This is a genomic window from Anabaena sp. FACHB-1237 (assembly GCF_014696225.1).
Classification (GTDB): domain Bacteria; phylum Cyanobacteriota; class Cyanobacteriia; order Cyanobacteriales; family Nostocaceae; genus FACHB-1237.
Window position 1 is genome coordinate 1 of the sequence record NZ_JACJPV010000001.1, and the last position, 57,671, is coordinate 57,671.

The following is a 57,671-nucleotide window of genomic DNA, read 5'->3' on the forward strand; positions in this document are numbered from 1 at the left end:
TAATTAAGTTTAGTAAATTTCATCGTTAATTAATTTCTTAATGTACCCTATCATCATTCTCTCATAAAATTAATACCCGTCATTTATTTAATCTATTACTATTAACAATTCTCAATCAGTCTGATTCAATAACATCTTCATTATTGCAGTACACATATACTAATAATTAGCGATCGCTGTGCCAGTTGCGTAAGTCCTGTTAAAGTTTGATTTTGCTTCCTAAAAAATAAACTTTGTCCTATAACAGCAACAGTTACACCACCTAAAAATAATCCTCCATAGATAAAAACGCGACGATCTATTTTACCATTTATTCTAGTTTTAGAATCTCCCGAAATTTGATTTTCATTTCCATCTGGGGATACAACAAATGTAGGAGAAATTTGTAAATCTCTGATAACTTCATCCGCAGATTGATAACGTTCTTGAATATCCATTGTCAACAACTTATCTAAAATTACCCCCAACTCATTACTTACAGGACTAGGTAAATGTTGTCGCCAATTATTCACCCAACTAAGAGGATTTTTTTTCCATAAATTAAAAGGATTAACCCCTGTTAATAAATGAAAACAAGTTGTACCTAAAGCGAATAAATCACTGGCTGGATAAGCTTCACCAAACTCAATTTGTTCCCGTGGACTATAACCACGAGTACCAATTTGTGTTCCTATTCGGGTGTGAACTGTGGTAGTTAATTGTTTAGAAGCTCCAAAATCAATTAATACCAATTTACCATCACTTTTTCGGCGCATGATATTCTCTGGTTTAATATCCCGATGAATAATATTACGCTCATGAATAAATTTTAAAGGTGGTAATAAATCTAGTAATAATTCCCGAATTTGACTTTCGTTATATTTACCCTTTTGTCTTAATTCATCTAATAAATCATCCCCTTCAATAAACTCTTGCACCAAATAGAGAAAACCATTATCTTCAAAATAAGCAAACAGCGTTGGTATTTGAGGATGTTCTCCTAAATCTTGTAAGCGTTTTGCTTCTTCGATAAATAACTCTTTGGCTTTTTTCAAAGCGTAAGTTCCTGACTGTTTAGGTGCAAGTTGCTTGATTACACACTGTTTATTTAAGTTTTGGCTATCTTCCGCTAAATAGGTTCTCCCGAAACCACCTTTAGTAGAAAGCACCCGCAACACCCGAAACCGATTGATTAATAATGGTATCAATGGGGTATTGCAAGATTGACAAACCTTGTTATGATCAGGGTTAATAGGCTGGGAACAATCCGGGTTCAGGCAGCAGATCATAATCTGTGATAGATAACTGTATAAGCTTTATTATACAACATAAGTAATTCTGCTTCCCTTCCTGATATAATATAAATTAACAATTCCAATCTTTTAAATAGTATGAGTGAAACCCTGGCTGATATTTCCATACCTCCACAGTTTCCTGATCATACTCAATTACCGGAGTCTGATGGTACATTTGTGAAGAATTTTCAAGAACATCCCCAAAGCATAATTATCACAGATTCCATAATTCAAACTTTACAAAAAAAACATCCTGATGGACAATTTTGTATAGGTCAAGATTGTGGCATTTATTGGCGAGAAACAGAACCACCAGAAAAAGGTACAGTAGCACCAGACTGGTTTTATGTTCCTGATGTCCCTCCCAGATTAGCAGGTAAAATTCGCCGTTCTTATGTATTATGGCGGGAATATATTCCCCCATTAATTGCCATAGAATTAGCTAGTGGTAATGGTGACGAAGAAAGAGATAAAACACCTTTAACGGGTTTACAAGAAGGTGAAAAACCTGGTAAATTTTGGGTATATGAACGCATTATCCGTGTTCCCTATTATGCCATTTATGAGGTGAATAATGACAAATTAGAAGTTTATCATTTGGTAGATTTTGCTTACCAAAAAATGCAGCCTAACGAACGTGGACATTACCCAATTGCGCCATTAGGTGTAGAATTAGGACTATGGCAAGGAAGTTACTTGAATAATCCTACACAACTTTGGCTGCGCTGGTGGGATTTAGATGGTAATTTATTATTGGTAGGTAAAGAAGAGGCCAAATTACAAAAATTAAGGGCTGAACAAGCAGAACTCAAGGCTGCAAAATTAGCCGAACGTTTACGGGCAATGGGCATAGATCCAAATGATGATATATAATCATTTTGGACATTTTGGACATTGAAGAAAACAAACTGAACAACAAACCGAACTACAAAGGACACAGAGAAAAGATGCAACGGGCTATTTTATCCAGGAATTTACAAATTAAACAAATTAAGCAAATTAATTGGGTGAGTTTTTTGGCTGATTTCTTGTTAGCTGGAATGGTATTTGGTCCTGCTATTGCACCTTTTCTCGCTGCGTCAGGTGTGTTTTTACTTCCTAATATTGCCAATATTATCTATTTTATGGGTAATCATGTTTGTCCACAACCTACAATGGGATTAGAATTATCTCCACCTTTTATAATGGCAGTTTGTATGCGCTGTTATGGTACAGTTACAGGATTACTAATTACGCGCATTTTGTATAGTTTAACTGGTGGAAGAGGTAATTATTGGTTACATCAATATGGTTTAACAGGTGCTATATTTGCCAGTATGCTAATGATGGCCTATCCTGTGGAATTAGCCGCCCAAATCTTCCATTTATGGGATTTTAATAATTATATCATTACCCCTTTTGGTTTAATTACTGGTTTAGCTTGGGGTTTATTTACTATGCCACTTTTACACTGTCGGAGGCTAAATTTTGGCTAAAATATCCTGTCCCCATTGTCAGCAACTTATTAACAGTGAAGCTATAAATTGTCCCCATTGTCGCATCACATTAAAAGCCTACGGACATCCTGGTATTACTTTACATCGTGCTACCCAGGGTTACTTATGTGATACTTGCACTTATCACGCTGATAATAGCTGTACTTTCCCCCAATATCCCCATGCTAAAGATTGTATCCTTTACGAAAATTTACAAAATCGTCAATTAGAATTAGAACAACAAATTAATGTTAGCAATATTAGCTTTGATATTAAACTCAAAAGATGGTTACAACGTTATCAGGCTTTATTATTGTTAGCTTTTTTATTATTGATTTGTTTTTTAATTACTCTATTTAGATAGATTTATTCTCAAATAAGAGAGATTAATGTTATGAAAAATACACTTTTTATGTTGTATAATGATTGAAAAAACTGTATAATTGTAAATTACCCTTGCATATTGCTAGACTAGAAAATCCGATCAAAGTTATTTCCCCCACTAATTACTTCTTAGTCAAGGAGAAAAAATACTCATACAAATTTTTTAGGAATGCAATACCCGTAAAACAAATTAAGAGACTTCTACCATGATTCACAAGTTAATTAATACTAACATTAAGAGTTCTCATGTTTTATTAACTCCTAATGAAGTCAAAGAAAAATTACCTTTAACCAAGACTGCGGAACATACAATTTTAAAATTTCGCCAGGAAATAGAACATATTTTAGATTTTCAAGATCATCGTAAATTTATAGTCGTTGGCCCTTGTTCTATTCATGATCCCCAAGCAGCTATAGAATACGCCCAAAAACTGTTAGCCTTAGCAGAAGAAGTTAAACATACTTTATTATTAGTCATGCGGGTTTATTTTGAGAAACCTCGCACTACTGTAGGTTGGAAAGGATTAATTAATGATCCGGAAATGGACGATTCTTTTCATGTGGAAAAAGGCATATTAATTGCCAGAAGTCTATTATTAAAACTAGCAGAATTAGGACTACCAACAGCTACAGAAGCCCTTGATCCCATTATTCCCCAGTATATCAGTGAATTGGTAGCATGGTCAGCTATTGGAGCAAGAACTACCGAATCACAAACCCATCGAGAAATGGCCAGTGGTTTATCTATGCCAGTAGGTTTTAAAAATGGTACAGATGGTAATATTCAAGTAGCGGTAAATGCCTTAAAATCTGCCCAAACACCTCATAATTTTCTTGGTATTAATCAAAAAGGACAAGTGAGCGTTTTTCAAACTAGAGGAAATGCCCATGGCCATGTAATATTAAGAGGAGGAAGTAAACCTAATTTTGATGCGGAAAATGTTAAATTAGTAGAACAAGAATTAAAGACAGCTAATTTATCACCACGAATTGTGATTGATTGTAGTCATGGTAATACTAATAAAGACTATAAACTACAAAGTGCTGTGTTTGAGAACATTATTCAACAAATTGTAGATGGTAATAGTTCTATTGTGGGCATGATGTTAGAATCTAATTTGTATGAAGGTAATCAGGCAATTACTGGTAAGCGGGAAGATTTAAAATATGGTGTTTCTGTTACTGATAAATGTATTGGTTGGGAAGAAACAGAAAGAATTATTTTAGTTGCCCATGAAAGGTTGAAAAGATGAGATAATGGATTTATGAACACAGAGATCCCCGACTTCTTCGAGAAGTCGGGGATCTGAAACCCTCACGGTTTACAAATCAAATATGATTGCTATATCAGCTATCAGCTAATACTTAAAGACAGATCATGCCATAAAGTAAGTGTATTAACTTTAGGACTTACGCAAGTGTCACACTAAAAAAATCTGTTGTAGGGTGCGTCAGATATCAAAAATCAGTTTATTTACATGATTTATACCGTATGACGTGGTTGGTGAGCTTGTCGAACCACACCTTAGCAATGCCCCAGTTGCATAAGTCCTGAACTTCTGAAAAAAGTATTAACTTCTGATATTTAGTGACTGCTGATAGCTAAATACTAATAACCGACTGTTAATCGCTGATATAATCACTTTATTTCTGTGAGGTTGCTATGGGCAATTTCCAGAAATTACCAACTACTAAATTGGGCTATATATGTCCTTGTACTCTGAATTTAAACAAGTTATTCTGGGTAAATCTCTACCTACTAGTGCCCATAGTGAAGAAAGACTAACTATCGCTGCGGCTTTAGCTGTGCTTTCTTCCGATGCGTTATCTTCCGTAGCTTATGCAACAGAGGAAATTCTACTCGTATTAGTAGCAGCAGGTAGTGGTGCATTAGGTTTATCCATCCCCGTAGCTGTGTCCATTATTTTCCTGTTAAGTATAGTTGTACTTTCCTATCGGCAAACTATTCGTGCGTATCCTTTAGGTGGTGGTTCATACATTGTTGCCCGGGAAAATCTCGGACTTTATCCGGGATTAATCGCAGGTAGTTCACTGATGATTGACTATATTTTAACAGTCACAGTCAGTATTTCTGCTGGTACTGCGGCGTTAACTTCCGCCATTCCTCAACTACAATCTCACACAGTGCTGTTATGTTTGATTTTTATTGTGATATTAATGTTAGTCAATCTCCGAGGTGTCAAGGAATCAGGACAAATATTTATGATTCCTACTTATGGGTTTGTGGTAAGTGTTTTCTTGTTAATTATTGTCGGTTTGTTTAAGTATTTTACAGGAGAACCAATTACAGCCTATCCTGAATTACCAACTAAGGAAAGTTTAAGTATATTCTTCATTTTACGGGCTTTTTCCGCAGGATGTACGGCATTAACTGGGGTAGAAGCTATTTCTGATGGAGTGTTAGCTTTTAAACCTCCAGAATGGAAAAATGCTCGGTTAACCTTGCTCTATTTAGGTGGTATTTTAGGGGTAATGTTTATAGGCATCACTTGTATAGCAAATATCTATCACATTGTACCAGGTGAAGGACAAACCGTACTGTCTTTATTAGGTAGACAAATTTTTGGTGATGGTGGACCGTTATACTTTTTCCTGCAATTAGTTACCTTGTTAATTTTATTGTTAGCAGCTAATACTAGTTATGCTGATTTCCCTAGACTATGTTACTTTTTGGCAAGGGATGGATTTTTACCAAGACAATTATGTTTATTAGGCGATCGCTTAGTCTATTCTAATGGCATCATGCTGTTAAGTGTCTGTGCTGCTATTCTGGCAATTATCTTTAAAGGACAGGTGAACGCCATAATTCCCTTATATGCAGTGGGTGTATTTACCTCCTTTACCCTATCACAAGCGGGAATGGTGCGCCATTGGTTTAAAGAACAAAGTCGTAATTGGCACTCTAGCGCTATGATGAATAGTTTAGGAGCGATCGCTACGTTAATAGTATTAGCAGTGATCATTTCCACTAAATTTCTCTTAGGTGCTTGGTTAGTAGTAGTAGCTATACCCATAGTAGTGAGCATATTTTTAGCCATTCATCGCCACTATGAATACGTAGCCTCACGATTAAGCGTACAAGAACTAGCACCTCGTAGTTATCTTCCTAAGCCCAAACCTGCGGTTATTACCCATCCAGCAGTAGTGGTAGTGGGACAATTAAACAGAGGTACAGTGGAAGCATTAGACTATGCACGAACAATAGCGGATGAAATAGTTGCCATTCACGTAGATATTGGTGGTACAGACAGGGAAAAACTACAGGAAAAATGGCATAACCTAGAGTCAGATATTCCCTTGGAAATTGTAGACTCTCCCTATCGTTCTGTCATTGATCCCATAGTTGAATTTGTCAGTCAATTTGAAGACAGGTATCCAGACACATTTACAACTATCATTATTCCTGCATTCGTCACTCGCAATTGGTGGGATGGTATCTTACATAATCAAACCACGTTGTTTTTAAAGAATGCTTTAAGAGCTAAAAAAAGCCGTGTGGTAACAACTGTTAGGTATTATCTTTAGGGTGCGGTAGTCTGGAGTAGGGTGCAAGGGTGCAGGATGCGGAGTGCAGGGAAAATTAAATTTTACCCAATCACCAATCACCAATCACCAATCACCAATTGTCAATTAAAATAACTGTGATATCATAGAAAATTGCTAGATACCTTAAAAACAATCAAATCTCATTTATCATGGCTCTGACGCAACAGCGCAAACAAGAACTAATTAGTAATTTCCAAGTTCACGAAACCGACACAGGTTCTTCTGATGTCCAAGTGGCAATGTTAACTGATCGTATTAACCGCCTTAGTCAACATTTGCAAGCTAACAAAAAGGATCACTCCTCCCGTAGAGGACTATTAAAGATGATTGGTCAACGTAAGCGTCTTTTGTCTTATATTCAAAAGAATAGCCGAGAAAAATATCAGGCTTTAATTACTCGTCTGGGCATTCGCGGTTAATATTAGGAATATATATTTATGGCTGCTGAAGAATCAGAACGTAGTCGCTTACCTTTTGAACCAAATAAAAAGCGTCCTAAACCTGCTAAAATCACCAGTCAGGCTGCGGTGAAAACCCCAGAAACTAGTCAGGAACTGAAAAAACCACCTTATACTAAGGCAGAAATGGCAGTTCCTGAAGTAGTTAGTCAAAGGATGATTCGCCGAGTAGCAGCGTTTTGTGGCATACCTACATTTTTAGGTATTGCTTCCTTAGTAGCTAGTTATTTGCTTGTTACCTTGGCTCACATCCAGCTTCCGCCTATTGCTGTGTTATTAGTCAATATGGGATTATTTGGATTAGGAGTTTTAGGAATTACCTATGGTGTACTTTCTGCTTCCTGGGATGAAGAAAGAACAGGGAGTTGGCTAGGTTTCAGTGAATTTACTACCAATTGGGGACGAATGGCCGAAGTTTGGCGTGAAACTCGTAAAAAAAATGTTTGACGTATCAAAATAAACCAATTATTAACCTACATCAAAATTTAGTAGTGGTTTAGCACTGGTAAACCCATCCGCTAAACCTATCTGCTAAACTATTACAAGAGTTAAGATAAAAAAAGTTGGCATTACATAATGGCTGTAGAAATTTTGTTTCGCGCATCAGCGAACCACTTGCGTTAGATGCAAAGTTTCAAATTCTGAATTTCTCAATTTCATACCTGAGTTCAGCAATACCAAAAAGTTGATTATTGCCCCTATATCAAGGTGATAGCTAAACAGATAGATATGCGTAGGGTTGGCTCAATAGTGATAGCTAATTAATACATAGGACTTTAAATATGATCATTGTCATGAAAGTTGGTTCACCACAAACAGAGATAGATCGTATTATACAAGAATTAACAGGTTGGGGATTAATACCAGAAAAAATTGTTGGACAACATAAAGTAATAATCGGCTTAGTTGGGGAAACGGCAGATTTAGATCCCTTGCAAATTCAAGAAAATAGTCCCTGGATAGAACAAGTATTAAGGGTAGAAGTTCCATATAAAAGGGCTAGTCGACAGTTTAGACATGGTGAAGCATCTGAAGTAATAGTTAATACTCCTAATGGTAGTGTAATATTTGGTGAACATCATCCTCTGGTAGTGGTAGCTGGACCATGTTCAGTGGAAAACGAGGAGATGATTATTGAAACCGCTATGCGGGTAAAAGCAGCAGGAGCAAAGTTTTTAAGAGGTGGTGCGTATAAACCACGAACTTCTCCCTATGCGTTTCAAGGTCATGGAGAAAGTGCTTTAGAATTGTTAGCTAAGGCACGAGAAGCAAGTGGTTTAGGTATTATTACGGAAGTAATGGATGGAGGAGATTTAGATAAAATTGCGGAAATTGCGGATGTTATTCAAGTAGGGGCAAGAAATATGCAGAACTTTTCCCTATTGAAGCAAGTAGGGGCGCAAGCAAAACCGGTACTTTTAAAACGGGGTATGGCTGCTACCATTGAAGATTGGTTAATGGCCGCAGAATATATTTTAGCGGCAGGTAATGCTAACGTAATTTTATGTGAGAGGGGAATTAGAACTTTTGATCGGCAATATACCAGAAATACCTTAGATTTGTCAGTAATACCTGTATTAAGGAAATTAACTCATTTACCGATTATGATTGATCCTAGTCATGGTTTAGGGTGGTCAGAATTTGTACCATCTATGTCAATGGCAGCGATCGCTGCTGGTACGGACTCCTTAATGATAGAAGTGCATCCTAATCCATCTAAAGCACTATCTGATGGACCACAATCCTTAACACCGGATAAATTTGACGAATTAATGAAAGAATTAGCAATTATTGGTAAAGCTGTAGGTCGAATTTCAAATAACTAATAAATTTTGATGCAAAAATGTTAAGGTAGATAGAAATTCATCTACCTTTTTATGATTTTTATATTAATTCAGATGTTAACAAGCTAGTTCAAAACTTTTATTTCTTAAATTATAAACCACAAACTGTCTATTTCTGACAAATTCGTTTACCAGTAACTCTTGTAACAATTCCTTTACAACTAAACGCTAAAACTTGCTAAAAGCTCCAAAATTCAACTTATATTTCACCTATACAAAGCCAGAATACCAGTATTTTGAAGTTTTAATACGTAATTTTTCCACCCTTATTAAGAATAATGCTTGAAAATGCTTATACTACATTATGAAGTGCAGAATGTCGGTTAGCATAATATCAACATCAGTTTGTCAGAATCAGGATATCCAGGATTTTAGGATTTACAGGATGGGTTATTTTCGATGCTAGGATAGTGAGCGACAACTTAAAATACATCATCATTATCTACTATTTCTGAATCAAAAATTAACCATTGTTTAAAAAATTCTTTAATCCATAAACTGACATCAGGATATTTTTCATTAATAGCTGTTAGTCTATTTTTCATATTCCTTTGATAATAACTTTGATATTCTAAATTTCTCACAGCAATAAAATTTAATGTGTAGGTTAGCATTCTTAATCTAGCTATTGCTAATTTTAAATTACGACGGGAATAATTATCAAATGTTCGTGAATTTTCTTTATATTCAGTAAAAGGAGAATAGAGATTATCTTTAATGATTTTCTTAAACTCTCTATTATCTAAATCTAATTCATAAAAAGCATCACTACAAATTTCATAATTAATTTTATTTCTTATTTCTGATTCATTGCCTAATTCAAAAGGTTTAATTCCGATATTCCAATACCTATCAATTCCTTTACGATTTTTGAAATGACTAAAATTTTCAAAAAACCGTTTGAACTGTCTTTGATGTTCATCTGATGAGTTAGCAATACCTATGATATGAATATTCTTTTTTTGATAATCTTTTTCTATACAATCTATAGAACTTGATACCCAAGTTGTAAAGTTAAGTTGTGTTCTATTTAAACCTTGTATTAAGAAAAAATTAGCATAATATGAAGTCACAAAACCCCAACTAAAATATCCTTTTTTAATCAAATTGTCAGCAGCACAAATATTCAAAATTGCTTTAGATAAAAGTTTTTCAATATCAGTTAATATATAATTGTTTACATAAGAAATAGTAAATCCGTTTTTATAATCTCTTTTTGATTTATATAAGTTAATCAAATAATCTTTAAAAGAACTTTTAGCATCACTATTACAATTACTAAAAGCAATAGCAATTTCCTCAAATGTTAATGACACCTTTTTTAATCTCCAAATTAATCTTCCAGCTAATCTCCAATCATCACTACAAAATCTTCTCTCACTGCTTTTTTTAATTTGCTTTCTAGCATTTCAGCAACTTTTTCTTGCGCTTTAAAACCACCGCCACTTGGTAAGTTATCTTTATCAAATTTAAAGTCTTGAATTAGTTCCAGAACTTTAATGGTATTTTCAGTATTAAACATCTTGTGTTTTTGCATAACCACATTAAAAATCTCATAAAATGCTTGCATTAGTCCACCAAATCCAACGGTTTTTAAAATATAAGATTTAGGATTATCCCATTGTTCTAAGAATACTGCTTTAACAGCACGGAAATATATTTCAAAAATTTTATATTGCTGTTCAAAACCATAATTAGCAAGTTTTCCTGTTTTCGGTTCTACATAATCTTTAATTTGATTGACAAATTCATTTAAAGATATTCCAAAACCACTTTCTCCAGTTGTTCTAATTAATTCATACAAAGGACTTTCATCTGTCTCATTTAATCTAATAGCAATTTCTCTACCACGTCTTTCAGCACTAACTCCTTCTCCATCAAAATCTTCAATATCTCCTTCTAACAAATTCATTAAATCTAAATAAAGAGATGCAGGAACACCTTTTTGAGTTTTATTAATTGTTACAAAAAGTCTTGCTTGATCCTTAACAGATAATCCCAAAGTAGCAATTACCATTAATTTAAAATCAGGGTTTGCATCATAGCAACCATTGACTCTATGCTGTCCATCTATAATTAGACCGAGAGAATTTGTATCTTCTAATATGAGTAAGTTATCATTTTCTTGATAGTCAAATTTGCCTTCATCAATATTGACTAAAATAGAATTAGGTATAATACCCTGTTCTTGATTAATATAATTTTTAATTTCTTTGATTCTGGTTTTAGAAAATGATCTTTGATATCCTAATTTTTTATCATCAATTCTCCGAGAAACATCGAAACGTTCATAAATCATCTTAACAGTAGTTACAAACACAAGCATGGATATGTTGTTTTGAATTACTTGAAATGCGGGAATTTGAATTGTCATAAGTTATGAAGTTGGGTTTTGTGAATTGGAAACTACTATATTATAGTATAAACATTGGTGATAGCGATACCTACGGTAAGCTACCGCTAACGCTCTTTTAAGTTAATATATCATTTTGTCAGAATCAGGATTTACAAAATTAAGTTCTGTTGGTGGTTTGGGAAAAATAACTTCATTAAGTTTTTCCACTAATTGATAAACTGTTGTTGATGGATTAATATTGTGTATTATTATTCTTTCTTGTACGGTTAATTTATCAGGATCAGAATCATCTATTCCATATAACTTACAATGGCTTGACCAAAGTTTTTTAGCAAAATTAATAGCATTAGATTCTTTGTCTTTTAGTTTTTCATACATGGTTTCAGAATTTTTTTCATATTTTTCACCTAATCTTGTTTTGAAACTTAGCATTGTTTTATAATCACTTCGATGAGTTTCACTTTGATAAAATTCATAATGTAATAAAAACCATAATTCAAAAGCATCATTAGAAACAGCCAAATTTAATTTATTTTCTATTGCTGATTTAATTGCTTCATTAAAATTTTGCTGGTTATTGTTTTCCTTTTTTAAGTCTCTATCAAATACGCACCAAACCTCATCATCTCCATAATTACCTTGTTCTTTTAATTGTTTAGCTGTTGTAACTACTGTTATTCCTACTCCAACCCCTTCTTTAATTTTAATAAATGCAATTCTCTTAGTGTGTGCTATTTTCTGAAAACCTTTAAAATAATTCGGCTCAGTCTCTTCACCTTCACAAACAATCAAAAATGTTTTTCCTTTTGATCTACCACTTACTTTTCTTTGAGAATACATTGAATTATTTCTTGAATTTTGTCTTGCCATATTTATTGATTTTTACTCATTAGATAATAAATTTTTAAAATTGCCAATAAAGGGAATTGCTCCATATCTTCCGCGAATATAATCTGCTTCCAATGGATCATCTTCTGCGATATCATCATATTCAGCTAAAGAATATAAATCAGTTGCTCCTTGTTGATTTTTTTCTGTAAACCAGATTTGATCTCGTCTTAATAATCTACTACCAAATAGATTAGGATTAAGCAAATTAGTATCATGAGTCATAAAAACAAGCTGTGCTGATTTTTGATTATATTTTTTTGAATTAAACAATTCAATAATCTTATGGGTAATGATAGGATGTAATCTTGCATCTAATTCATCTATAATTAAAACTTGATTATATCTTAAAGCGTTTAAAAGCAAAGCTGAGAAATAAAATAGTTTCTTCGTTCCTTCAGATTCATTTTTTTCTAAGTCAAATTTTTCAAATCCAATTATTTCACCATTTTCATTATATTTTTCATGAGATGTTTGGATGCTAGAAAATTCACCAGAAGATGATCGGAGAATCATAGTTTTCAACTCATCTGGTATGGATGATGGCAAATTTTCTAAAGATAGTTTTTCTTTGGTAATATCAATATCTTGAATTGATAAATCTAAATCTTTAATTAGATTAATACTATCTTTTTTAATTAAAGGAGATTCAAACAATTTTAAAGTAACTTTTTTATAAAAATCATCCTGTGTTCCTGAACCAGATATAACTTGAGAATTAGCAAACCACTTGATTATTTCAGCAGAAATTTTACCATTAAATTGTGCCACAACAGAAATAAAAAGAGAGTTATGCTTAGTCTTTTCTTTTAAATCTAATCCTTCTTGAAAAGATTTTCTATTTATTTTAAATTTGTTGTTATTGACATTTCTTTGAAAGAGTTGATATTCTTTAATCTTGTTTTGAAAAAATAGCCATTCTTCGACTACTTTATCTTGAGATACTTTAAAACCATATTTATAAGTTTTTTTGTTTAGATAAAAAGTTGCTTGAAAAAATGATGGTTTATTTTCAGTTTCTGTACTAAGTCGGAAATGTTCAACAGTAATAAAATCTGTTATTTGCATTTCTTTAGAAGAATTAATAACAAAGTTTCTCATAAAACTAAATGCTTTGGCAAGATTAGTCTTTCCACTTGCATTAGCTCCATAGATAGCTGTTGTTTTTAGTAATTTTAATTCTTGATTAACTGAAAATACATTATTTTCATCTAATTCTGTATCTTGACTATTAATATCAGAAGCAACCATACTGAAAGTAACTATGTCTTTAAAAGATAGAAAATTTCCAACTTGAAATTCAATTAACATGAATTTAATTTACTCCTTTGTTTAATTTTTATCTAAACGTTAAATTATATCATCAACTTGATTCAGTTCTTCTTGCGTTAAACCTTTTAATTTCTCTTTAATTATTTGTTTTGTAACCATAGTAACCTACCTAATGTAAACTTTACTGTTCAGATTATAACTATAAACTGTCTAATTCTGACAAATTCGTTTACCAGTAACTCTTGTAACAATTCCCTTACAATAAAATAAAGAAAACAAGACATTGCAGGAGAAAAGCTAAATCATGTTAGCAGAATACCAACAACACACCCAAGAACGCGCCCAACTCGGTATTCCCCCCTTACCATTAGACGCAGTACAAACTTCAGAATTATGTGAATTACTGAAAAATCCCGCCCCAGGCACGGAAGAGTTATTGTTACATTTATTACGCGATCGCATACCCCCCGGAGTAGATCAAGCAGCTTACGTTAAAGCTGGTTTCCTCACTGCCATTGCTAAACAAGAAATTAGCAGTCCTTTAATTTCTCCCATCGCCGCAGTAGAATTACTAGGAACAATGGTAGGCGGTTATAACGTCCAATCCTTAATTGATTTACTCAGTTCGTCTGTAGCAGAAAACGCCGCCACAGCATTAAGCAAAATTCTGTTAGTTTATGATGCGTTCAATGATGTATTAGAACTATCAAAAACCAACAAATACGCCAAAAAAGTGGTAGACTCTTGGGCAGCAGCAGAATGGTTTACCGAACGTCCCACTTTACCAGAAGCTATTACCGTCACGGTTTTCAAAGTTCCCGGAGAAACCAACACCGATGATTTATCACCCGCAACCCACGCTACAACTCGTCCAGATATTCCTTTACACGCCTTAGCAATGTTAGAAACCCGACAACCGGGAAGTTTAGAAACCATTGCAGACTTAAAGAAAAAAGGACATCCCGTAGCTTATGTTGGCGATGTGGTCGGTACAGGTTCATCACGCAAATCTGCAATCAATTCAGTATTATGGCATTTAGGCAATGATATCCCCTTTGTTCCCAATAAACGCGCCGGAGGTTATGTTTTAGGAAGTGCGATCGCACCTATCTTTTTTAACACCGCCGAAGATGCAGGAGCTTTACCCATACAATGCGATGTCACCCAAATGGAAACCGGTGACGTAATTACCATTTACCCCTACAAAGGCGAAATTACCAAAGCGGGAAAAGTCATTGCAACTTTCTCTCTCAAACCTGACACGATTTTAGACGAAGTTCGCGCAGGTGGACGCATTCCCCTATTAATTGGCCGTACCCTCACCGACAAAACCCGTCAAGCATTGGGTTTAGCACCCAGCAATTTATTTATCCGTCCTCAAGCACCAACCGACACCGGAAAAGGCTACACATTGGCGCAGAAAATGGTCGGTAAAGCCTCTGGTTTACCAGGAGTGCGTCCGGGAACATCTTGCGAACCAATCATGACTACAGTGGGTTCTCAGGACACCACAGGACCAATGACCAGAGACGAATTAAAAGAACTCGCTTGTTTAGGTTTCAGTGCAGATTTAGTCATGCAAAGTTTTTGTCACACAGCCGCTTATCCTAAACCTGTAGATATCAAAACCCATCAGGAATTACCAGACTTCATTTCCTCTCGTGGTGGCGTGGCTTTGCGTCCTGGAGATGGTATCATTCACTCCTGGTTAAACCGGATGTTATTACCCGACACAGTGGGAACAGGAGGAGACTCCCATACCCGCTTTCCCTTGGGAATATCCTTTCCAGCGGGTTCTGGTTTAGTGGCCTTTGCTGGTGCATTGGGTGTAATGCCCTTAGATATGCCAGAATCGGTATTAGTCCGTTTTAAAGGAGAATTACAACCAGGAATTACCTTGAGAGATATTGTGAATGCAATTCCTTATGTAGCCATGCAAAAAGGATTATTAACCGTGGAAAAACAGAACAAGAAAAATGTTTTTTCCGGGCGAATTTTGGAAATTGAAGGATTACCAAATTTGAAAGTAGAACAAGCATTTGAATTAACAGATGCTTCCGCCGAACGTTCTTGTGCAGGTTGTACAATTAAGTTAAGTGAAGAGACAATAGCGGAATATTTGCGGTCAAATATTGCCCTGTTAAAAAATATGGTAGCACGGGGTTATAGTGATGCCAGAACTATCATGCGGCGCGTGGCAAAAATGGAGGAATGGTTAGCCAATCCTGTATTATTATCAGCAGATGCAGATGCGGAATATGCAGAAGTAATTGAGATTGATTTAAACGAAATCAAAGAACCAATTGTAGCTGCACCCAATGACCCTGATAATGTTAAGTTATTATCAGAAGTTGCGAATGATCCAGTACAGGAAGTTTTCGTAGGTTCTTGTATGACAAATATCGGACATTATCGAGCAACAGCGAAGGTTTTAGAAGGTGCTGGTGCGGTGAAAGCGCGGTTATGGATTGCACCTCCGACAAGAATGGATGAACATCAATTAAAAGTAGAAAAAGTGTATGATGTTTTTGTAGGTGCGAATGCGAGAATGGAGATTCCTGGATGCAGTTTATGTATGGGAAATCAGGCGCGAGTTGATGATAATACAACGGTGTTTTCTACTTCAACTCGTAATTTTAATAATCGCATGGGAAAAGGCGCTCAAGTGTATTTAGGTTCAGCGGAATTAGCAGCAGTTTGTGCGTTGTTGGGACGTATTCCTACAGTTAAGGAATATATGGAGATTGTAGGGGAGAAAATTAATCCTTTTGCTGATAATTTGTATCAGTATTTGAATTTTGATCAAATTGTTGGTTTTGAGGACGAGGGGAGGGTGATTAGTAAGGAGGAACAGGCGGCTTTGGTATAATGTAATTGAGGTGAGTTCTTTGTGGACTCACCTGAATGTTATAATGGATTATTGTCGGGGTAAAAATGCCAGCAAAAGATATCTACCATGATGTGGTGAAAAATGCTTTAATTAAAGACGGTTGGACAATTACAGCAGATCCTTATTATATCATCTATGGAAAATTAAGACTTGTTGCAGATCTAGGTGCTGAACGTCCATTATCTGCACAAAAAGGTGATGATAAAATAGTGATAGAAGTTAAAAGTTTTCTAAATCCATCATTTATTTATGATTTAGAAAGGGCTGTAGGTCAGTATATCATTTATCGTAATTAATCGTAATTATCTTAAAAGAACCGCACCAGATCATCAGATTTACTTAGCACTTGGTCAACTTGTTTATAAAGCTAATTTCGATGAAACAATTCAAGTTGTTGTTGATGAAAACCAACTTAAATTAATTATTGTAGATACAGAAAAGGAGGTTATTACCAAATGGATAAGTTAGAAAATTACCGATTTTTAATCAAAAAAATCTTAACAGAATATCATCAACTTTTTTCCTCTGCATCTCCTCATAATATAGAAATGCTCTTAGCTTTTGATGAGCAAAGAGATCAGTATTTATGGTTTCAAGTTGGTTGGACAACAGAGGAAAGAATTAAAGGAATTTCTGTCCATATTCGCATTAAAAATGATAAGATATATATTGAGGAAGATTGGACCCAGGAAGGTATTGCAACGGAGTTATTAAGGGAAGGTGTACCAAAAGAAGATATTGTGTTAGCTTTTCATGATCCTGAAACTCGGAAGTTTACTGAGTTTGCTATTGCTTAATAGAGAAAAACTTTGTTAGTATAATTTAGGTTATGGTGGGTCTTGATGGACTCACCTGAATGTTATAATAGCTTATTACCAGGGTAAACCATGCCAGCAATTGATAAGACAATTACATCCTGATTATCGTCTTTACTTAGCAATTGAACAAGAGGCTTATGAAACTTTTTTTCAAACAAAAGGGATTCAACTTGTCATAGAAGAATATAAAATTTTACTGATTGTAATTAATATTGTTCAGGAGGAGATTGTCCAATGGATAAATTAAATAATTATCGTGAAATTGTTAAAAAAATATTAACAGAATATGAGCAAATAGCTAGTCAAACTCCTAATATTTCTGGAGTTGATACAGTCTTATCTTTTGATGATGAAAGAGATCAGTATTTATGGTTTGATGTAGGTTGGAATGAAAGAAAACGAGTGAAGGCAATTACTGTTTATGTGAGAATTAAAAATGATAAGATTTACATTGAGGAAGATTGGACCCAGGAAGGAATTGCAACGGAGTTATTAAGAGAAGGTGTACCGAAAGAGGATATTGTTTTAGCTTTTCATGATCCTGAAACTCGGAAGTTTACTGAGTTTGCTATTGCTTAATAGAGAAAAACTTTGTTAGTATGATTTAGGTTAAGGTGGTTCTGGATGGACTCACCTTAATGTTATAATTTATGTTATGATTAATATTTTATGTGGAAAAGTCAGTTTAAGAAAGCAATATCATCTTTAGAAAGATCGTGTTTCTGTATATTTAGCCGATGTCAAAAAAATGTTACTATAATATCAATGAACTTAAACTAAGGAGGAAAATGGCAAAGGATATCTACCATTTCTTATTTTTTACAATACGAAGATGCCCAACTTTGCGCTGATCTACTTGCTGAAAAAACGTTATTAGCTGAACAAAATAATCGTACCATTGTTGTGGAAATCAAAAGTTTTATTAATCCTTCTCTGATGAGGGATTTTGAATTGGCATTAGGACAATATATTGTATATCGTGATATTTTAGATTTGTCTGAAAAACATTATGCCATTTATTTAGCTGTTAAAGACACTGTATTTGAGAGCTTTTTTCAAAGAAAATCAGTTAAAGCTATTGTTAAACGCCATCAGGTAGAGTTTATTGTTTTTAATAACGAACAGGAAGAAATTGTATCATGGATAAGCTCACAAGATATGGAGAAATAATCAAAAAAATCTTAACAGAATATTATCAAATTGTTGAAAAAGCTCCTGATTTTCACCCGGAAAATTGTTTAATTTTTGATGACAATAATCATCATTATTTTTAGCGTAGTATTGATTGGGTTAACAAAAAAAGAGTTAATAATACTCATGTTTATGTTCGTATTAAAAATCAGAAAATTTACATTGAGGAAGATTGGACTGAGGAAGGTATTGCAACGGAATTATTAAGAGAAGGTGTACCAAAAGAGGATATTGTGTTAGCTTTTCATGATCCTGAAACTCGGAAGTTTACAGAATTTGCTGTGGCTTAATCGAGAAAAAATTTGTTAGTATAATTTAGGTTAGGGTGAGTTTGGATGGACTCACCTTAATGTTTTGAAAAAGGTTAAAATATGTGCATTACCAAATAGAATTTAAACCCAAAGCGATTAAAGATTTACAGAAAATTCCTGTAAATGACAGAGAACGCATTATCAATAAAATTGAAGCAATGCAAGATGATTTACAAGGAGATGTGAAACGCTTAACAAATTTTACTCCAGAATATCGTTTAAGAGTTGGTGATTATCGAATTTTGTTTGAATTAGCAGAACAAACTATAATCGTGTATAGGGTTAAGCATCGTAGTAAAGCTTATGAGTAATAGGAGGTTAAAAAATGATTGAATTACATCCTGAGTTTTTAACAAAAAATGGTGAAAAACAATTTGCGGTTTTACCTTATGAGGAATTTTTGAAGATTCAGGAATTATTAGAAGATTTGGAAGATTTACGAGATTTGAGAGATGCTAAGGAAGAAGAAAAGAATAGTGTTTCAATGTCTTTAGAAGATGTGAAAAGTATGTTGTTAATGTGATCAAATTGTTGGTTTTGAGGATCAGGGGAGGTTAATTAGTAAGGAGAAGCGGCTTTGGTATAATTTAGGTTAGGGTGGGTCTGGATGGACTCACCTGAAATGTTATAATAGTTTATTATTGGGGTAAACAATGCCAGCAAAAAAATATAACATCGTGTAATTTTAGGGTAAAGTAGCAAACTTTTGAGGACTAAAGCCTATAATATCCGTGAATCTTGTATATTTTAATAACTTACTTTATAGTATTATTACTCTAGTGAATTTTAAAATGTGAGTAATAATATTTATTTTAGTGTTGCTTATTTGATGTAAAAATGTGATGAATAAAGTCATCATAACCCTTGTAAAGAGGGTTAATCTAATTTATATACAATTAAATTTATACTCAATTATAAGTAACACCTTTATTTTGATACTCAATTCCATAATCATTTTTTTATTGTAGGTTTAAAAATGGCAATTTTCTTTCCTTCTGACGAAAACATTTCACGGCTAAAAGTTCCACCAACTACAGGAGAGGAATATTTACTTAATTTCTTACATCGGCTTTCTGATGAATATGAAATCTACTATCAGCCATTTTTGAATGGAGATCAACCAGATATTATTATCATGAGAAAGAATTATGGTGTCATGATAATAGAAGTTAAGGACTGGCATTTAAGTTATTATTACATAGATAAGAATAAAAAGTGGAGGTTAAAAACAAATGACTCAATTATAAAATCTCCTATTTCTCAAGTGAAAACTTACAAGGAAAATCTATATGATTTACATATTGAGAATTTGCTAGAAAAGAAAATAGATAATCCAAAATTTTTTGGACTTGTTTCTTGTGCAGTTTACTTTCACAATGAAACTCAAGAGACTATAAAGAAATTTATAGATAATAATTTTGAATCAGAAAGTGACAGAAGATTTATAAAAATTTTCGGTAATGACTCTATAAATCCTCAAAAATTTCATGTAATTCTTAGTGAACAAGGTCTTTCTAGACGATCACTACTTTTTGATGATAACCTTTATAATAGCTTTAAACGATATCTTCAACCATCTTTACATACTATTGAACAAGGTATCAAAATACAATTTAACAAAGAACAACAAAAATTAGTAACTAGTATACCTACTAAGACAGGTCGAAAGATTAAAGGAGTAGCTGGTTCTGGGAAAACACACATATTAGCTCAAAGAGCGGTAAATGCACATAAAAGAACTGACAGTAAAGTTTTGATTCTTACCTATAACATAACTCTAAAAAATTATATTCGCGATAAAATTAATGATGTAAGACAAGAGTTTAACTGGCGTGCATTTGATATAAATAATTATCACAATTTTTTAACAACACAACTTAATAATTTAGGTATAGAATGGGAAATACCAGGAGATTTTGAAAATTGGAGTAGTGAAGAAAGAACAGAATATTTAGAGAAAAAATATTACTCTAACGAGACAATTTTTGAGCCTGTGAAAGGAAAAATACAAAAATATCAAATTATATTAATAGATGAAATTCAAGATTACAAGGAAGAATGGCAGAGAATAATCAGAAAATATTTTTGGGATAATGGAGGTGAATATGTAGTATTTGGCGATGTAAAGCAAAATATTTATGATCTACCATTGGATGAATATAAAGACTTTAAAGCAGTAGGCATAGGTGGTGTATGGAACGTTCTTAAAGAATCTTTTAGGTTGACAACAAAAGTAGCAAATATAGCTACTGAATTTCAAAAAACTTTTTTTAGTGGTAAGTATAATTTAGATGAAATAACCCAATTCAGACAGAAAAGTATTTTTGAGGCAGAGGAATATTACCAATATATATATTATGATAAATCAGTTCATGTCACCAAAATAGTTGATGATATGTATTCTTTGATAATTCAATTAAATAAGCACCCTAATGATATTTGCTTCTTGTCACAAAGAATAGAAATTATTAGGCAGATAGATTATACTATTAGGAATAATAAGCACGAAAAGACTAAAGCAATGTTTGAATCTCAAGAAATTCATGAAAAATTGAAAATGGAGTCAAGCAATAAATATGCTAATTTAGAAATTAAAAAAATTAGAAACAATAAAAAAATTCATTTCTGGATGAATCCAGGTACTGTTAAGTTATCTACAATTCATAGTTTTAAAGGCTGGGAAATAGATACACTTTTTCTGATAATTGAAGATGATTATGATGAAGATAGTGAGAGCGCATTTTCTATAGATGAATTGATATATACAGGATTGACAAGATGTAGAAATAACCTGATAGTTGTTAATATTTCAAATCAGCGTTATCATGACTTTTTTAAAGGATTTATTGAGGAAGATATTGTGTGAAATTCCATTAGTTTGTAAAGTTTACTCGTGATATCCCTTAACCTACTAACCTAACCCCCCAACCCCCTTCCCTGCAAGGGAAGAGGGAGAAATCTTGCTCCCCTCTCCTTGTAGGAGAGGGGCTGGGGGAGAGGTCAAACACGATATAAAAACACACCCCACAAATGAACAACCAACCACCGAAAAAAGACGGACTTCGTAACATAGTCATTGGACAAAAAATAGAACCCGTAAAACTCGAACTCGCCAAAGAAATGCGTCGCCAAATGACACCAGCAGAAAAAATACTGTGGGAACATCTTCGCGCCAACCGCTTGCATGGTTTACATTTTCGCCGACAACAAATTATAGATGGTTTTATAGTAGATTTTTATTGTCATGCTGCTAGTTTAGTCATAGAAATAGATGGAAAAATTCATGATCAACAAATAGAATATGATTTAGAAAGAGATAAAGTTTTAACAGCTAGAGGCTTGCGTTTATTGAGAATTAAAAACGAAGAAGTAATCAATGAACTTGATCAAGTTTTAGTCAGAATTTATCAAACTTGTTGTGAAAAGACCTAACCCCCCAGCCCCCTTCCCTACGAGGGAAGGGGGAGCAAGATTTACTCCCCTCTCCTTGCAGGAGAGGGGTTGGGGGAGAGGTCAAGATCGCTTTTTGATGTGGGGAGTTTGAAGTGCGATCGCTTTTTGGTTGTGGTTTTGTGAGTGCGATCGCTGTCCTCCTAGTATAATGTAAGTGTTATCAGTTATCTTATATGGGTAAAAGTCATTTTAAAAAAGCAATATCATCTTTAGAATCTCGTATTGCTGAACACAAGGAAAAAATTAGGGTAGAATTAGAGAAAGAATTTCCAGACCAGGGTTTAATTAACCATTGGGAAAAGGAAATTAGAGCTTTTGAAAAAGGAATAAAACAAGCGTTAAAAAGATTGGGTAAAAACTAATGAAACTCGCAAACCAAAAAATTAGCAGTGACAACTCAACGCTTAATCAGTTACTAATGGAATTACAGGAAGAATGCGAAAATGTGATTTCTCTGGTTAATCAATTACAACTTTCTGAGTTAAGCGATCGCCAAAAGGGTAAAATACTTTCAGAATTATTAGTAGCATCAATTCATTTACATTCCCATTGTGATGAAGATTGGCAAAATTTGATTTCCGATGAGTTGGAAACTTTAGCAGATGATTAAGGTTATTTCTTCTGAATATCCAACTTGTCGTTTTGTTTTATGGTTTTGGTAGAGCAAAGTTGATATAATTATAAAAATAGACTTAATCCATTAACCAGTATCAAATAAATGAATCACCAAACTACCTTTAAAGAAATTGCCTCTCAAGTACAATTATTCCAGAGTATAGAACAAAAAGAAACCTTTATATTTGTACTTGGTGCTTTAACATCTCGGTTAATTAGTTTACACAAAGCAGCCGAAATCATGGAAATGGATACAGACATATTTTTGAAAATTTTAGAATTAATGGGAATAGATTTTTCATATCTTACCATATCTAATGGACAAAAAATGGCAGAAGCATTAAGAAAAATATCAAAAAAGAATATTTTTGTTGAAATTGATCCGCAGAAATGGCAACAAGAAATTCGTCAAGATCGCTCTTTGGTTATGTTTTGGAAGAGCGATCTCATTCCTCCAACATCCCAAACTGACCTAACCCCCCAACCCCCTTCCCTGAAAGGGAAGGGGGAGCAAGATTTACTCCCCTCTCCTTTTAGGAGAGGGGCTGGGGGAGAGGTCAAAATCGCTTTTTGGTAAGGTAGTTTAGAGTATAATAATAGAATCGTCGCAATCCCTACCTAATCTAAATTACAAGGAGGAAAATGGCAAAAGATATCTACCATGATGCGGTTAAAAATGCCTTAATTAAAGATGGTTAGACAATCTTAGCTGATGCTTATTTTTTACAATACGAAGATGCCCAACTTTACGCCGATCTACTTGCTGAAAAAACGTTATTAGCTGAACAAAATAATCGTACCATTGTTGTGGAAATCAAAAGTTTTATTAATCCTTCTCTGATGAGGGATTTTGAATTGGCATTAGGACAATATATTGTATATCGTGATATTTTAGATTTGTCTGAAAAACATTATGCCATTTATTTAGCTGTTAAAGACACTGTATTTGAGAGCTTTTTTCAAAGAAAATCAGTTAAAGCTATTGTTAAACGTCATCAGGTAGAGTTTATTGTTTTTAATAACGAACAGGAGGAAATTGTATCATGGATAAGCTCACAAGATATGGAGAAATAATCAAAAAAATCTTAACAGAATATTATCAAATTGTTGAAAAAGCTCCTGATTTTCACCCGGAAAATTGTCTAATTTTTGATGACAATAATCATCATTATTTTTGGCGTAGTATTGATTGGGTTAACAAAAAAAGAGTTAATAATACTCATGTTTATGTTCGTATTAAAAATCAGAAAATTTACATTGAGGAAGATTGGACTGAGGAAGGTATTGCAACGGAATTATTAAGAGAAGGTGTACCAAAAGAGGATATTGTGTTAGCTTTTCATGATCCTGAAACTCGGAAGTTTACAGAATTTGCTGTGGCTTAATCGAGAAAAAATTTGTTAGTATAATTTAGGTTAGGGTGAGTTTGGATGGACTCACCTTAATGTTTTGAAAAAGGTTAAAATATGTGCATTACCAAATAGAATTTAAACCCAAAGCGATTAAAGATTTACAGAAAATTCCTGTAAATGACAGAGAACGCATTATCAATAAAATTGAAGCAATGCAAGATGATTTACAAGGAGATGTGAAACGCTTAACAAATTTTACTCCAGAATATCGTTTAAGAGTTGGTGATTATCGAATTTTGTTTGAATTAGCAGAACAAACTATAATCGTGTATAGGGTTAAGCATCGTAGTAAAGCTTATGAGTAATAGGAGGTTAAAAAATGATTGAATTACATCCTGAGTTTTTAACAAAAAATGGTGAAAAACAATTTGCGGTTTTACCTTATGAGGAATTTTTGAAGATTCAGGAATTATTAGAAGATCTGGAAGATTTACGAGATTTGAGAGATGCTAAGGAAGAAGAAAAGAATAGTGTTTCAATGTCTTTAGAAGATGTGAAAAGTATGTTGTTAATGTGATCAAATTGTTGGTTTTGAGGACGAGGGGAGGGTGATTAGTAAGGAGAAGCGGCTTTGGTATAATTTAGGTTAGGGTGGGTCTTGATGAACTCACCTGAATGTTATAGCAATCCTAAATGATACGTGAGAGTTCAACAAGGCTAAAATGCTTATAAAACAAGGATTTTTATCTACGTATTTTCTCACAAACTGTTCAGGATTGCTATATAATATAATAGTTGATTATCGGGGTGAAAAATGCCAGCAAAGGACATATACCATGAAGCAGTGAAAAATGCTTTAATTAAAGATGGTTGGACAATTACGGCTGATCCTTATACTGTTGAATATGAAGATGATAACCTTTATGCTGATTTATTAGCTGAAAAGACTTTATTGCCTGAAAAACAAAAACGTATAATTGTAGTAGAAATCAAAAGTTTTATTAATCCTTCACCAATGAATGATTTTCAAAATGCTTTAGGGCAATATCTTTTATATCGTGATTTTCTCGAATTTTCTCATAAAGATTATGAACTGTATTTAGCAGTAAGAAGTACAATTTTTAATACTTTCTTTCAAAGAAAATCCATCCAACCTGTAATTAAACGTCATCAACTTAACTTTATTGTTTTTAATGATAAAAAACAGGAGATTCAATCATGGATAAAATTATAAAATATCGGGAGTTAATTAAAAGTATTTTAACAGAATATGATCAGTTGGTTCATAAATCTCCTGATTATAATACTGAAACCTGTTTAGTATTTGATGAAACTCACGATCATTATTTGTGGTTAACAGTTGATTGGAAAGAAGATAAAAGACTAAAATCAACTCATGTTCATATTCGTATTAAAAATGAGAAGATTTACATTGAGGAAGATTGGACCCAGGAAGGTATTGCAACGGAGTTATTAAGGGAAGGTGTACCAAAAGAAGATATTGTGTTAGCTTTTCATGATCCTGAAACTCGTAAGTTTACTGAGTTTGCTATTGCTTAATACTTTCTCTTGATCATAAATTTAATCTATAGGGAAATAAAAATGAACTTTTACACAGTTGTTCTCAGACAAAGTTCTGATTTTTGGGTGGGTTTGTGTTTAGAAAATGGTATTGTTGGACAGGGAGATACTCAAGAAGATGCAGTTAATAAATTAAAGGAAGCAATAGCATCTTTTGCAGATGTTTATGAATCAGAAGAGAATATTTATAAATCTGCTATTTCTATAGATGAATTACATGAATTTTTGTTAGTTGAGGAAAAGGAAAAACAATCAGAAATCTATGAATTGAGGAAGGTTTATGCCTAAAAATATACCTTCTTTAAAACCCAAAGAATTAATTAAATTATTAGAAAAAGCAGGTTGTACTTTTCATAGAGAAGGAAAAGGTGATCATTGTTTATATACTCGTGAATTTGAAGGGAAAAGGAGAGTAGTTCCTATAGATATGGGTGCTAGAGAAATGTCTCCAGGTTATGTTTTACGAATTTTTCGGCAGTTTGGTTTTACTGATGAGGAAATTGAAAGTTTGTTAAAATCAGGACTTACGCAAGTGGCACAGCGATCGCTAATTATTAGTATATGTGTACTGCAATAATGAAGATGTTATTGAATCAGACTGATTGAGAATTGTTAATAGTAATAGATTAAATAAATGAGGGGTATTAATTTTATGAGAGAATGATGATAGGGTGCATTAAGAAATTAATTAACGATGAAATTTACTAAACCAGGACTTACGCAACTGGTACATTGGTAAAGCGTATCAGATATCAACAATTTGGTTATTTACATGATTTATACTGTCTAACGCACCCTACAACAGATTTTTTAGTGTGACACTTGCGTAAGTCCTAATAACGTCCCTACATTTATTTCCTAATGCTTATGTTTTGCCAACTTCAATGCCGATAACAAGAGAATGACACCCAAAATTAAATATAAGGAGGAACTATCTATATACCTCAAAAAACTACTACCAATAAATGCTCCCAATATTGAACCAGATGCCATTGAAAAAATAAATTTCTGTTCTGATTTTACTTCCTTCAATCGTTTCTGACTTTTATATTTGTACAGACCCATAATAATTGTCGGAATGCTGATTGCCAGACTCAAACTTCCTGCTAATTTAATGTCAATTGCAAACACCATAATAATTGTTGGGATAATCAATTCACCACCTGCAACACCAAGTATACTGCTGAATATCCCAATCACAATTCCTGCTAAAAACGTGATACCTATTCTTAATAAGTTTGGAAGTTGCCAAATTTGAAGACTGAAAATAAAATTATGTCCAATTAATACAAAACTCAGAAACAATAGAAAAACCACAACAACTCGGTTTAAAGTTTTTTCGTTGATTTTGGTGGCATAGTTCACCCCAACATAAGAACCAATCAGAGAACCTGCCAAAATATTCATGATTACTGTCAGATTTGAAAAAACATTCTCAAGTCCAATAACGCCACTCCTAAAAATGAAGGAAAAAGTGACGGTAACCAGACTAACAACGAGATTAATAATAATTGCTTGTAAGGTTCGATAGTTAAAAATGCTAACTAAAACTGGTAACCGAAATTCTGCACCACCCAAACCAATTAATCCGCCAATAATCCCGACTAAAGCACCCCAAGCAAACGCCCAAATATTACGCATAAAAATCCTCACAACCACAACAAAAATACAGACTATCGGTAATTATATAACTTTACCAAAAACTAAACTTTTCACTTTATATATGATGTGGGAAAATAACTCTGTGCTTCGTTTAAATGTTTGATTAATGTACTCTGTGATAATGGTCCTTGTAAATGATTCCAAGGTAAAATTTGCTCAGATGACCAATTACTATAAACATAATAATCTAAATCGGGAATTTTTCCTTTCAATTCTTTAAAAGCACGTTTATAACTCCCCAAGGAATCACCAAAATCACGAGTTAATTCTAACAGATCAGAAAGTCGGCGATCGCCTCTGGATAACAAACATTGTATAATTGACCAATTATAACTTTCTGGGCGAAAATCTATACCTTGCGGTTTTAATTGTTTCTGTAAAAATTGCAACCTTTTTTCAGATTGTTTATTAACTCCTAACCATTGAAATGGTGTGTGTGCTTTAGGTACAAAGGTACTACATCCCAGAGTTAACCGCAACCCAGGGGCAGCTTTTTTTACATCTTTCATCATAGCAACAGTAGCATCTAAATCTTCAGGAATTTCCCCAGGAATACCCACCATGCCATATAATTTTAAACTAGATAAACCCCCAATTTTTGCATTAATAGCACATTGAATAATTTCATCATTATCTAATTTCTTATTAATTATTCGACGTAAATTTTCTGAACCACTTTCTACCGCAATAGTTAAAGATTTTGTATCTCTTTTTACTAAAGTTTGGGCTAATTTCACTGTCACCGTATTTGTTCTTACGGAAGCAACACTTAATCTCACATCATCATATTTTGGGTGACTAATATAATCTAATAAATCGGAAAATTCAGGATGTTGGGTAACGGAAGCACCCAATAAACCCAGACGGTTAGTGACTTTTAAACCGCGTTCAATAGCAGGAATTAAAGAATTTTCTAAACTTGCAGTTCTGAAAGGTAAAGTTAAATAACTTGCTAAACAAAAGCGACACATTTCTGGACAACTTCGCGCTACTTCCACCATAAAAATACTTTCCCAAGCTGCTTTTTCCGTCACAACGGTAGAAGCCGAAAGGGTATTTCCCCGATAAGTTTGTTTTTGAATAACCGCAGGAACATGATCAAAAATAGGTTTAATACTGGCAATTTCTCCATCTAAACTGACATATTCAACATGATATAAGCTGGGAATATAAACACCAGGAACTTGAGATAAAGTGATTAATTGAGTTTGTCTATCAGCATTGTGGACTGTTTTATAAACATTAATAAAATTATCCAGTAAATTTTCACCATCACCTAATAAAATGATATCAAAAAAATCTGCAAAAGGTTCAGGGTTAGCGGTTAAAACTGGACCTCCTCCAAACACTAAAGGATGATTTTCATTTCTTAAATTTGCACGCAGAGGAATTTCTAAAAACTCCAAAAGATTGAAAATATTAATATAGTCTAATTCCCAAGAAACAGAAAAACCTAATATTTGAGGATTTCGGGGAAGTTGTTCATGGTTATCAGTAAATAAACGACTAACTTGTACATCTTTTCGCATAGCTAAAGTAGACCATACTATTTGATAACCTAAACTAGTTATTCCCACAGTATAAGTATTAGGAAATGCAAAAATTACGGGAATAGCGTTATTTTCAGGAGTAGCAGCAGTAAATAACAGATGTTCGGAATTAAATACAGATGATGTCACAGGTTTTATATGGGTTAAAAACAGATTACGATCTAATTATAACCTAAATTATAACCTAAATTATAACCTAAATTATAACCTAAATTTATAAATATACGTAATATGTAAGGTAAGTTGCCAGTTAGATGAAGTAGGGTGCGTCAGAGTCTTAAAATTGGTAATTTTAACCTAAATTATTCTGTCTGACGCACCCTACAGACTACAAAATATCCGAAAATTAACAACTAGCAACTTAGTTTATGTAGTACGACTATCAAAAACATTCAAAGGCAAATTACCTATCTATATCTAACTTTTAGCCAGAGAATTATACAATTTAAAAATAATGTAATACTATTAGCTAAAATTACAGGTAAAGCGCCTAAAATAATGCCATAAATCAACCACAAAAATAAACCACTCATAAAAATAATCAGCATCACATAAGAAACATCTTTTGCTGATTTTGTTCTCCATATTTGCCATAGTTGTGGTAGGAATGCAATGGTGGTTAATGTGGCTGCTAATAATCCAATAATTGTGACAAGGTTCATTTTTAGAAAGTATTTAGTAAATGCGGGAATCTGGGAATATACTGGTAAGAAAACTGGGTTACAGATATTATACTACAGATAGCTGCTAGTTGAATCGTCTGTTTTAATTCATTAGATACAGGACTTACACAAGTGTCATACTAAAAAATCTGTTGAGTGGGTGCGTCAGAAATGAACAATTTGGTTATTTACATGATTTATACTGTCTGACGTGGTTGGTGAGCTTGTCGAACCACACCCTACCAATGTTCCAGTTGCGTAAGTCCTCATATAGATGAAAGTACCCAATTTCACTGTTGCTGAATTGTACCGCTTGATTGAGAGACTGATTGTAACTTGTACTATACCAGTAAATATGGAATTTAGTATAGTATAATCGCAATTTTGCTGCTGCTTGGTTTTGCGGATAAGTTTTGACTTTCTTACTTTCTTACTTTTGTTCTGTAAGATTGTAGAATTAAAATGATATTATTTAATATTTCTCCTTAGACTAATTTATGCTTAAATTAGACTCTGTTAGTTTTTACCAGCGTTTACACCATCAAAATCAATACCCTATTTTACAGAATATCACTTTTCAAGTGAATACGAGCGATCGCTTGGCCATTGTCGGTAATTCTGGATCTGGAAAAACTTCTTTATTACGTTTATTAAACCGTCTCAATGAACCAACGAGCGGTAAAATATATCTGGAAAATCAAGAATATCAAAAAATTCCTGTTATGGAATTACGTCGGCAAATAATTTTAGTGCAACAAGAAGCTAAGTTACTAGGAATGAGGGTAAAAGATGCTTTAAGTTATCCCCTAGCTTTACGTAGTTTATCAATCACAGATATTGAAGAAAGAATTAATTATTGGTGTGAACTGTTAAAAATTCCTGATCAGTGGTTAACGCGCCATGAATTAGAATTATCCACAGGAGAAAAACAATTAATAGCGATCGCTCGCGCATTAGTCACACAACCCAAAATTTTGCTATTAGACGAACCCACAACATCGTTAGATACAAATACTCATAATCATCTAATTAATGCCCTTACAGCCCTAAATAACCAGCATTCTACGACTATTTTCATAGCAACCCATGACCTAGATTTCATTCAACAATTTTGTGATCATCTTCTACACTTAGAAGGAGGTCAACTAGCGACAAATCAAACAGTTGATCATATTAACTGGGAAAATGTAAGAGAAACATTGAAAAAAGCTAAATATGAAACAGAATGGGTGTAAGTGCGGAGGAGCGGAGGAGCGGAGGAGAAAATTCTGTATTCTGACTCCTGACTCCTAAACTCCTAACTCGGTAACTCCTACTGTGTACTGCTATATAAAACCTAGACAAAGCTAGAATTTACTTTCTACTTCAACGGGGCGCATGGGAGCAGCTATCCCTCTGTAGACTTACACTATGAGTGCCCAACGCGTCTTTCTTTTACAAAGATTCTTGAAAAGACTATCACCGTCATTGCTTGGTTTTCGCTTTACTTGACAGTGTTAATTCAATACTTGATATCTTAGTCTATAAAATTGTCAACTTAGGACTAGCTCAAAACAGGAATTTGATTCGCAAACCTTTCTTTAACTAACTTATTCGGTATTGGGGAAACATGAGTATTCAAAATTTCCATGTTAAAGCGATAGCCAACATTACGGATAGTTTGAATTAAATTTGGTTGACGCGGATCAAGTTCAACTTTTTTTCGTAAAGATAAAACATGAGTATCTATAGTACGTGGATTATCAATTGCATCCGGCCAAGCACGTCGCAACAATTCCGATCTACTTAAAGGTACTCCTCCTGCTTGCGCTAAAACATATAATAAACTAAACTCTTGGGGCGTTAAATCAATAAACTCCCCTTGAAAACGTACTCTTCTTTGTACTAAATCAATTTGCAATGTTCCATAATCTAAAAAAGCAGGTGCAGTAGGTGTACGTTTCCGTCTCACTAAAGCCTCTACCCTAGCTAAAAATTCTTGCATCCCAAAAGGTTTGCGTAAATAATCATCCGCACCAGCTTTTAAGCCAGCAACAATATCAGACTCATTCGTACGTGCAGATAACATGAGAATCAATGGTTGATCTTGACGATGCAACCAACGGCAAAACTCAATACTGTCACTATCTGCTAAATCTGCATCTAAAATCACTAAAGTTGGTTGGTGACTTAAAAAGACTTCCCTTGCTTGATAAATACTGGCAGCTTGATGGATTTTGTACTCCAGTTGTTGCAAGTGCCAACCCAACAAAGACCTTAGATGGGGATTCCCCTCAACAATTTCTATACAAACCGAACCCACAGTGGCAAGACCCCTTAGTGTTGATGAATCTCAAATTAACAATCTCATGATTCTAGTTTTGTAGTTGTTGTTACCTCAAGTCCTACTTTCTTTACATTTTCCTTGAAAAAACCTTGCAATAAATTTATGTTTCTTTGATAAATCAGCGAATTAATCACTTTATTAAATTTTTCTTAATCTTTTTCTTGATCCAATTCTGAATTTTTTGGCAAAATTTTCTAAAGTCTTAATATTTACTAGTTGTAGGGTGTCTCAGATATCAGGAATCTGTTTATTTACAGGATTTATATAGTAGTCTGACGCACCCTAATGAATATTTTTACAATTCTGCTATATGAACCTAGGCAAAACTAGACTTTACTTCCTACTTCAACGGGGCGCATGGGATCAGCTATCCCTCTGTAGAGTTACACACTTTAGCCAGTAGCGATAGGTTAACTGCTGGATTTAAGTTTCTATCTATCTCAAAACCACAGTGAGAACAGGTTTTACTTGATGGATAAAAGATGGATAAAATCTATCAGCAATTATAATTTCACAACCAAAGTTTTTAGCTTTATATTCTAGTTGACGTTTAAACTCATCGTTTAAACTCATCGTTTAAACTCATAAAAACCACAGTCAGCTATTGCTTGTGATAATTCACCCTTCAACACTCCGCAGCCAAGAACTCCTTTCTTAATTTTTCATCAATCCTCACATCTCCAAAGTTATGGTACACTCATTATCACTATCCTATATTAGCCATAACTGCACAATCTTCCCAATTGAGGATATTGGAAAACTACCAAAATCAGGAAATTCCCATTCTCAGTTAAGATTATTCACTGGTAGTTATTGCAAAAGAAAATCACAGAAAAGCCTTGAAAAAGCCATCTATTGTGATTTTCTACATCAGGATATAATTAGGTTTTCAGCTGCTGGGGGGTCTCACCAAAAGTAAATTTAGTGACTTATAAGTTAATACTAAAGAGAGAGGTCAAATTTCTCTTTTTAGCATGAATGATCTACAGTTCTCATTTTAGAGAGATTAATACAGCAGTTATGCTCCAAGACACACAAACCATCCGCTATTACCAAAAACTCACAGATGCCTTCGTCGAATTATGGAATCGCGGTTATCGCATGGATGATATGCGAATGTATTTGGACGGATATCTCGCCGCACTCAGACATAGCAATGCTATTGAACCATATCTGATTCATCGCTTAGAAGAAGAGGCAAGTCGCTATTTATGCGATGTTTCAAATTTCGCGGTGGTGCAACCAGAACCAGAAAGGCAACGGGGTTATTACTAGCGGTTATTACTGAATATCTCCAGATACTTCAAACTTTGTTAGTGATCCAATTCTCCCTCAACTAACTAGGCTAACTATAAGTACCGATCACTGTCCCAGGTCACTGTAACACATTTTTTCTATTTGTCAATGGGACAGTGCGGTAATTTTTCATAGCAGTCACAAATTAGTAGGGTTGAGCCTTGATTAAGTGTACTTGCCAAGACCAAGACTATCATAAGCTATAACAGTATCACAAAAATTATGAATACTATGAGTCTAAGCCATAATAGTTAGCAAATAAGCATTATTAGGCAAATAAACTATTTTTTTAACTCCATAGTATTAAGTAGAGGTTTAGCAATTTTCATTAGTGTCAATTCAAGCTATGGCTTAGTTGCTCACTAGACACCGATGTTTTTTTGCTTTACCCCTACTGACTCCTAATACTGAGCTACGGCAGGATCTACTTCCGCACTCCAGGCGTTAATACCGCCTTTAACGTTGGTTCCCACAATACCTGCTTCTTTGAGAATCGCTAAAGCCTTAGCAGAACGCCCACCCATTTTACAATGGGCAATTAAGCGGTGTCCATTTAACAAATCTTTGACTTTAGCGACACCATTACCATTTTCAATATCTGGTAAAGGTACTAATACAGAACCAGGAATTTTAGCAATTTCATATTCATGGGGGTTACGCACATCTAGCAACACAAAATCTTTAGCATTACTATCAATTAAAGCCTTTAATTCCGTAACCGTCATTTCCTGAATTTCTGTTTGCTGTTTAGCTTCCTCAGCTTTTGCTTGGGGAATACCACAGAACTCCTCATAATCTATGAGTTTTTCAATGATAGGACGAATGGGATTAGGACGTAACTTTAATTCCCGGAATTTCATTTCTAAGGCATTGTATAGTAATAATCGTCCACTGAGAGTATTACCATTACCGAGAATAATTTTCACCGTTTCCGTGGCTTGAATTACGCCAATAATTCCTGGTAGAATGCCTAAAACGCCACCTTCAGCACAAGAGGGAACCATTCCTGGTGGTGGTGGTTCTGGATATAAGTCACGATAGTTAGGTCCACCTTCATAGTTAAATACGGTTGATTGTCCTTCAAAACGGAAAATAGACCCGTAAACATTAGGTTTATTAGCCAGAACACAAGCATCATTAACGAGATATCGAGTAGGGAAATTATCAGTTCCATCTACAACGATGTCATAAGGTTTAATAATATCTAGGGCGTTTTCGGAACTGAGACGGGTTTCGTATAAGTCAACTTGACAAAAAGGGTTAATTTCTTGGATACGATCCTTAGCAGATTCTATTTTTGGCTTACCCACCCAAGAAGTACCATGAATGACTTGACGTTGCAAGTTAGAAAAGTCAACCACATCAAAGTCCACAATACCGATGCGGCCAATACCTGCGGCGGCTAAGTATAATAGTAATGGTGAACCAAGGCCGCCTGTACCAATACATAAAACGCTGGCAGCTTTGAGTCGTTTTTGTCCTTCTAATCCCACTTCTGGTAAAATCAGGTGGCGGGAGTAGCGTTGATAATCATCTGGTGTTAGCTGGATATCATCCAGGTTAGGATTGAGCATAGCAATAAGATTTACAATGAAGTATTTATCTTAACTGAGAGTTAGTAATTTTATCGTTGAATGGTTGGATTTGCAAGATGTTTGCAAGATACTTGCAAAATGTTTGCAAGATATATTTTACCATGTTGGGTATTTTTTGATGTTGAGTTTTGTAAAGATGTCCGTTTTACTAGATACCTGAGTTTTAATATCAATATGTTAATTTACTGACTGGTTTAAAAAGAAGTTGTGGATCTATATAAAAAATTCAGCTATAATTAAACTGCGGTATATTAAGTAAAAACTATGAGTGGACAAAAGACCTTTAACGTTTCTGGTATTTCTACCCAACCAAGTTTATTTGATGGTGTGACTTCTGCTATACAAGCATATCAAGAACGCAAACGTCAAGAAAAAGAAGCAATTATTAAAAAAGAGCAGGATATTCAACGGAAAATAGCGGAAATTCGGGCTAAAATTTCCAGTAATTCCCACAAAAAAATAGTTGTTGTACAACCTCAATTTAATAATGTGCAAATAGATGATGAAATGAAACAAGCATTATCTCACGATAACCAAATAAAATTACAGAGTTTAAAGCAGCAATTACCGCAAATTAAGGCAGAATATCAAGGTTTAATTGATCAGCAATTATTAGATAGTAGCAGTTTTCAGGAAACTATACAAAAAACGGAAATAGCATTACAAAATAATAATTTAATAGCGGCACAAACCTATTTACAAACATTAGATGATGCCCGTGTACAAGTAATTCAACAGTTGCAAGAAGCACAAAATCAGTGGAGAGAACAACTTGAGTTTGTTGAGATCAGATTGCATGATTTAAAATCACATATTCCTGGTTTTATTAATCAACAACTACAGGGAAAAATTCAGGAAATTAGTAATAATATCTTGAATATTTCTGATCAAGATATCGAAAATTTACATCAGCAAATTAGTAGCTATGAACTACAAGCAGAACAGGTACAAACGGCGGCTAACAATTTAGTAGCATCCTGGGAACAGGTTGGTTATGTTGCCCATATTGCGGAAATTAGCGATGGTGATGTAATTATTAATATTGAAACCCATGAAGGGGTAAATACGCAAATGCGGATTCAGTTTGATGGTCAACAAATTGACTTGGCTGGTCCCCATGATGAAGAGGGTGATGCGTCCTGTTCAAGTCGGACTTTTGATGTGATAGAAATCTTTAAACAGCAAGGTTATGATGTGCAATGGACACAATGGAATGGTCAACCTGTGGATGAGGAATGGCGCAATGTGGATCTGGGAATTATTTCCGTGAAAACCACTAGTGAATATGATTTTAATAATACATCTAATAATACATCTACAAGACGTTCTGAAAGCGAAGGATTTTGAATAAAAATAGTAAATTATGACACAATCTCTGTTATTGAATATAGCCGCGTTGATGCCTCGTTCTCGTGCTAATGGTCCAGGAACTCGGATGGTAATATGGGTGCAAGGTTGTCCTTTTCGTTGTGTAGGATGTCAAAATTCCGAGTATTTAGAGTTTAAATTAACTCAAGTGGTGACTGTGGAGGATATTTGGCAAAAATTCCAACAATTTCCTGATTTAGCAGGTATTTCTATTTCTGGTGGTGAACCTTTTGCCCAAGCGGTAGCATTAGCTGATTTAGCGCGTCGAGTGCAATCTGCGGGAAAAACCGTTGTTTGTTGGAGTGGGTATCAATTACAACAGTTACAATTAAATCATCTTCCTGGTAGCCAAGAGTTCCTAAATCATATAGATTTATTAATTGATGGTTTGTTTATACAGCAGCAAATTAGTGATGAAATATTAAGGGGTTCAAATAATCAAAAATTACATTTTTTATCTGGGCGAATTGTGGAGGATAATTTATTAAATATACCGCGTCAGGAGTGGGTAGTAGGTGGGGAAACATTGACATATACGGGGTTTCCAGTGGCATATAAACAAGTTGATAAGGATATGGTATAAAATAGATGAGTATAGTGGTGATAGGCGATCGCAAAACTGGCAAAACTAGCATGGTGCGGGCATTGACGGAAAATGGTAAATATGTACAAATCACAGATGGTGATATACTAGCTAGAGATTTATACAATCCCAGCACGAGGGCAATAGCTGGTACAGAGGCATTGTTTCCAGTGGAATATAAACAAGTTGATAAGGATATGGTATAAAATAGATGAGTATAGTGGTGATAGGCGATCGCAAAACTGGCAAAACTAGCATGGTGCGAGCATTAGCTGAAAATGGTAAATATGTACAAATCACAGATGGTGATATACTAGCTAGAGATTTATACAATCCCAGCACGAGGGCAATAGCTGGTACAGAGGCATTGACAACAAAAACATTAAAAATGGAGGTGGACTTACCCGCAACGGGAGCAAGACAATTAAACATTTTATGGATAGATACTCCTGGAGAGTTTTGGAGTAACCCCCAACAAAGAAAAGATTCTCCCACTGCTTGGCAAGCAATGGAAGATAAAGTTAAACAAAGTAAAGCTGTAATTTTAATGTTACCGCCCCATGAAAGTCTAGTTTCTAGTACGAGAATTAATCTATCTCCTGATTATCTCAAACCTTATGAACCTTTACCAAATTCTGATCAATGGGTAAATGGTTTACAAAATTGGTTAGACTTTTTGGAACAGCATTGTAAACGAGTCAAACATATAATTATTGCTCTCCATAAAGCCGATTTATTTTGTGATGTGGCAGCGGAAGGAAAGACTTGGAAATATAACCCCAACAAAGGAGGATCAGCACCTTGGTATGAATATAGTGATTATGTATTGGAGGCATATTTTGGAGTAGGAAATCAAGTAATTCGTAAATACAAAGGTACAGAAATTGGTGCGCGGACTAACTTTTTTATTACCAGCACCGAAAGCATAGAATTACTAGAATTGCCCTGGTTATATCTTGCTCCCTATCTGATTTATAGCTAACTACTCACAAAGATAACGATTCCATTATGACTCAAAGCATAATCATTAAAAAACCACAAGTAACTGCTAATGATATTAGAATTATTGGCTCTCGTAAATCGGGGAAAACCACTTATTTGGCTTCATTATTAAGAATGCCAGAACAGCTAAAAAAGCAATTTAAGGGATTAAAAATTACAGCCATATCTGACGATGCAGAAGACTTAATTGGATCAGCTAAAGATATTTTAGAACAAGGAGCTATTTTCACTGGTACAGATATTGGTGATGAACCCTATTTTGCTTTTCAAATTTCGATTCCTGCTACTAAAAAATCACCAGCAATTACATTAAATTTGAATGTAAAAGATTATTCAGGAGAAACTTTTGAATGTGCTGCTATACCTCAGAAATCATCTGAATTTGAAGAATATTTAGAAGATTGGTTAAGCGCCCAAAGTTGGATGATAATGTTAACAGACTGGGAAACAGAAAATGATAGAAAAATCTATGCACCAGCTTTAAAGAAGTTGTTGAAAGAACTATCTGAACAGTCAGAAGTAAATGAACATTTAAAAAAGTTAAAAGTGGCAGTGGTAATGAGTAAATGTGAACGGGGCGAATTGTGGCCTTGTCGTTTAGATGCGGAAGAAGATTTATTTCGAGTCCGTTTAAAGGAAACCTATCAAGTTTTGAAAGAAAACTTACCTCCTTCAAGATTACGGTTTTTTGCCTGTTCTTCCTTTGGCGTATTAAGTAATAGTTATGGAGAACATGATCCTCGTCCTAATCGTTGGATACCCGATGATGGAAGTTCTGCTGAATTTAGTGCCTATTTAAGAGATGCAAGTATTTGGCAACCCTTCGGTTTAATTTCGCCACTTTATTGGTTAACCACCGGGAGGGTATTTCATGACGAACGCCTCTAATATTCCTTTAGAAATAGGGGGAAACCAGGAATTTCGCATTATTGGTCCTCGTCGTTGTGGAAAAACAGCTTTAATGGCTGCCTTAGCTCGTTGGCCAAATGCTAGAACTGATAGTCCTATTCTTTCTATTGAACCATACAACGACGAAGCGGGGGAATTAATCAGTATGGCTCAGGACATTTTAGAAGATGGTAGAGAGTTAGCAGGTACAAGATTTGAAGATATTGATGAGATTAAAACTTACAGCTTGTTAATTACTTTAAAAGCTAAATTTCTTAATCATCCTTTAGCTGCCTTAAGAGATAAACCTATTAGAATGCGGGTATCTTGTCGAGAATATTCAGGAGAACTCTTTACAGAATTACGGAATATGAGCAATTGTAGCTCACATTTAAGTGATTATTTAGATGATTGTGCTTCTGCATCGGGTTTATTAATACTTATTGATAGCACTGCTAAAAAAAGTGCAGAAAGGGAATATGCCCAAGCCTTGGATAATTTACAAAGGGAATTAAATGAACGATTAACTATTAATAATGGAGGATTACAAAACTATCGCATAGCGGTAGTATTTACTAAATGTGAACAACCTCCAGCATCAGGTTATTGGCAAAATATACCAACTTTTATGGGGTTAAATTTTCCCACTGTAAAAACTACATTCACTAAATGGGGTAACACTTGGGGATGTTCAATAAACTACTTTTTCTGTTCTACTTTTGGTACAAAAGGAACACCGCCTAAACCAAACTTTAAGAAAAATAAAAATGAAAAAGCCACTTATGGAGTTATTGATAAACCACGAATATGGCGACCTTTAGGTTTAGTTGCTCCTTTATATTGGTTAGCAACTGGTAAGGAAGATGATCAATTAAGAGATACCGTTTAATATAAACTCAGGAGGATCAAGTTATGAAAGTTACCATTTACCAATTTTGTCGAGGATTTGATAATGTTCGTTATTCTGACATATATCAATGTTATGTATCTGGAGGTTATTGCTTTAACCAAATCGCTAGTTTTAATCAAAAAATACCAGAACCAATTACTAAAGCGGTAATTGATGGTTATTTTAAATTAAATGACAATTATCCACCAGAAGAAAATGATTTCGCGCTTATTGCTAGAGAAATAGATGATAAATATTCTGTGTTAGCAGTGGCCAATAGACAATTAGATGATGGAGGTCGTCCTACCATTGGTTATAAATATTTTTGGTTAGAAAAATCATCTCCAGAGGTTGATGGTATTGGTACTTTAATCCATTGGTGGTCTAAAGAACAGCCTCAATTTGATATGGAGGAATTAGATGAAACATCAGAAAAATCTAAATCTATACCTCATTTCTCTTATACGCAAGAACAGCCAAAAATTAATTTTGCACAAAATTTTGCACAAATACTAAAAATTGTAGAAAACATTCATGAACTTCCTAAGATTCAAGTAGCTAAAAAAGTAGCTTGGCAAGAATATGAACCATATATAGAAACACACTATTTAGCTTTAGCTATGAGTGAGCGTTCTCATTATTATAATGCTTGGGCGTGGAATGTTAAGAAACTACAATTACCTACAAGTTTTTTAGCTATTTTTTATAGTAGCAATGAAGATATACCTCATATTTCTAAACTTCCATTAACAACTAAACCAAATAATTCTGAATCTAATTTAGACAGTAATACTGAGTTGACAGAAGATAGAGAAAATATAGCTTCACGTCCAAAAAATCTTAGTCAAACAGCACCAATTCAAAAAATTAAAAATTGTTTAACTGACATAGCGACAACATTTAATAATCACCATAGATTAGATCGTAAAAGAACTCAAGATTTATTTAGATATTTAAGAGAATATCCAGATATAAATTGGGCTGATTGTATCAATGAAAAGATGTTAAAAAACTCTGCTATTGATGATATGTACCCACAATTAATATATATGGTTGCTCCTGAATATCCAGCATCTCAACAATGGTTAGTAGAGATGGTTAATTCAGTAAAAATGGAAAGTAAGAAAAAATCTCAACTTAATCAAATATTTGATGAATGTAGAGAAAAAGCTAGAAGCGTATTAGGTATATTACATTTATCAGAGAACACAAATCAAGAAAGTAATAATAATATTCAATGGGCATTATTAAATGATAGTCAAGATAATCCAGAAGTAAATAAAAAATTACAAAATTCTATATTTTTGGGGATTAAGTTTTTATTAGAAGACCTAATGAATAAGAAAATAGATCCTCAAAAAGTACACTATTTTTTAACTAAATCTGGAACTATTTGGCATGATGAGTTTCAAAAATATGCTAAAGTTTTTCAAAAAATTATGCTAACTGAAATTAATAAAATGTTACATGAAGATTCAGAAAATCAAAGTTCTGAAATAGAAAAAACTGAAATAGAAAATGATGATAATGAAGTTGTTTTAGAATTTTGTAAACCAATTTTGAATATAATTAAAAAAATTATTAAAGATAATCAAGATAATCCTTCAGAACATAAGACCTATGGTAAATATAAGAATTTAGCTAAGGTATTTCATAAAATAGGAAAAACAAAAGTAGCTAAATTGCTTGAGGATATTACTGAGAATAAAATCACAGAACACATAGGTAGTGAAAAAAAACAGCGCTCTAAGGTGGAAAAAAATCGGACTCATAACAATGATGATGATGGTTGGGGTATCTCAATACTTTTGTTGATAATATTTATATTAGGAGTTGTCCTGTTTGTAATATTTATACATCTCGCCAATAACCCCAATAATAATATTTCACTTTCACAGAAAAATATTTTTTTTGGTATAGGTATTATGTCATTAATTATATGTACTGCTTCTGCTTTTTTATTTACAAATAAACCACTTGTAATCAAGGATTTTAATATACAAAAATATGTACAATATTTATATATTGTTTTAGCAGTAGCACTTTTAATAATAGGTTTATATATTTTCTAATGGAAATTAAAAATTATGACAGTTACCATTTACCAATTCTGTAAAGCATTTAATAATGTCCATTATTCAGACGAATATAAATGTTATGTATCTGGTGGTTATGCTTTTAACCAAATCGCCCTTCCTAATCAAACAATACCAGAACAAATTCATCAAGCAGTAATTAATGGTTATTTTAAATTACATGATAATTATCCACCACAAGAAAATGATTTCGCGCTTATTGCTAGAGAAATAGATGATAAATATTCTGTGTTAGCAGTAGCAAATGGGCAAATAAATGATGATGGTTGGCCTACAATTGGTTATAAATATTTTTGGTTAGAAAAATCATCTCCAGAGGTTGATGGTATTGGTACTTTAATTTATTGGTGGTCTGAAAAACAGCCTCAATTTGATATGGCTGAATTATTTGAAACATCACAACCAGAAATATTTTACTATCAAGAATATTTAAAGCCAACTTTTCAAGAACCTTGGTTACAAGATACTTGGCAAATTGCTGAAAAATTAAACAAAATTCCCTGTACAACTACAGTCAGAAAACACGACTGGAATAGAATACCAGAATATATGAAAATACACTATTTAGCTTTAGCTTTAAGTCAGCGTGCTAATTTTTTAAATGCTTGGGCTTGGAATGTTAGAAAAATCGCACATCCAGAAAATTTTATATCTATATCTTACGCTGAAAGAGAGTATGTATCTAATATTTCTAAACGCCAATTAGTAACGGAATCAAATAATGATGAGTTTAATTATCAGAGTAATAATGTTGTTATGGAAAATGCACCTTTACCAGTAATTAATCCTATTGAATTACCATCACAAATGGTTAAAAAAATTAAAACTTGTTTACTAGATATAGCCAGAATATTTAATCATCAAAATAGATTAGATACCAAGAAAACTGAGGAATTATTTGGATATTTAACAGAATATCCACAGGCGGATTTATCTCAATGTATAGATAAAACTATGTTAAAAAATTCTGCTATTAATGACAGTTATCCACAGTTAATATATATGATTGTTCCTGAATATCCAGCATCTCAAGAATGGTTATTAGCAATGATACAATCATGGGAAAATGAAAGTAAATCAACATCTTTTTTTGATGAGGTTAAAGATAAAACTAAAACTTTTTTAGGTTTATCTGACGATAAAATTCAAAATAGTATTTTAAAATTTCAACAAGTTTTTTTAGAATATAGTTATGATTATAACAATTATCAAGTAATTGATAAAATAGAAAATTCTATGTATTGTGGTATTAATTTTTTATTAGGCAAATTCATTAATCCAAATATGGATGTACAACTAGCTCAAAAATTCCTTTACTTTTTCAAACAATCACAAACTATGTGGAGTTACTATTTTCTACAATATGCCCAAATATTTGAAAAGATTATTTTCGATCATTATCGAAATTTACAAAATACTCATTATGTGACAATCTTAGATTTTTGTGAACCAATTATAAGTATAATTGATAATATTGAATATACTTCTTTAGAAAATAGGAAAAATTTGTATGGTCAATATAAAAATTTAGCTATTATTTTTGCAGAAATGGGTTATAATCAATCTTCTGAATTATTTTACCGTATTAGTGGTTATAATAGTAATGAAAATATGCCTAATATTTACATTTACAAAGAAAATCCAAATCATCATCAACGAGAATATCATTTAAGTAAATCTATATTCGGGTTTCTTTTATTTGTTTTTGGTTCTGCTATTTTTTTCGATCATATTAAAGATTGGACAGGAATATTCATTTTTATTCCTATAACAGTTCTAATTTTATCTAGTATTATTGCTATTCTTTTAACAGGAAATCCTCTGCAAATAGGAAACAAATTTAAGTTAAAATCCGTTTTAAGTTATATATATATTATGTTAACAGTAACATTTTTGATAATTGGTATTTCTATTGGAGTAATTCAGAGACAACTAATAACAGAAGTTAAAGATAACACTAATATATGTAACGCAGAGAATATGAATTTTTTTGAAAATTATGAAACATACAGCCAATGTTACTTAACAGCAGACTACACAACACAAATACAACAAATTAAACAATTTTTTCTCAACCCAAATTCATACAATACAGAAGTTGAATCAGCTATGATTATGAGTTATATTAGCGGTATTAAAGATGAAGATCATTTTAATATTAAAATTGCTCAATTTCGAGAGTGTAAAAATAAAGTATTCAGTGATTTTGGAGAATGTATATTAACTAAACAAATGGATGATATTAAACTTAACTCTGGTAAAAATTCCAATTAAACCAACTAAAAAAAAGCAAAATTTCTTATTAACTACCCCTCCCTAAACCATGAAAAACCTCCCCATTAGAAACGGGTTTTACACCCTAGCTGGCATAACTTCCGCCCTCATAGGGTGGAACATCAGTCAAATAGTATGGCAAGAAATAGGCGCTTTATTAGCCCCTTATGTACCCAAAGGATTTGGCATTCCTTCCTACATCATCTTATTAGTAATCATCACGCCATGTATAGCCATTGGTATGGTAATTGCGGAAATTTTCATCAGCAACCCTACCCGCTATAAAATTAACTGGAAAGTGCTTACTCGTACATCTTTAAAAATAGTATTTGTTGTAGGAGCATTTATAGGTTTAATCCTCAGTTTTATCAACTGGATGCTATTAATAAGTAACTGGCCAGCAGGTGTAGTGAGAATCATTTCCTGGATAACTATAGGAGCTTTCGCCGGACTTTCTGAAAGTATTAGTTGGAGTTGGCGCAGCATCGAAGGCACAGGAAATAGAGTCCAACAACGTATTATTCAAAGTACCAGTTTTGGGGCTATTGCTGGATTTTTAGCCGCCTTATGTTGTGAAGGAGTCAACACCGCATTAGGTGGATATCAAGAACCCTTTGGTTTCTTTTTATTTGGTACTTTTTTAGGACTATTTTTATCCTTTGCATCCACACCAGGTTATCAAGTAGCATTGAGAGCAGGAACAGGATTTGAAGCTAAAAGAACACCTAAAAGAAGAAACCAAAATACACAATTACTAACTAATAATGCTCCCACACAAATACAAAAACCAACATTAAATAATCAAGCTCTCAAATATATTCCCGATGGTAATTACACACATATTGAAGAAGGAATTTCTATTCAATTACCTGGAAAAAGCAAAAAACCTCTGATTATTGGTTCTGGTGACGATGTAGATATTTATATCCCCCATTTACCAGAACAATCTGCTTCTTTACAAATAACTTCTGGAGGTGTAATTCTTCATTGTTTAGCAGAAGATTCTGTAAAAATTCAACAAAGAATGTTACAAGAAAATAAAACCACTACCCTAAAACATAATCAAATTATCACCCTTTACCACGAAAACGATGAAAACAAATTCTACAGATTCATATTCTATAATCGCCTCCTGGATCCCCAGGCTTAAATTAAGCATTATCGCTTTTTTCATAGGATTATTACCTTTACCAGTCCTAGCAAATGCCAAAATGGAAGTATCACCACGGGGTACAGATGGGGATATTATCACCTTAAAAGTTAAGGTACTTAATGATGATAATATTCCCATTGTAGGATTACAAAAATCTGATTTTAAAATCCAAACTGGCAAAATTACGAATTTAAGTAATGATGATACTCCTATTAATTTAAAATACTCAGAAATTGAGAAATTTCAATTAATTCCTCCAGGAGAACAATTAAAATCTGATCCTGCTTATGTCGTCATACTTTTAGATATGAGTGGAAGTATGAGAGAAAAAGATGCTAGTGGAGTCAAAAAAATAGATGGTGCAATTCTGGCTATTCGCGGTTTTATTAAATTAGTGCGGGAGAAAAATTTACCTGTACATATTTCCTTAGTACCCTTTGGAGAATCAAATAAAGCTCAGTATCATTATGAAGTTACACAAGAAGAAATTGCTAAACATTTACTTCCTGCAAATTCACCAGATTTAGATAAAAGAGTCTCAGATTTAGCATCTTCTTCTACTAATGCAGCCACTAATTTATATCAACCTTTACAAGAAGCTGTGGAGTATTTAGGTAATAATGTGGAGGAATTTACTAGACAAGCAAATAGTAGTAATGATCTGAAAAATGATCTGGGAAAAGATGAGGAAAAAATTCCTCCTAAATTAGCAGTAATTTTATTATCTGATGGCTATCATAATATTGATAGAGGCACGGAAGATCAACAATTTGCCAAATTAGAAAAAGTCTTTAAAGAACATTCTACCGTGAGAGTTTACACATTAGGTTATGGAGAATCTTTAAAACATTTGCGAGATAGGGCAATTAATTGTAATATTCCCAATAGATTGTTAGATGAAAAACAAGCAGTGGATTTAATTCAATCTTGTAAATTAACCAATGGTGACATATTCAACTATATTGTAGATCAACCAAGATTAAAACAAATTGCCGAATTAACCGGAGGAATTAGTAAATTTCCTGACAATTCCAATGAAGCAGTTAATAGTTTAGAAACCTTTTTTAAGGCATTGAGAGAATATGAATTACAATATCTTCAACCTAATGCAGCACCAGCAGAAAAATATCAAGTACAAGTTAGCGTTAATTCAGCTAAGAGAGAATTAAATATTAATGCTGAACCTGTACAAATTAGGATGTCAAATTTCATTAGTAAATTACCATTAATTCCAGATCGGTTAATTATTTTAATATTAACATTAGGGATATTAGGGGGAGGTTTATGGGGTTTTAAACGTTGGAGTCAACATTTAAAAGAGGAAGCGGAAAGGTTTATTTAGTGAATATTCAGATCCCGGACTTCTTAAAGAAGTCCGGGATCTATTATTGGATCTTCTCTAGTCATACAAAATCCATCATTAATAAGAGGTTTGCATCATGTCTGAATATACTTTAATTGTCAGAATACCACAAGCAGGAAATAAGGAAATTAGTTATTCTATCCAATTAACTAAACTACATGAAAGTTATCCAGAAGATTATTTCCGTCAAGAAAATCATCGTTTTTTAATTAGTCAAACCATTGAACAAAAATCAGCTAGAACATTAACTTCAGATAATTTAACTGCTATAATTTCTAGTTGGATTACAGATATTAAAGTTGGCCGTCATCGTACTCTGGTAACTTTAGATTTACCTGTGGATACTGCTATTCCTTTACAATCTGTAATTCCTATCAATAATCCTGTGAATAATGTTAAGAATAATACCATAAATAGTCAAAATCATCCTGTCAATAATCCTGTCAATAATCCTGTTAATAATCCTGTGAATAATCCTATTGTTGCTCCTGCTAAAAAACCTATAAGACCAGTAGTAACTCCCAATTCTGAAGTAAAACCTGCCACAATTCCTAATCATAATTCTATCAATAAAGCTGAAAATTCTCCTACAGAAAAAACACCAGAACCAGTACCAGATATTAGAACTGATACCAATAAAGCAGATTTTTAAGTATATCAAATAACTTGAGGTACACTATCAACAGGCAAGATGCCTGTGTTACAGGTGCTTACTGCTGGTATGAATATCTACATACCAGGACAGTACACTATCAACAGGCAAGATGCCTGTGTTACAAGGGTTTAATCATTAATATCTGTACCTCATAATAACGGAAACTGCTGTATCTCTAAAAATTTTGAAAAATGAGGAATTTAAAACTATGAAATCTGAATTACCCTATCATAAATGTCAACAAGAATTACAGGATTTATTAAAATCTCGTTATCCGTTAATTTTTGTGAGATCATCAGAAGAAAATCGCGCTATTCGTTGTATAATTGATGCTCATTTAGCAATTTTAAATAGTCCAGATATTCCAGATGGAGAATTAGCACAATGGAATAGTACAGAAGGTTTTCAACAAAGATTAGAAAATGCCGGATCTCCTCAACAAGCACCTCAAAAACAAGTGGAATGGCAAAGATTGGGTAATGCTATTGATAGAAACGGTAATCCAATTTTGCAATCTTTAGATTTTCTGCAAAATCATTTACAGCACCAAGTTAGTAAAAATCTCCAAAGACAACATACCTATTTATTACCTGATTGGTCGGTTTTATTACGTGCTGATGATCATTTAATAGCCCGAAAATTGAAGGAATTAATAGTAGCCATAGACCAAAAAAGACCTGTAGTCAGAATGTCTTTAATTATCATTGGTGCTGATTGGAATATCCCTACTATTTTACGGAATATGGTACATATTATAGATTTACCTTTACCTGTGGAAGAAGAACTTTATGAAAATGTTTTTAGTGTGGCTGTAGAAAAATATGGTTTAAGTACAGATGATGCCTGGAGATTAGCAGAACAAGCTCAAGGAATGCCTTTACAAGCTGCAATTCAAGCCGCTAAATTATCAACTTCTCGTAATTTGTGGCATGATGCCAATGCAGCAGCAGAATTATTATTAGAAGCCAAAAAACAGGAAATTAGAAAAACAGGAGTTTTAGAATATTATGCTCCCTCTGGTCAAGGTTTAAATGATGTGGGAGGATTAACTAAAGTCAAAGAGTGGATATATAATCGTGAGTGTTGGTTTACTCAAGATAGACAACCAGAATTACGTCCTCGTGCTATTTTATTGGAAGGTTTTCCAGGTTGTGGTAAAACATTTATAGCTAGAGCGATCGCTCAAGAATGGCACGTACCCCAAATAAATTTTGAAATTTCTCGTTTACAATCTCGTTGGGTAGGAGAATCAGAAAGTAACACTTTTCAAGCCTTAAAAGCCATTGAAGCATCTGCCCCAAATATTCTATTTATGGATGAAATTGAAAAGGCTTTTGCCGGAGTTGGAGGAGATAGTTCTGGAGTAAGTACCAGACAATTTGGAACATTTTTATCATGGTTAAATGATCACGAATATCCGATTTTTTTCATTGCTACTTCTAATGATAGAGAAAAATTACCTCCAGAATTATTTCGTGCAGGACGTTTTGATGAAATATTTATAGTTATGCCTCCTAATACTGAGGAAAGATATCAAATTTTGCAAAAACGCACTATGGCTTATAAATTACCTCCCACTCCTGCTTCTATTTTAGAATATTTAGTAGAAAAAACTCCCGGTTATTCTGGTGCAGAATTAGATAAATTAGTTAAAGAAGCTATTTATTTAGCAGAATATGGTAATATTCCTAATAAGACTAATTGGGAAAATGCCTTAACTGAAATTAGTCCTCAATATCGCACTCCTAATATGCAAAAGTTGTTACGCAAGTATCTAAAACTAATTGAAGAAGGAGGAGGTAAATCAGCGTCAGAATTAGAAATGGGTTTTTTAGAAAATCTGATTACTTGATCATGATTTCATAATGATTTCATAATTATTCTAACTGAGCAATTTTACCTTACCAGTATCTAAATCGTAAATAGCACCAATGATTTTTAACTTACCCGCTTTGACTAACTTCTCTAAGATTGGAGACTTACTTTGTAATCTCTGCATTTGATATTTAATATTAGCTAATACCGCATTATCACCAATATTTTCAACATTAATTAAAGCTGGTTTAATTTGTGCAATAATAGAATTAATTTTACCAGAGGCAGTTTTTTTTGCTAAAGCTGCTTGAACAGCACCACATCTTTCATGACCTAATACTACAATTAATGGTGTCCCTAAAACACTTGTTGTATATTCTAAACTACCAATAGTTATATCATTAGCCACATTACCAGCAACACGCACTACAAATAAATCTCCTATACCTTGGTCAAAAATAATTTCTGCTGGTACACGAGAATCTGCACATCCTAATATTGCTGCAAAAGGATACTGGTCTTGACTTAATTTTGCTAAGATAGATTTTGATTGATGTGGATGTTGATTTTTTTCACTGACAAATCTTTGATTTCCTGCTAGTAAAATTTTTAAGGCTTTATTAGCATTAATAACATCAAAATTTTCTCTAAAAATATCTGATTTTTGGACTAATTGACTACAACCAGTAATTCCAGTTAGTGTTAAACTTCCTAAACCTATAGTTCTTAAAAACTTACGTCTACCAATAAATCCGTTAATTCTACTCATTGACACTGATTAATTATGTTTATTTAAAAATATCAGATTGGATAATTTTTGATAGTAATTAATCTCACAGTTTAAGACGATATTTTAAAAGTTTTTAATGTATAAATCAACTCATCTCCAAACACTAGCACACCTTGGCGTAAATAAACCAACCATTCTAAATCGTCCAAATATACTGTCTTCGTTTTGAATGCATAACTGGCAGCGGTACTAGCAGGGCGTTTTCATTCTCAAAAATTTAGCAGAAGAAAGAGCAAAAATTTTACTTGTATTGCTTCTTTCTTTTGTTTTTAAAATATCAGTAAATATTTTCTTTTATAATTAGCTATTTTTTAATTTTTAACAGTAAAAACCTCTATAGCAATCCTAAATCATTGATGATAAAATACGTAATTACGAAAAAATATTCTTAATACTCAATACTCTATAACGTTTGATTTCGTGGTTAAAGTTGAGCATATTTGTAGGAGTATTGTAGAAGTATTGTAGGAGTATTGTTGTACCTAACCATTACGCAAAGTGCTGTAATTTATTATTATTATTTTAATATAAGAAGATGTTTTAAAATTATTTTCTAAAATTATTTTCTAAAATTATTTTCTAAAATTATTTTCTAAAATTATTGTATTGGGGGAATATAATATTCCTTAGGCCTCTTTTTAGGGATATGGTACTACACAAAATAAGTATACCTGTGTATGCAGGTCTTGTCTGTGTGCGATATGAACCGCAATTTACAATAGCCGCTTTTAGTATTAATGTAGTTATTTAAGTTAATTTTTATTTGTAATATAATATGCTGAGTTACGCTTTGCTAACGCACCCTACAAATTTTTCCCTATGTCTGTTATAGTAGTAATGTGACTCAATTACTAACACCTTTACAATCCCTCGAACATGGTAACTGGTTCAAACTAATTTGTGGAGCTAGTTATCAACACCTCCCTGCTGTCAGAAGTTTAACCATCGCCTACACTTTGGCGGGTGCTGACTGCATAGATATTGCTGCGGATACGGCAGTAATAGCTGCTGTTAAAGCAGGTTTTCAAGTAGCTAAGACGCTAAAACCAGAAGCGCGAAGAAGAGGTTATCATGTATCAGATGATTTACCATTGCTGATGGTAAGTCTCAATGATGGAAAAGATCCCCATTTTAGAAAAGCAGAGTTTAATTATGAAAATTGTCCCATAAACTGCCCCAGACCTTGTGAAAAAGTTTGTCCAGCCCAGGCAATAGTATTTAACAATATAAAAGAAGATTTTTCAGGAATAATTCGGGAGAAATGTTATGGATGTGGACGTTGTTTACCTATATGTCCCTACGGGATTATAGAGACAAAATCCTCTGTAGTCAAACCACAAGAAATTGCCCCTGTGATATTTTCCCAGGGAATAGATGCAATAGAAATACATACACAAATAGGTAGAACTAAAGAATTTCAGGAATTATGGCAAGCAATCACTCCCTATAGGGAACAATTAAAGTTAATCGCCATAAGTTGTAATGATGGGGAAGGGCTCATTGATTATTTACAAACAATTTACCGTTTAATTATGCCCCCACCCAAATTTTTAATTTGGCAAACCGATGGGCGTTCTATGAGCGGTGATATTGGTTCTGGTACAACCATCGCTACAATTAAACTGGGCGAAAAAGTATTAAAAGCTAACCTACCAGGATATGTACAGTTAGCTGGAGGTACAAATAATTACACTGTTCCTAAACTGAAAACCCTGGGACTACTACAAGATTTGTCCATTAAGGACGATAATAATATACCATCAACTATAGCTGGAGTTGGCTATGGTAGTTATGCTCGTGTATTATTGTCATCAATTCTTGACCAAGTAACCGCTAAGGAGGTGAATCATACTGGACTAAGTACAACCATCCCACTAGAACAAGAACAAGAATTATTATGGCAGTGCGTAGAACTTGCTTATAGTCTTGTTTCTCAGATTAAATCATCCCATACTCTCACAACGTCACCATAGAAAGCGCATGACGATTACTGACGATCTGCAAAAGTTACTGGATATATTACCTCAAGACCTACAACAAGCATTAGTAAACCATCCCCATCGGGATAGTTTAGTTGAAGTGGTCTTAGATTTGGGTCGCCGTCCAGAAGCTCGCTTTCCTCATGAAGCTGAGTATCTGAGCGAATCCTCTGTTACACAGGCACAGATAGATGACTGTATAGAGCGAGTTGGTACATTTGGTGGAGATAATAGGGCAGGAATTGAACAAACTCTGCACCGTATTAGTGCTATCCGCAATCGTACAGGTAAAATCATAGGTTTAACTTGTCGCGTTGGTAGGGCAATATTCGGTACAATTGGCATGATCCGTGATTTAGTAGAAACTGGTAAATCAATACTCATGTTAGGTCGTCCTGGAGTGGGTAAAACTACCGCTTTAAGGGAAATTGCCCGTGTCCTAGCCGATGATTTAAACAAGCGTGTGGTAATTATTGATACCTCTAATGAAATTGCTGGAGATGGTGATGTTGCCCATCCTGCTATTGGCCGTTCTCGACGGATGCAAGTGGCTAAACCTGAGTTACAGCATCAAGTGATGATTGAAGCAGTGGAAAACCATATGCCAGAAGTGATTGTCATTGATGAAATTGGTACAGAGTTAGAAGCCTTAGCTGCCCGTACAATTGCGGAGAGGGGAGTACAATTAGTAGGAACTGCTCACGGAAATCAAATTGAGAATTTGATTAAAAACCCTACTTTAGCTGATTTAGTGGGTGGTATTCAAGCTGTAACTTTAGGAGATGAGGAAGCGAGAAGACGAGGATCACAAAAAACTGTATTAGAACGCAAAGCTCCGCCTACTTTTGATATTGCTGTAGAAATGTTAGAACGGCAACGCTGGGTAGTACATGAAAGCGTAGCGGATACGGTAGATAATTTATTACGTCACCGTCCACCTAATCCCCAGATCAGGAGTGTTGATTACCAGGGTAATATTGTAACAACAAGACAATTAACAGTGGTTAACGGTCGTAATGGACATATTACCAATGAGGATGAATCCCTTCCCATAGCGCGTCCAGGGGGTTTGCGTGCTTCTGGACAGATGTTAGCGTTACCTCCTTTGACTGTGGAGAGAGAAAGACTACCAGTAAGAAATGAATTTGATCGCTTATTGGATGAGTCTTTTAGTTATTATGAAACTCCCCAGGTACATCATGCTTCCGCAGGTCCTAATGGGGAAGATTTGCCGTTGCATATTTATCCCTATGGGGTTAGTCGGCATCAGTTAGAACAGGTAGTTGATGTGTTAAATTTGCCAGTGATTTTGACTAAGGATTTAGATAATGCTGATGCAATTTTAGCATTGCGATCGCACATCAAGAATCACGCCAAACTCAGACAAATGGCCAAAGCTCGTCATCTACCAATTCACATCATCAAGTCCAGTACAATTCCCCAAATTACTCGCGGTTTACGTCGTTTATTGAATATGGATGATCCTGAAAATAGCGACGAACGCGAATTACAATTGTTATTGCATAGTGGTAGCGATGATGAAATGGACGCTTTAGAAGAAGCAAGACTTGCGGTAGAACAGATAGTTATACCGAAAGGACAACCGGTGGAATTATTACCACGTTCTTCCCAAGTGAGGAAAATGCAGCATGAATTGGTGGAACATTATCGCCTAAAATCGGATAGTTTTGGTGAAGAACCAAACCGCAGATTGAGAATTTATCCTGCATAGTAGAATTTTAGATCACCGACTTCTTTAAGAACAGGACTTACGCAACTGGCACATTGGTACGGTGTGGTTCGACAAGCTCACCAACCACGTCAGACAGTATAAATCATGTAAATAACCAAATTGTTGATACCTGACGCACCCACTCAACAGATTTTTTAGTGTGACACTTGGGTAAGTCCTAAAGAAGTCAGTGATCTAATTTATGTTAAAGTTAGACCCCTATTTAAAGCTGCACATTACCACTACTAAATTATACTAATGTTAATTGTCAATGTGAGGAATATATCATGAAAATACACAGGTAAGCTAATGTGCAGCACTCACTGTATAATTAAAAAACCTGAAGTTACAGTAGCACAAGCATCTTGCTTGTATTAATTATTCAAGTTAAAGGCACAACAGCTTAGTGGTATCACGGTTAAACAAGGATACTGGGGTTACATAAGATAATTGCCTGATATATGAGGGTTTGCCAGATGGATAACTTGATTTCTATAGAGCAAGTTAAAATAATTTTTGGGAAATAATTTTTGGGAAATAATTTTTGGGAAATAATTTTCCGCAACAAATCGCTAATAAAAATGGTATCTACTATGACAATTTTTAAGGATATTACCAATCACTGGGCTAAACCTTTTATTGAAGCCTTAGCTGCACGTCGCATTGTTAATGGTTATAAAGATGGTACTTTTCGTCCAGATAATTCTTTGACTCGTGGAGAATTAGCTGCTATTATTAGTGCCGTTTTTAATCAAACCGTGAAACGAAAATATATCCCTTTTGCAGATATTTCTGATAGTTATTGGGGAAAAAATGTGGTACAAAGGGCTTATGAAATGGGTTTTCTGGTAGGTTATCCAGATAACAGTTTTCGTCCTAGTGAAACGATTTTTAAGGGTGATTTATTGGTAGCTTTGGTGAATGGTTTAGATATTGCTAATAAGGTTAATCTTGACTTAATTAAAGAATTACCTAATCTTTATCAAGATGCTGCTTTAATTCCTTATTACGGTATTAATCAAATTGCTTTAGCTACTCGTGCTGGTTGGGTTGTTAATTATCCGAATGTGAAAGTTATTAATTACAAAATACCAGCTACTCGTGGTGAAGTAGCAGCTATAATTTATCAAACTTTAGTATATTTAGGTCAAGCAGAAGTAATTCCTAGTAGTTATATTGTTGTTCCGCCAACATTACCAAATACAATAAATACTGTTAAAGTGAGTCATCGTCGAGAATTTAGAGGTGCTTGGTTAGCAACAGTATGGAATAGTGACTGGCCTTCTAAACCTGGGTTATCTGTAGAAGCACAAAAAGAAGAATTATTAAATATTATTAAAAAGTTGCAAAGCTTGAATTTTAATGCTTTAATTTTCCAGGTAAGACCAGAAGGGGATGCTGTTTATGCTTCAGCTTTAGAACCTTGGAGTGCTTGGGTTACAGGAAAACAAGGAAAGGCTCCCCAACCATTTTATGATCCTTTGGAATTTGCGATCGCTGAATGTCATAAACGCAATATTGAGGTTCATGCGTGGTTCAATCCCTATCGTGCTAAAACTACCACAAAAAGCGGTATTAATGTTAATCCTCACATTGCAATTACTAACCCAGAAGTAGTTTATCAATGGGGTAATCAATTATGGATGGATCCCGGATCAAAAATAGTGCAAGATCGGGTTTATAATGTGATTATTGATGTTACCTATCGTTATGATCTTGATGGTATTCATCTTGATGATTATTTTTACCCCTATCCTATTGCTGGACAATCTTTTCCCGATCAAAAAACCTATGCAGCTTATCAACAAACAGGAGGTAAATTGGGTTTAGCAGATTGGCGACGAGAAAACGTGAATCAAATGGTATTTCGTATTTCTCAAGGTATTAAACAAATTAAACCTTATGTGAAATTCGGTATTAGTCCTTTTGGTATTTATCGTTCTGGAGAACCCGCAGAAATTTCTGGGTTAGATGCCTATAGTGTATTGTATGCTGATTCTAAAAAATGGTTACAAGAGGGTTGGATAGACTATATTGCACCTCAACTTTATTGGCGCACAGATCAACCTAAACAAAGTTATGAGGTATTATTAAAATGGTGGACAGAAATTAATACTAAAAAACGTCATATTTATGTAGGAAATAATGTGGAAGCATTAGATGGTAAGGCTTGGAAAAATACAGAAATTGGTAAACAAATTACAATTTCTCGGAATTTAGTGAATAATCTTTCTTTAGGTAATATCTTTTTTAGCATGAAATCAATTATAGATAATCGTGAAAGTATTGCTGATCAATTTGCCAGTATTTATTATTCACAACCTGCTATAGTTCCTACAATTTCATGGATAAATAATCAAAATAATCAAAATAATCAAAATAATCAAACCAATAACAATTTACCCGTACCACCAAAAGATGTAAAATTTGTGGATGGTAAAATAAATTGGCAACCAGGAAATGATCAACCTATACGTTCTTGGATATTGTACCGTCAAAGTGGAGACAGTTGGATAATTCAGCGTATTTTATCTACTGGTACTACTTTTGCTACTGTACAACCAGGTACTTATGCTATTTGTGCGGTAGATAGGTTGGGTAATGAAAGTTTAGGAGTGATGGTTAAAGTGTAGAAAAATCGACAATTGATAATTGATAATTAATTAATTAATTAATTAATTAATTAATTAATTAATTATTTTACCAATTACCAATTACCAATTACCAATTACCAATCACCAATCACCAATTACCAATTACCCTCTTTCTATTGCTAATTGAATTAATGTATCTACCAATTCTACAAAAGATACTCCACTATTAGCCCAAAGTTGGGGATACATACTAGTAGATGTAAAACCAGGTAAAGTATTAATTTCATTAATTAATATTTCTCCAGTGTTTTCTACATAGAAAAAGTCCACTCTCGCTAAACCAGCAGCATCTACCGCAGCAAACGCTTTTAAAGCCATTTCCTGGATTTTTTTGGCTATTTCATCGGGTATTTTCGCAGGAATAAATAAGTCTGCTTTTCCTTGAGTGTATTTTGTTTCATAATCATAAAAATCACTGGTAAAAGCAATTTCTCCAATAACTGATGCTTTGGGGTTATCATTACCTAATACCGCACATTCTACTTCTCTAGCAATAACTCCAGCTTCTACAATTATTCTTCTATCATAACTAGCTGCATGATCTAAGGCTGTTTCTAATTCTGAACGTGTTCGCACTTTGGAAATACCCACAGATGAACCTAAATTAGCAGGTTTTACAAAACATGGATATCCTAATTTTGCCTCTATATCATCGCATAATTTAGGAAATATACAAGGGTTGGACCATATTTGTGATCTAGTTACTGCTAAATATTTTACTTGAGGTAGACCAACTTGAGAAAATGCCATTTTCATGGCTATTTTATCCATCCCTGTGGCTGATCCTACCACTCCTGAACCAACAAAGGGAACTTGCATTAATGTTAATAAACCTTGAATTGTACCGTCTTCTCCGTTAGGTCCATGAAGTATGGGAAACCAGACATCAATATTTTGTACTTGGGGGGGAAATTGCCATAGGTTTGTTAATTCGTCATTTTTTTCTGTGGGGATACCTGAATTTAAAACTATTTCCGCAGTTTCTCCTGATTGCCAAATACCGTCTTTTTGAATATAAAATGGAATAACTTCGTATTTACCGCCATTTTGATCTGATTTTAACGCTTGAGCGATCGCTTTTGCTGAAATAATAGATACTTCATGTTCTCCTGATCTTCCTCCAAATAATAAACCTACTTTTAATTTACTCATCTATTTTTCCTCTCTATTTCTTTAAGCAGATAGCTTAACATAGGTAGGGTAATTGATAATTGATAATTTCGATTATTGATTCAAGAATGAATTTATTAAATCCTTATTAAATCTGCTTTTTGTGATTCAAGAGTGTTAGTATAGAGCAGCAAATGATCAAACCACTGTAACACAGGCATCTTGCCTGTTAATAGTGTACCTCATTTACATCAAATCTGCTGTAAATGTAGCTAAATAATAATATTGATTGAGTGGTACGGGCGATCGCTCGACATTCAAGACATTCGCTAAAAACTAAAAACTAAAAACTAAAAACTAAAAATTTAACTGGGTTTGAGTGGCTTTTGTTTCTATAATTTTTTCCGCACTTTTTAATACTTCTAATCCTAATCTAATATTTAATCTTTGCTGATTTTCGATTATATCTTTCACTGTGACAATTTGGATTTTATCGTAAG

At 33.7% G+C, this 57,671-nt stretch carries 61 protein-coding genes and 2 pseudogenes (1 of these 63 running past the window's edge); 48 read left to right on the forward strand and 15 right to left on the reverse strand.

The annotated features are described in order from the left end of the window. Positions 1 to 140: 140 nt before the first annotated feature. Together H6F32_RS00005 and H6F32_RS21125 are read right to left on the reverse strand one after the other, a co-directional pair. Positions 141 to 1,148, reverse strand: a complete 1,008-nt coding sequence (locus H6F32_RS00005) for a protein kinase domain-containing protein (RefSeq protein ID WP_395939569.1) — start codon at positions 1,146 to 1,148, stop codon at positions 141 to 143. A gap of 72 nt (positions 1,149 to 1,220) precedes the next feature. Then, positions 1,221 to 1,268, reverse strand: a pseudogene (locus H6F32_RS21125) (hypothetical protein); the annotation flags it as partial. A 102-nt stretch (positions 1,269 to 1,370) separates the two neighbouring features. Here H6F32_RS21125 and H6F32_RS00010 point away from each other — a divergent pair. The 8 genes from H6F32_RS00010 to aroF all read left to right on the forward strand — a co-directional run bounded on the left by H6F32_RS00010 (position 1,371) and on the right by aroF (position 8,984). Further along, on the forward strand, positions 1,371 to 2,147 hold the full coding sequence (locus tag H6F32_RS00010; protein WP_190367301.1) for a Uma2 family endonuclease: 777 nt from the start codon (positions 1,371 to 1,373) through the stop codon (positions 2,145 to 2,147). A 74-nt stretch (positions 2,148 to 2,221) separates the two neighbouring features. Beyond that, positions 2,222 to 2,749, forward strand: a complete 528-nt coding sequence (locus H6F32_RS00015) for a DUF2085 domain-containing protein (protein WP_190367302.1) — start codon at positions 2,222 to 2,224, stop codon at positions 2,747 to 2,749. Continuing rightward, positions 2,742 to 3,113 (forward strand): zinc ribbon domain-containing protein, encoded by a 372-nt coding sequence (locus H6F32_RS00020; protein WP_190367303.1) that lies wholly within the window; start codon positions 2,742 to 2,744, stop codon positions 3,111 to 3,113. Before H6F32_RS00015 ends, H6F32_RS00020 begins: the two co-directional genes overlap by 8 nt. Before the next feature lie 226 nt (positions 3,114 to 3,339). After that, positions 3,340 to 4,386 (forward strand): 3-deoxy-7-phosphoheptulonate synthase, encoded by a 1,047-nt coding sequence (locus H6F32_RS00025; protein ID WP_190367304.1) that lies wholly within the window; start codon positions 3,340 to 3,342, stop codon positions 4,384 to 4,386. Between the two features lie 454 nt (positions 4,387 to 4,840). After that, on the forward strand, positions 4,841 to 6,679 hold the full coding sequence (locus H6F32_RS00030) for an APC family permease (protein ID WP_190367305.1): 1,839 nt from the start codon (positions 4,841 to 4,843) through the stop codon (positions 6,677 to 6,679). A gap of 170 nt (positions 6,680 to 6,849) precedes the next feature. Further along, positions 6,850 to 7,119 (forward strand): 30S ribosomal protein S15, encoded by a 270-nt coding sequence (gene rpsO / locus H6F32_RS00035; RefSeq protein ID WP_190367306.1) that lies wholly within the window; start codon positions 6,850 to 6,852, stop codon positions 7,117 to 7,119. An 18-nt stretch (positions 7,120 to 7,137) separates the two neighbouring features. Next, positions 7,138 to 7,605: a PAM68 family protein gene (locus H6F32_RS00040; RefSeq protein WP_190367307.1), complete on the forward strand. Its 468-nt coding sequence runs from the start codon at positions 7,138 to 7,140 to the stop codon at positions 7,603 to 7,605. Between the two features lie 335 nt (positions 7,606 to 7,940). Then, positions 7,941 to 8,984, forward strand: a complete 1,044-nt coding sequence (gene aroF / locus H6F32_RS00045) for a 3-deoxy-7-phosphoheptulonate synthase (RefSeq protein WP_190367308.1) — start codon at positions 7,941 to 7,943, stop codon at positions 8,982 to 8,984. Between the two features lie 440 nt (positions 8,985 to 9,424). Here aroF and H6F32_RS00050 read toward each other — a convergent pair whose 3' ends face one another. The 4 genes from H6F32_RS00050 to H6F32_RS00065 all read right to left on the reverse strand — a co-directional run bounded on the left by H6F32_RS00050 (position 9,425) and on the right by H6F32_RS00065 (position 13,557). Next, a complete protein-coding gene (locus H6F32_RS00050) occupies positions 9,425 to 10,318 on the reverse strand; it encodes a hypothetical protein (RefSeq protein WP_190367309.1) in 894 nt (297 codons plus the stop codon). Between the two features lie 29 nt (positions 10,319 to 10,347). After that, complete coding sequence (locus H6F32_RS00055; RefSeq protein ID WP_190367310.1) at positions 10,348 to 11,376, reverse strand: DGQHR domain-containing protein; 1,029 nt, start codon at positions 11,374 to 11,376, stop codon at positions 10,348 to 10,350. Between the two features lie 102 nt (positions 11,377 to 11,478). Beyond that, positions 11,479 to 12,228: an RloB family protein gene (locus H6F32_RS00060; protein WP_190367311.1), complete on the reverse strand. Its 750-nt coding sequence runs from the start codon at positions 12,226 to 12,228 to the stop codon at positions 11,479 to 11,481. Positions 12,229 to 12,240: 12 nt separating this feature from the next. Continuing rightward, complete coding sequence (locus tag H6F32_RS00065) at positions 12,241 to 13,557, reverse strand: ATP/GTP-binding protein (protein WP_190367312.1); 1,317 nt, start codon at positions 13,555 to 13,557, stop codon at positions 12,241 to 12,243. A gap of 265 nt (positions 13,558 to 13,822) precedes the next feature. On the opposite strand from H6F32_RS00065, the gene acnB reads away from it, so the two are divergent. The 23 genes and pseudogenes from acnB to H6F32_RS00175 all read left to right on the forward strand — a co-directional run bounded on the left by acnB (position 13,823) and on the right by H6F32_RS00175 (position 26,306). Further along, positions 13,823 to 16,387, forward strand: a complete 2,565-nt coding sequence (gene acnB, locus H6F32_RS00070) for a bifunctional aconitate hydratase 2/2-methylisocitrate dehydratase (RefSeq protein ID WP_190367313.1) — start codon at positions 13,823 to 13,825, stop codon at positions 16,385 to 16,387. A 65-nt stretch (positions 16,388 to 16,452) separates the two neighbouring features. Beyond that, positions 16,453 to 16,704 carry an element excision factor XisH family protein gene (locus tag H6F32_RS21020; RefSeq protein WP_313926146.1) on the forward strand — a complete coding sequence of 84 codons (252 nt, stop codon included), beginning with the start codon at positions 16,453 to 16,455 and terminating at the stop codon, positions 16,702 to 16,704. 37 nt (positions 16,705 to 16,741) lie between these two features. Beyond that, positions 16,742 to 16,876, forward strand: coding sequence for an element excision factor XisH family protein (locus H6F32_RS21025; RefSeq protein ID WP_313926147.1), 135 nt, complete (start codon positions 16,742 to 16,744; stop codon positions 16,874 to 16,876). Further along, entirely contained in the window at positions 16,864 to 17,205 is a 342-nt protein-coding gene (locus tag H6F32_RS00080; protein WP_190367314.1) for a XisI protein, read from the forward strand. Before H6F32_RS21025 ends, H6F32_RS00080 begins: the two co-directional genes overlap by 13 nt. A gap of 100 nt (positions 17,206 to 17,305) precedes the next feature. Further along, the gene (locus tag H6F32_RS00085) at positions 17,306 to 17,473 is read left to right on the forward strand and encodes an element excision factor XisH family protein (protein ID WP_199294421.1); all 168 of its coding nucleotides are present in this window, start codon (positions 17,306 to 17,308) and stop codon (positions 17,471 to 17,473) included. Further along, positions 17,461 to 17,805, forward strand: a complete 345-nt coding sequence (locus H6F32_RS00090; RefSeq protein ID WP_190367315.1) for a XisI protein — start codon at positions 17,461 to 17,463, stop codon at positions 17,803 to 17,805. Before H6F32_RS00085 ends, H6F32_RS00090 begins: the two co-directional genes overlap by 13 nt. 228 nt (positions 17,806 to 18,033) lie before the next feature. Then, positions 18,034 to 18,396, forward strand: coding sequence for an element excision factor XisH family protein (locus H6F32_RS00095; protein ID WP_313926148.1), 363 nt, complete (start codon positions 18,034 to 18,036; stop codon positions 18,394 to 18,396). Further along, positions 18,366 to 18,707 (forward strand): annotated as a pseudogene (locus H6F32_RS00100) (XisI protein). Before H6F32_RS00095 ends, H6F32_RS00100 begins: the two are co-directional and overlap by 31 nt. Before the next feature lie 83 nt (positions 18,708 to 18,790). Continuing rightward, positions 18,791 to 19,039 carry a type II toxin-antitoxin system RelE/ParE family toxin gene (locus tag H6F32_RS00105; protein ID WP_028082817.1) on the forward strand — a complete coding sequence of 83 codons (249 nt, stop codon included), beginning with the start codon at positions 18,791 to 18,793 and terminating at the stop codon, positions 19,037 to 19,039. A 14-nt stretch (positions 19,040 to 19,053) separates the two neighbouring features. Next, a complete protein-coding gene (locus H6F32_RS00110; protein ID WP_028082818.1) occupies positions 19,054 to 19,251 on the forward strand; it encodes a hypothetical protein in 198 nt (65 codons plus the stop codon). 453 nt (positions 19,252 to 19,704) lie between these two features. Further along, on the forward strand, positions 19,705 to 21,594 hold the full coding sequence (locus H6F32_RS00115; protein ID WP_190367316.1) for a nuclease-related domain-containing DEAD/DEAH box helicase: 1,890 nt from the start codon (positions 19,705 to 19,707) through the stop codon (positions 21,592 to 21,594). A gap of 164 nt (positions 21,595 to 21,758) precedes the next feature. Further along, positions 21,759 to 22,160, forward strand: coding sequence for an endonuclease domain-containing protein (locus H6F32_RS00120; RefSeq protein ID WP_190367317.1), 402 nt, complete (start codon positions 21,759 to 21,761; stop codon positions 22,158 to 22,160). 194 nt (positions 22,161 to 22,354) lie between these two features. Further along, the gene (locus H6F32_RS00125; RefSeq protein ID WP_190367318.1) at positions 22,355 to 22,543 is read left to right on the forward strand and encodes a hypothetical protein; all 189 of its coding nucleotides are present in this window, start codon (positions 22,355 to 22,357) and stop codon (positions 22,541 to 22,543) included. Continuing rightward, a complete protein-coding gene (locus tag H6F32_RS00130) occupies positions 22,543 to 22,791 on the forward strand; it encodes a hypothetical protein (RefSeq protein WP_190367319.1) in 249 nt (82 codons plus the stop codon). The genes H6F32_RS00125 and H6F32_RS00130 overlap by 1 nt, the downstream gene beginning before the upstream one ends. A gap of 108 nt (positions 22,792 to 22,899) precedes the next feature. Next, positions 22,900 to 23,373, forward strand: coding sequence for a hypothetical protein (locus H6F32_RS20320; RefSeq protein WP_242030999.1), 474 nt, complete (start codon positions 22,900 to 22,902; stop codon positions 23,371 to 23,373). 125 nt (positions 23,374 to 23,498) lie between these two features. Then, positions 23,499 to 23,870: an element excision factor XisH family protein gene (locus H6F32_RS00140; RefSeq protein ID WP_313926149.1), complete on the forward strand. Its 372-nt coding sequence runs from the start codon at positions 23,499 to 23,501 to the stop codon at positions 23,868 to 23,870. Continuing rightward, entirely contained in the window at positions 23,840 to 24,181 is a 342-nt protein-coding gene (locus tag H6F32_RS00145) for a XisI protein (RefSeq protein WP_187040540.1), read from the forward strand. Before H6F32_RS00140 ends, H6F32_RS00145 begins: the two co-directional genes overlap by 31 nt. A gap of 83 nt (positions 24,182 to 24,264) precedes the next feature. Beyond that, entirely contained in the window at positions 24,265 to 24,513 is a 249-nt protein-coding gene (locus H6F32_RS00150) for a type II toxin-antitoxin system RelE/ParE family toxin (protein ID WP_028082817.1), read from the forward strand. Positions 24,514 to 24,527: 14 nt separating this feature from the next. Then, positions 24,528 to 24,725 carry a hypothetical protein gene (locus tag H6F32_RS00155; RefSeq protein ID WP_028082818.1) on the forward strand — a complete coding sequence of 66 codons (198 nt, stop codon included), beginning with the start codon at positions 24,528 to 24,530 and terminating at the stop codon, positions 24,723 to 24,725. A 237-nt stretch (positions 24,726 to 24,962) separates the two neighbouring features. Further along, on the forward strand, positions 24,963 to 25,382 hold the full coding sequence (locus tag H6F32_RS00160; RefSeq protein WP_190367320.1) for a XisH family protein: 420 nt from the start codon (positions 24,963 to 24,965) through the stop codon (positions 25,380 to 25,382). After that, entirely contained in the window at positions 25,367 to 25,708 is a 342-nt protein-coding gene (locus H6F32_RS00165; RefSeq protein WP_028090498.1) for a XisI protein, read from the forward strand. The genes H6F32_RS00160 and H6F32_RS00165 overlap by 16 nt, the downstream gene beginning before the upstream one ends. 42 nt (positions 25,709 to 25,750) lie before the next feature. Then, positions 25,751 to 26,017: a type II toxin-antitoxin system HicB family antitoxin gene (locus H6F32_RS00170; protein WP_190367321.1), complete on the forward strand. Its 267-nt coding sequence runs from the start codon at positions 25,751 to 25,753 to the stop codon at positions 26,015 to 26,017. Further along, complete coding sequence (locus tag H6F32_RS00175) at positions 26,010 to 26,306, forward strand: type II toxin-antitoxin system HicA family toxin (protein WP_190367322.1); 297 nt, start codon at positions 26,010 to 26,012, stop codon at positions 26,304 to 26,306. The genes H6F32_RS00170 and H6F32_RS00175 overlap by 8 nt, the downstream gene beginning before the upstream one ends. Before the next feature lie 281 nt (positions 26,307 to 26,587). Here the strand turns inward: H6F32_RS00175 and H6F32_RS00180 are convergent, their stop codons facing one another. From H6F32_RS00180 to H6F32_RS00190, 3 genes are all read right to left on the reverse strand, one after another. Further along, on the reverse strand, positions 26,588 to 27,370 hold the full coding sequence (locus H6F32_RS00180; protein WP_190367323.1) for a sulfite exporter TauE/SafE family protein: 783 nt from the start codon (positions 27,368 to 27,370) through the stop codon (positions 26,588 to 26,590). Between the two features lie 71 nt (positions 27,371 to 27,441). After that, the gene (locus tag H6F32_RS00185) at positions 27,442 to 29,070 is read right to left on the reverse strand and encodes a radical SAM protein (RefSeq protein ID WP_190367324.1); all 1,629 of its coding nucleotides are present in this window, start codon (positions 29,068 to 29,070) and stop codon (positions 27,442 to 27,444) included. Between the two features lie 278 nt (positions 29,071 to 29,348). After that, entirely contained in the window at positions 29,349 to 29,603 is a 255-nt protein-coding gene (locus H6F32_RS00190) for a SemiSWEET transporter (protein ID WP_190367325.1), read from the reverse strand. A 497-nt stretch (positions 29,604 to 30,100) separates the two neighbouring features. Between H6F32_RS00190 and H6F32_RS00195 the strand changes: the two genes are divergently transcribed. Next, positions 30,101 to 30,838: an ATP-binding cassette domain-containing protein gene (locus H6F32_RS00195; protein WP_190367326.1), complete on the forward strand. Its 738-nt coding sequence runs from the start codon at positions 30,101 to 30,103 to the stop codon at positions 30,836 to 30,838. Positions 30,839 to 31,146: 308 nt separating this feature from the next. Here H6F32_RS00195 and H6F32_RS00200 read toward each other — a convergent pair whose 3' ends face one another. Together H6F32_RS00200 and H6F32_RS20325 are read right to left on the reverse strand one after the other, a co-directional pair. Further along, positions 31,147 to 31,905: a winged helix-turn-helix domain-containing protein gene (locus tag H6F32_RS00200; protein WP_190367327.1), complete on the reverse strand. Its 759-nt coding sequence runs from the start codon at positions 31,903 to 31,905 to the stop codon at positions 31,147 to 31,149. Positions 31,906 to 32,364: 459 nt separating this feature from the next. Next, positions 32,365 to 32,502: a transposase gene (locus H6F32_RS20325; RefSeq protein ID WP_242031001.1), complete on the reverse strand. Its 138-nt coding sequence runs from the start codon at positions 32,500 to 32,502 to the stop codon at positions 32,365 to 32,367. Between the two features lie 447 nt (positions 32,503 to 32,949). On the opposite strand from H6F32_RS20325, the gene H6F32_RS00210 reads away from it, so the two are divergent. Beyond that, the gene (locus H6F32_RS00210; protein WP_190367328.1) at positions 32,950 to 33,204 is read left to right on the forward strand and encodes a DUF6761 family protein; all 255 of its coding nucleotides are present in this window, start codon (positions 32,950 to 32,952) and stop codon (positions 33,202 to 33,204) included. A 422-nt stretch (positions 33,205 to 33,626) separates the two neighbouring features. On the opposite strand, the gene moeB is transcribed toward H6F32_RS00210, so the two are convergent. Continuing rightward, entirely contained in the window at positions 33,627 to 34,799 is a 1,173-nt protein-coding gene (gene moeB, locus H6F32_RS00215; protein ID WP_190367329.1) for a molybdopterin-synthase adenylyltransferase MoeB, read from the reverse strand. A 285-nt stretch (positions 34,800 to 35,084) separates the two neighbouring features. Between moeB and H6F32_RS00220 the strand changes: the two genes are divergently transcribed. From H6F32_RS00220 to H6F32_RS00275, 12 genes are all read left to right on the forward strand, one after another. After that, complete coding sequence (locus tag H6F32_RS00220) at positions 35,085 to 36,167, forward strand: hypothetical protein (protein WP_190367330.1); 1,083 nt, start codon at positions 35,085 to 35,087, stop codon at positions 36,165 to 36,167. A 16-nt stretch (positions 36,168 to 36,183) separates the two neighbouring features. Further along, positions 36,184 to 36,771 carry a 4Fe-4S single cluster domain-containing protein gene (locus H6F32_RS00225; RefSeq protein ID WP_190367331.1) on the forward strand — a complete coding sequence of 196 codons (588 nt, stop codon included), beginning with the start codon at positions 36,184 to 36,186 and terminating at the stop codon, positions 36,769 to 36,771. Between the two features lie 5 nt (positions 36,772 to 36,776). Then, a complete protein-coding gene (locus tag H6F32_RS00230) occupies positions 36,777 to 36,977 on the forward strand; it encodes a hypothetical protein (RefSeq protein WP_190367332.1) in 201 nt (66 codons plus the stop codon). Positions 36,978 to 36,982: 5 nt separating this feature from the next. After that, positions 36,983 to 37,753, forward strand: coding sequence for a GTPase domain-containing protein (locus H6F32_RS00235; RefSeq protein WP_190367333.1), 771 nt, complete (start codon positions 36,983 to 36,985; stop codon positions 37,751 to 37,753). Between the two features lie 26 nt (positions 37,754 to 37,779). Continuing rightward, on the forward strand, positions 37,780 to 38,661 hold the full coding sequence (locus H6F32_RS00240; RefSeq protein ID WP_190367334.1) for a hypothetical protein: 882 nt from the start codon (positions 37,780 to 37,782) through the stop codon (positions 38,659 to 38,661). Then, positions 38,645 to 39,550, forward strand: coding sequence for a hypothetical protein (locus tag H6F32_RS00245; protein ID WP_190367335.1), 906 nt, complete (start codon positions 38,645 to 38,647; stop codon positions 39,548 to 39,550). The genes H6F32_RS00240 and H6F32_RS00245 overlap by 17 nt, the downstream gene beginning before the upstream one ends. 23 nt (positions 39,551 to 39,573) lie before the next feature. Next, positions 39,574 to 41,622 (forward strand): hypothetical protein, encoded by a 2,049-nt coding sequence (locus tag H6F32_RS00250; protein ID WP_190367336.1) that lies wholly within the window; start codon positions 39,574 to 39,576, stop codon positions 41,620 to 41,622. 15 nt (positions 41,623 to 41,637) lie between these two features. Continuing rightward, positions 41,638 to 43,920 carry a hypothetical protein gene (locus tag H6F32_RS00255; protein ID WP_190367337.1) on the forward strand — a complete coding sequence of 761 codons (2,283 nt, stop codon included), beginning with the start codon at positions 41,638 to 41,640 and terminating at the stop codon, positions 43,918 to 43,920. Positions 43,921 to 43,969: 49 nt separating this feature from the next. Then, positions 43,970 to 45,070 carry a hypothetical protein gene (locus tag H6F32_RS00260; protein ID WP_190367338.1) on the forward strand — a complete coding sequence of 367 codons (1,101 nt, stop codon included), beginning with the start codon at positions 43,970 to 43,972 and terminating at the stop codon, positions 45,068 to 45,070. Positions 45,071 to 45,131: 61 nt separating this feature from the next. Next, entirely contained in the window at positions 45,132 to 46,415 is a 1,284-nt protein-coding gene (locus tag H6F32_RS00265; RefSeq protein ID WP_190367339.1) for a vWA domain-containing protein, read from the forward strand. 97 nt (positions 46,416 to 46,512) lie between these two features. Next, on the forward strand, positions 46,513 to 47,088 hold the full coding sequence (locus H6F32_RS00270) for a hypothetical protein (protein ID WP_190367340.1): 576 nt from the start codon (positions 46,513 to 46,515) through the stop codon (positions 47,086 to 47,088). A gap of 211 nt (positions 47,089 to 47,299) precedes the next feature. After that, complete coding sequence (locus H6F32_RS00275; RefSeq protein WP_190367341.1) at positions 47,300 to 48,943, forward strand: AAA family ATPase; 1,644 nt, start codon at positions 47,300 to 47,302, stop codon at positions 48,941 to 48,943. Between the two features lie 30 nt (positions 48,944 to 48,973). On the opposite strand, the gene H6F32_RS00280 is transcribed toward H6F32_RS00275, so the two are convergent. Continuing rightward, positions 48,974 to 49,675 (reverse strand): carbonic anhydrase, encoded by a 702-nt coding sequence (locus H6F32_RS00280; protein WP_190367342.1) that lies wholly within the window; start codon positions 49,673 to 49,675, stop codon positions 48,974 to 48,976. A gap of 860 nt (positions 49,676 to 50,535) precedes the next feature. Here H6F32_RS00280 and ldpA point away from each other — a divergent pair. The 3 genes from ldpA (at position 50,536) to H6F32_RS00295 (ending at position 56,040) form a co-directional block, all read left to right on the forward strand. Then, positions 50,536 to 51,669: a circadian clock protein LdpA gene (gene ldpA / locus H6F32_RS00285; RefSeq protein WP_190367343.1), complete on the forward strand. Its 1,134-nt coding sequence runs from the start codon at positions 50,536 to 50,538 to the stop codon at positions 51,667 to 51,669. A gap of 7 nt (positions 51,670 to 51,676) precedes the next feature. Further along, complete coding sequence (locus tag H6F32_RS00290; RefSeq protein WP_190367344.1) at positions 51,677 to 53,407, forward strand: R3H domain-containing nucleic acid-binding protein; 1,731 nt, start codon at positions 51,677 to 51,679, stop codon at positions 53,405 to 53,407. A 581-nt stretch (positions 53,408 to 53,988) separates the two neighbouring features. Continuing rightward, a complete protein-coding gene (locus H6F32_RS00295) occupies positions 53,989 to 56,040 on the forward strand; it encodes a family 10 glycosylhydrolase (protein WP_190367345.1) in 2,052 nt (683 codons plus the stop codon). Positions 56,041 to 56,163: 123 nt separating this feature from the next. Here H6F32_RS00295 and H6F32_RS00300 read toward each other — a convergent pair whose 3' ends face one another. Together H6F32_RS00300 and H6F32_RS00305 are read right to left on the reverse strand one after the other, a co-directional pair. Beyond that, on the reverse strand, positions 56,164 to 57,213 hold the full coding sequence (locus H6F32_RS00300) for a D-alanine--D-alanine ligase family protein (protein ID WP_190367346.1): 1,050 nt from the start codon (positions 57,211 to 57,213) through the stop codon (positions 56,164 to 56,166). 315 nt (positions 57,214 to 57,528) lie between these two features. Then, a protein-coding gene (locus H6F32_RS00305; RefSeq protein ID WP_190367347.1) for a DNA methyltransferase crosses the window boundary here: on the reverse strand, positions 57,529 to 57,671 show its final stretch. Its footprint extends 1,345 nt past the window's final position; only the last 143 of its 1,488 coding nucleotides appear in the window; its start codon lies beyond the right edge, outside the window; its stop codon occupies positions 57,529 to 57,531.

Excerpts from the sequence above, each read along its gene's own strand:
- H6F32_RS00190 (WP_190367325.1), bottom strand. The coding sequence starts at position 29,603 with ATGAACCTTGTCACAATTATTGGATTATTAGCAGCCACATTAACCACC.
- aroF (WP_190367308.1), top strand. The coding sequence starts at position 7,941 with ATGATCATTGTCATGAAAGTTGGTTCACCACAAACAGAGATAGATCGT.
- H6F32_RS00160 (WP_190367320.1), top strand. The coding sequence starts at position 24,963 with ATGCCAGCAAAGGACATATACCATGAAGCAGTGAAAAATGCTTTAATT.
- H6F32_RS00210 (WP_190367328.1), top strand. The coding sequence starts at position 32,950 with ATGCTCCAAGACACACAAACCATCCGCTATTACCAAAAACTCACAGAT.
- H6F32_RS20325 (WP_242031001.1), bottom strand. The coding sequence starts at position 32,502 with ATGAGTTTAAACGATGAGTTTAAACGTCAACTAGAATATAAAGCTAAA.
- H6F32_RS00245 (WP_190367335.1), top strand. The coding sequence starts at position 38,645 with ATGACGAACGCCTCTAATATTCCTTTAGAAATAGGGGGAAACCAGGAA.
- H6F32_RS20320 (WP_242030999.1), top strand. The coding sequence starts at position 22,900 with ATGAATCACCAAACTACCTTTAAAGAAATTGCCTCTCAAGTACAATTA.
- acnB (WP_190367313.1), top strand. The coding sequence starts at position 13,823 with ATGTTAGCAGAATACCAACAACACACCCAAGAACGCGCCCAACTCGGT.
- H6F32_RS00300 (WP_190367346.1), bottom strand. The coding sequence starts at position 57,213 with ATGAGTAAATTAAAAGTAGGTTTATTATTTGGAGGAAGATCAGGAGAA.
- H6F32_RS00060 (WP_190367311.1), bottom strand. The coding sequence starts at position 12,228 with ATGGCAAGACAAAATTCAAGAAATAATTCAATGTATTCTCAAAGAAAA.
- H6F32_RS00015 (WP_190367302.1), top strand. The coding sequence starts at position 2,222 with ATGCAACGGGCTATTTTATCCAGGAATTTACAAATTAAACAAATTAAG.
- H6F32_RS00180 (WP_190367323.1), bottom strand. The coding sequence starts at position 27,370 with ATGCGTAATATTTGGGCGTTTGCTTGGGGTGCTTTAGTCGGGATTATT.
- moeB (WP_190367329.1), bottom strand. The coding sequence starts at position 34,799 with ATGCTCAATCCTAACCTGGATGATATCCAGCTAACACCAGATGATTAT.
- H6F32_RS00130 (WP_190367319.1), top strand. The coding sequence starts at position 22,543 with ATGAAACTCGCAAACCAAAAAATTAGCAGTGACAACTCAACGCTTAAT.
- H6F32_RS00260 (WP_190367338.1), top strand. The coding sequence starts at position 43,970 with ATGAAAAACCTCCCCATTAGAAACGGGTTTTACACCCTAGCTGGCATA.
- H6F32_RS00235 (WP_190367333.1), top strand. The coding sequence starts at position 36,983 with ATGAGTATAGTGGTGATAGGCGATCGCAAAACTGGCAAAACTAGCATG.
- H6F32_RS00125 (WP_190367318.1), top strand. The coding sequence starts at position 22,355 with ATGGGTAAAAGTCATTTTAAAAAAGCAATATCATCTTTAGAATCTCGT.
- H6F32_RS00040 (WP_190367307.1), top strand. The coding sequence starts at position 7,138 with ATGGCTGCTGAAGAATCAGAACGTAGTCGCTTACCTTTTGAACCAAAT.
- H6F32_RS00055 (WP_190367310.1), bottom strand. The coding sequence starts at position 11,376 with ATGACAATTCAAATTCCCGCATTTCAAGTAATTCAAAACAACATATCC.
- H6F32_RS00275 (WP_190367341.1), top strand. The coding sequence starts at position 47,300 with ATGAAATCTGAATTACCCTATCATAAATGTCAACAAGAATTACAGGAT.
- H6F32_RS00240 (WP_190367334.1), top strand. The coding sequence starts at position 37,780 with ATGACTCAAAGCATAATCATTAAAAAACCACAAGTAACTGCTAATGAT.
- H6F32_RS21020 (WP_313926146.1), top strand. The coding sequence starts at position 16,453 with ATGCCAGCAAAAGATATCTACCATGATGTGGTGAAAAATGCTTTAATT.
- H6F32_RS00120 (WP_190367317.1), top strand. The coding sequence starts at position 21,759 with ATGAACAACCAACCACCGAAAAAAGACGGACTTCGTAACATAGTCATT.
- H6F32_RS00290 (WP_190367344.1), top strand. The coding sequence starts at position 51,677 with ATGACGATTACTGACGATCTGCAAAAGTTACTGGATATATTACCTCAA.
- H6F32_RS00110 (WP_028082818.1), top strand. The coding sequence starts at position 19,054 with ATGATTGAATTACATCCTGAGTTTTTAACAAAAAATGGTGAAAAACAA.
- H6F32_RS00225 (WP_190367331.1), top strand. The coding sequence starts at position 36,184 with ATGACACAATCTCTGTTATTGAATATAGCCGCGTTGATGCCTCGTTCT.
- H6F32_RS00080 (WP_190367314.1), top strand. The coding sequence starts at position 16,864 with ATGGATAAGTTAGAAAATTACCGATTTTTAATCAAAAAAATCTTAACA.
- rpsO (WP_190367306.1), top strand. The coding sequence starts at position 6,850 with ATGGCTCTGACGCAACAGCGCAAACAAGAACTAATTAGTAATTTCCAA.
- H6F32_RS00220 (WP_190367330.1), top strand. The coding sequence starts at position 35,085 with ATGAGTGGACAAAAGACCTTTAACGTTTCTGGTATTTCTACCCAACCA.
- H6F32_RS00030 (WP_190367305.1), top strand. The coding sequence starts at position 4,841 with ATGTCCTTGTACTCTGAATTTAAACAAGTTATTCTGGGTAAATCTCTA.
- H6F32_RS00175 (WP_190367322.1), top strand. The coding sequence starts at position 26,010 with ATGCCTAAAAATATACCTTCTTTAAAACCCAAAGAATTAATTAAATTA.
- H6F32_RS00165 (WP_028090498.1), top strand. The coding sequence starts at position 25,367 with ATGGATAAAATTATAAAATATCGGGAGTTAATTAAAAGTATTTTAACA.
- H6F32_RS00115 (WP_190367316.1), top strand. The coding sequence starts at position 19,705 with ATGGCAATTTTCTTTCCTTCTGACGAAAACATTTCACGGCTAAAAGTT.
- H6F32_RS00195 (WP_190367326.1), top strand. The coding sequence starts at position 30,101 with ATGCTTAAATTAGACTCTGTTAGTTTTTACCAGCGTTTACACCATCAA.
- H6F32_RS00295 (WP_190367345.1), top strand. The coding sequence starts at position 53,989 with ATGGTATCTACTATGACAATTTTTAAGGATATTACCAATCACTGGGCT.
- H6F32_RS00280 (WP_190367342.1), bottom strand. The coding sequence starts at position 49,675 with ATGAGTAGAATTAACGGATTTATTGGTAGACGTAAGTTTTTAAGAACT.
- H6F32_RS00145 (WP_187040540.1), top strand. The coding sequence starts at position 23,840 with ATGGATAAGCTCACAAGATATGGAGAAATAATCAAAAAAATCTTAACA.
- H6F32_RS00155 (WP_028082818.1), top strand. The coding sequence starts at position 24,528 with ATGATTGAATTACATCCTGAGTTTTTAACAAAAAATGGTGAAAAACAA.
- H6F32_RS00255 (WP_190367337.1), top strand. The coding sequence starts at position 41,638 with ATGACAGTTACCATTTACCAATTCTGTAAAGCATTTAATAATGTCCAT.
- H6F32_RS00270 (WP_190367340.1), top strand. The coding sequence starts at position 46,513 with ATGTCTGAATATACTTTAATTGTCAGAATACCACAAGCAGGAAATAAG.
- H6F32_RS00025 (WP_190367304.1), top strand. The coding sequence starts at position 3,340 with ATGATTCACAAGTTAATTAATACTAACATTAAGAGTTCTCATGTTTTA.
- H6F32_RS00265 (WP_190367339.1), top strand. The coding sequence starts at position 45,132 with ATGGAAGTATCACCACGGGGTACAGATGGGGATATTATCACCTTAAAA.
- H6F32_RS00065 (WP_190367312.1), bottom strand. The coding sequence starts at position 13,557 with ATGTTAATTGAATTTCAAGTTGGAAATTTTCTATCTTTTAAAGACATA.
- H6F32_RS00010 (WP_190367301.1), top strand. The coding sequence starts at position 1,371 with ATGAGTGAAACCCTGGCTGATATTTCCATACCTCCACAGTTTCCTGAT.
- H6F32_RS00090 (WP_190367315.1), top strand. The coding sequence starts at position 17,461 with ATGGATAAATTAAATAATTATCGTGAAATTGTTAAAAAAATATTAACA.
- H6F32_RS00170 (WP_190367321.1), top strand. The coding sequence starts at position 25,751 with ATGAACTTTTACACAGTTGTTCTCAGACAAAGTTCTGATTTTTGGGTG.
- H6F32_RS00230 (WP_190367332.1), top strand. The coding sequence starts at position 36,777 with ATGAGTATAGTGGTGATAGGCGATCGCAAAACTGGCAAAACTAGCATG.
- H6F32_RS00250 (WP_190367336.1), top strand. The coding sequence starts at position 39,574 with ATGAAAGTTACCATTTACCAATTTTGTCGAGGATTTGATAATGTTCGT.